The organism is Arcticibacter svalbardensis MN12-7 (assembly GCF_000403135.1).
Taxonomy (GTDB): Bacteria; Bacteroidota; Bacteroidia; order Sphingobacteriales; family Sphingobacteriaceae; genus Arcticibacter; species Arcticibacter svalbardensis.
Genome location: NZ_AQPN01000110.1, coordinates 1 through 57,671 on the forward strand (window position 1 = coordinate 1; position 57,671 = coordinate 57,671).

Sequence of the window (57,671 nt, forward strand, 5' to 3'; positions counted from 1 at the left end):
TTTAAGAATGAAAATTATAACTGCTGTTTTTTATTAAAAATCCGTATCATTATCCATAAGTTTCTAATGAATCATATTTAATTATTGTTAATTTCTGTAGTCGGTCATGATGATATCACCTAGGTTCTCTGATACGATAAAGAGCCTGTCCTGGTCATAAACGATTTCTGCAGGGACACCCTTAACGGCCTCAAAAGCTTTTTTATGTGCCTGGATCACTGTTTCTGTGGTAAAAGGAACATCGCGCTTTGGCTATTATCCGGCAGAGATCCTTGCCGACCAGATTTATTGTAACCGAACAAACCGAAGTCTGCTCAAGTAAATGGGCATTAAGCTCCTGGCCAAACCACTAGGCAGACCATCGGCGGTGAAAAAAGAACACGTAAGGCCAGGGGAAAGGAATCCAATAGAAGGGAAATTCGGACAGGCAAAAACCGCTTACGGTTTCGACAATATCAAGGCCCGCCTGAAAGGACCAGCGAATACTGGATTGCCTGCATCTTTATGGTGCTTAACCTGGTCAAGTTGGCCGGGGAAGTATCCTTTTGGCTAAAAATCAAAACAATGAGCATACGTTTTTCAGCAATGATCAAGATCTGAACAAAAGGATTAATAAAAATAATGGCCAGTGTATCAAGCATACACCAGCCATTATTTTTGAATGTTAAAATTATATCGTTGAATTGGTCTTTTGAGTTTTTCAGCAGACCCTCCTAATTAATAAATTCAGCAAATCAAGCTATAAAAGAAGTCAGTATTCTTGATTTCAAGGAAATTTATGCCTTCATTGATTGTCGATTGTTAGAGTGTTCAGCTGTTTTAAATGGTGATAACGACGTTTGGATTGATGAAGAAGGCTTAAATACTTTAGAATGCCCTGGTTGCATTTACTTTCATAGGTGCAGGTCAAGTTTTTGCAGGAAATGGGTTTGTTTTAGGTGCTTTAGGAGATGTAACTATTCCAATTTGTATATTAAGAATGCTTGTTGTTTTAAACCAGTCAGCGAATTACCTGAGCCTGAAATACCATTTATTCCTTAAACCTTTAAAGACACAATTATGAAATCTGTTATAGGCGAGTCAAAAAGGTACAAGAAGCCTTTACCCGCTTCCCTAACCCTTCATTCTTGCGCCAAACTGGGCCTAGCTTTTTAGAGCAATTAATTTTTCAGAAATTGAGAGCAAATCCTTTTCATTGATCTCAGGTACCGGTGCTAAGGGGTATAATTGTTGACCTGGACGGGCTATAAAAGCTGCCCTCCATCCAGCCCAAATTGCTCCGGCAACATCCCATCCATGAGCAGCAATCATCATACACTCATTCGGTTGCACCCCCATTTTACGAGCTGCCCAATCATAAACATCGCTAGCTGGTTTATACTTTCCAATATCCTCAATACTTAAACGTTCATCAAAAAGATCAGTTAATCCTGCATTCTTAAATTGCGTTTCTACCCCACGATTTGACGAATTGGTTAATGAAACCATTTTGTAATCCGCATTTTTTAAATTCTTCAAGGCCTCTTTTACTTCTGGATGAGGAGGTAAGGAACTCAGTGGAATTAAGGCTTCTTTGGCTTTTTCTGCTGATAATTCTATCCCATGATTAGCTGCAACCATGCGTAGGGTAGCCGCACCAATTGCTCCAAAATCTGCATACTGACGGCTAGTGGTAGAAACTAGAGAATATTGTAACATGGTGGTAAACCATAAAGACAATAAATCATCTCTTCCTAAGGCTTTAGCCACACTTTTTTTCATGTTCCCTAAATCCAATAAAGTTTCGTTTACATCGAAGAATAATACTTTAGGTGCTTTCATCATTTTTATGTTTTTAAATTTAATTTCAGGAGCTAAAAAATCTGCGCCAAATGAAACATTAGAAATCGTTAGACCTCCAACGCCAGCCATTATTGCTTTTTTAACAAAACTTCTTCTACTATTTTTCATTGACCATTTTTTATGAATAGATTGATATTTAATATAGCTAAGCCTTTCAATTATAAGGCCATCATTGGAGGCTTAGATTCAAAAGGTAAAATCTCTGCGGGACAGGGGGGGGATGAAGGTTTACATATACAGCCATTGCAACAATAGGGATCACCAAAATATGAAAATAATAGGGGACTTTAACCTATTCCAAAATAATACCAGGATTTCAAAGGATCGAACCAACCACAACCAAGCCAGCCTGTTCCGGAAAGATAGATAGTTGTGGAAAAGGTAGTTCTGATAATGCAGAGTAGGTTTGTGCATCTATTTGATATTAAGTAGAAATCTCTTTTGCAATGTCACTTAGTTTCCCTTTATCCCGATCAACTAAAATAGGTTCAATACCTTGTTTAGCCAGCCCCAGCGCAAATGCCTTTCTAATCCCTGCTGAACCTCCTGTAACTAGTGCTCTCGTTCCGTATTCCTTTTATTTAAAATTTGCATATATTTTTTATAAATAGAGAAGCCCCAAACTTCATTCTGGCTTCTCTTATCGATTAAACTATTTTTGGTTTCCAAGCGAATTTTTCAAATCGCTCATCCACAGGGGTGTTAGCAATATGGTTGGTATAATTGCTAATTATTTTTTGAGATAATCCTAAAATGATTTCTAATACTTGTCTTTGACCATATCCAACGGCATAAAAAGCATCCAAATCTTCTTGTGATACATGACCACGATTGCGAACAATTTTCAAAACAATCTCATGTAAGGCTTGCAGTTTTGCTGTTGGCATAGCCGTTTCATTACGTAAAGCTTCCGTAATTTTCGGGTTTACTTTCATCATGTTGGCAATACCGGTGTGTGCTGGTACACAATAATGGCATTCGTGTTCTACATTAATGGTTTGCCATACCACAGTTAATTCTTCATTATCAAAAGAAGAATTAGCAAACAGCTCATGTAAGGTTTGGTATGCTGCTAATAAACCTGGAGCACCAGCTAAGACACCATGCAAACCAGGAATCATTCCGTTAGCTTTTAAAGATTTTTCTAAAAATGGTTTGCTCTCTTCAGGAGCGGTTTCCATATCGTAAATTTTTAAACTTGTCATAATTTTAATTTTTTATTTGTTATTAATGCTATTAACTAAAAACTAAGCAATCGCTTAGTTTTTAGTTAAAAAAAGTTAATCCAATTATAGATTTGAAAAAGCGGTCTCAATAAAATCTGCCAATTGTTTATCATTTAATATTTTCGATGCAGGAGATAGACCCAGTAATGAAACGGCTAAATAATTTGCATTGCTTTCTACCATTTTTTCACTTTTGCTTTTGTCATGTTTCAAGTTAGTTATCATCAGACTTCTAATTTCGTTAAAAAACACTTGAAGTTCATGCATTATAGCAGGATCTCCATGCTCTCCTAACTCAATAAATGTATTGGTTACCAAGCATCCTTTTTTAAAATTATCTATCCTAGAAAATGCTATGAAATCGTAAAAATATTGTTTTAGGCCTATAATACCGTTATTAGATTTTTCTAACTTATCTGTGATACTGCAAATTTTTTTTCTATAAGATTTAATACTCTCAAGAAAAACACCTTGCTTGTTTCCAAAACTTGAATAAATAGAAAATTGGTTAATCCCCATTTCTTTTTCGAGCATTCGCACGGAAGTAGCTTCATAACCGTTGCGCCAGAATAAAGCCATTGCTTTTTCTATTACTTCATCTTCTATATACTCTTTTTTTCTTGCCATGTTTTAGAACTCGACAAAACTAAGCAATCGCTTTGATATCTACAAATGTAGAATTTTACGATAAGAGAATAAGTATTTAAAGTAAGCTAACACTACAGCACAGGTATGATTTTATAGCAAATAGACATTTATAGTGTCAATAAAGGCTATTGAGGGTTCTCAGGATAGTTTTTCCTGTTTCTCATCCATTGTTTCTTCCTGAAGTTTTTTCCAGTTTAGAGGTAAAAGTTCTTGAATCTTTTCTGATGGATGTGTATTTATTCTTTCAGAACATCTGCCATCCAGGTCATTGGGTTAATACCATGCAGTTTACATGTTCTTACAAAGAGTACAGCATGTCACTTCTTTGTGCCCCCATCAGCGGAAATCATGATACCGCCCAAAATGCAGCCATGGTATATTCGCTGTTTGCTACCATGTAAAAAACATGGCGTGGATCAACAGAACTGGATATCAGATGTGCTTTACAAAATCAATGATCCTGAATATGACTAAAAAAATAGCGACCTTATGCCACACCGCTGGAAAAATACACCGATTTAATCAGCAGAGATTGAGGAGGGAGTTGCTTGTATACCGGTAGAATCTGTGTTTGTAGTTTGGTAAATTATTATGGATTAAGCAAAATAGGTGTAGTTGGCAAAGCCAGTGCTCACAAGGTCATGCTTATGGCAGCAATTGCTTTTAATCTCAAGAATTACTTAAAAACAGGAGGAAAAAAGTCTTCTTGTGCTCTTTTTAAAGCCATTTAGACTCGCATTGAACGGGCTTAAGTTAATCTAGTTGCCTTTCCATGGTTCCTATCAGTATGCTTAAAAACAAAGCAAAAGAAAGCTGTGAAGTCAATATCTGAGGAAAATAATCACTTCTGCAACAGCCACGAGTCAATAATGAGATTTGATTCTTGAAATATCCATCGCATTTTTTATGAAGGTCAAGTCATTATAGTAAAAGCTCAAAGTTACAAGGAGCTCCGTAGGGAGACAAAGTCTAACTTAACACGAACTTACATCATTTATCAAAAAACCGTCAAATTGTAATTTAGCAGGGTAGTTAATGTGCACCAACTTTAGATTTGACGCTCAACCCTTATTGTTTTTATTGTTGTAACCAGTTTTTATGGGTTTCTTCTTGTCAATTCATCTTCTGTAATATAACCGTCTTTGTTTTTATCTCGTTTATCAAAATTTTCTTTCAACTTACCTTTTGCTTCCGATTTTGAGATTTTCTTATCCTTATTGGTATCCATATTCTCTACCATTTTTTCGAAAGAAGGGACAGTATTTTTCTCATTCTGATTATTAGATTTTCGTTGATTTTGTTTTATCTGGTTGGTCTTCGGACCTGATTGTTGAGCAGTCTTTGTATTTTCTATGTTGTTGATATCTCTAACGCATCTCACATAATTATAAACATACCTAACATCACCTTGTGGCCCAAAATAATCAGGATAATTGTTCTTGTTTCCGCTTTTTGGGTCGCTTCTTTGAGCTCCAGCACCATGAACATCCATCAATTTACCATTCATTTTTCCTTGTGCTTCACCAAAAGCAATATAAACAGCACTAGCATACGGGTTTTGTCCATCTAAATGGGTTGTACTAGTCCAGTAGAATGGATATTGTCCAAGATTTCCCTCTGGATCTTTGATTTCGGTAGATTCAAAAATAGGATCTATTGCAGGTGAATTGGTAGTTTGTGGCGAGCGAACATAGTCAACAATGCTTTGTAATTCTTTGGCATTGGGCAAACGCCAATCGGAATAGTTAGCAAGTTTAAGATTTTCAGCATAGTTCAAGGCCTCTTCCCAATTTCTACCAATACCATCATCAGCTTTTTGCCACATGAGACCTGTGGCGTAATCACTCACTGTACCGTCTTTTTCATCTATAAAATTATTTTTTCCATAATCTGAATTTCCACGTACCAAACGGAAATACATTTCGTTGTCAGCACCCGTTTTTGGATTGTATTTTGGATATCCTTTTATCCGACCATCTACAAAATTAACTCCAAAAATAGTTTCATCACCTCGCATTGTTTTTCCTACATATTCTGTTGAAGACCAAGTTTGTGCATCAATATCTCGTTCTCCTTTTTTGCTATTTCCAAGAGGCTGATTAAAATAGTTTGTATCAATAAACATCTTTATAGCGGTAGCTCCTTTAACTTTTCCTGTGAACTGTATAAGAGAATAAAGCTCTTTAATGGTGGGTACTCTCCAATCGTTATAACCTCCTAATTTAGCTTTTTTTGCTTTCAGGATAGCTTCTTCTAGAGTCATTTTTGTTCCCATAGCTTGTTCCCAAATTAAGCCCGTAACATTATCTGTTATCATAGCATCTCTATTATTGGTGTATGAGGGTTGATTACCATTATAGTTAGCATCTTGTCCGTAAAAAGGGTCTTTTACGGATGGATTAGAAATTTCTTTTGTGTCAGAGTAAAAATCTTTAACACCTGTGTCAACAATAGGGTAGCTATACTTTAAATTCTTGTTTGTAGTCCTATCTAGTTTGAGAGGTAAAGACATTAAGTCTTTTCCATATATAATTGTGCCTGAATAATTTTTCCGTATTTCAGCTGAAGTAGCTTCTTCATCAATATTTGTAAAGTTGAAATGTGTTAACACCAAATTTTTAACATTGGCTTCTTTAGCCATTTGCGAGCTTTCAGCTAAATTAACGTGTGCTCGTTGTTTGTTTGTGATGTTTTTGTTTGCATTGGGATTCCTTTTTGAACCTAATTCAATAGCACCGCCAGAGTCCATTATTAAATAATCGGCATTGTTAGCCAAAATAGGTAATGTTTCAGAGTAAGTTAAGTCACCAGAAATGACAATGGATTCATTTCCTGCATCAAAACGATAGGCGAAAGTTTCAATAGTATGGTTTACAGGTGTATACGTAATTTTTATATCTCCAATATAGAACGGGGTGTTTCCTGTCAAGTCTTTGGCGGTGAAGTTGGATTTCACATCGCTTAAACCTCTCCCTGATTTTGAGAGTCGGTAAGAAATATCTTCTTTATAAATAGTAAAGATATTATCTACCATTGTTGTAGTAGGTTTTGGTCCAGCAACAATTATGCTGTTTCCCCCAAGAAGCGATTGAATAAATATAGGGGTGAATTCTTCATTGTGGTCTAAATGATGATGCGTAAAAAGCAAGCCATCTATGTCTTTAATTTTGGTGTTGTTTTTGTTCAAACTGGCTTGTGTACCATTTCCCATATCTACCAAAATTTGAGTGTTTTTGTAAGATATTAATACAGAAGGTCCCGAACGTTCTGGGTTATACTTAGGTGAGCCAGAGCCAATTATTGTTGCAGTTAAATGGCTATTATTTTCTTGAGCAAAAAGTTGTGAGCCTAAGCAAATTATTATTAAAGCTGAGTATTTTATCATTTTAATATTTTGTTCGTTTGACATCTGTTTCACCAAATGGTTTAACTTGAATAGGGAAGTAAGTAAATTATCAGGTTTTGTTAAATTGGTTATAACGTTTGGCAGGTTTAAAGAATTGCAGCTTTACTTGCATAAACTCTGTCTGCCCGAACCAAATTTAATATGAGTGATGAAGGCGCATAAGGCACTTCCCCCGCAATATTTTGAACCTGTTGTTACCAGCTGACTTTTATTAATTTCTAATTTTTCCCATATAAAAAGTAGTCCGTTCTTTATAAACATAGTATCCCCCAAAAAAAATTTCGTTTTGCTCCTTATGGTTTACTTCCATTTGGAGTTATTTGAATGCACTGAGTGCTTATTTATACGACGGCAACTTTCAAATTGATAATTATCTGAACTTTTTGAATATGCAAACCAGTGTTCATTAGCGTCTTGATAGTGAGCTGTTTATAAATTAATTTGCCTTGTTTGTTTGCATAATATTTGAACTAATGTGAAGGTTTTCGGCGTTAGACACCCATCACTAAAAATAAAATAAGTATGCAACAACAATTAAAGTATGATGAAGCGATAGCTGGAGCGTTAGATTTCATCAAAGACAAACTTAAGTTCAAGTATTCTTCTCAATGCCACTACAAGATCGGCTGGTCGAAAATCAAAGAGTTTATGAAAGCTCAGGATATTGTATTCGTTAGTACGGAAGCATGTGAGTGATTTGTAGTACACCTTGGTATTCTTGAAAAAACAAGAGTGCTGTTGCCAAGAGAAAAAAGGGCAATAAGTGCGGCGCTTACACTGTCCGAGTTTTTTGAAACGGGATATATTCAGAAGAGAACGAAGGTCAGATATCTGGAAGGCGAGATAGGTGGGCTTGTTCAGCAATACATCCAGTTCAAACACCCGGAGCGCTTGGATAGTGTAACAATACACCAGATCGAAAGAAACCTAAGCAGGCTCAACCTTTGGTTAGCCAGTACAGATATTCATGACATTGACCATCTAAAGCAGTACGATGTTGTCAGGTTCATACAAGGCCTTGATTCCAGAAAAAAAGGTTGTATCCATCTAATGTTAATGCACCTGAAGGGTTTTTTCAGATATTTGTACAACACAAAATTGATCCCAACCAACATTACAGCTGCTATTCCAACAGACAATTATAGGAATCAGGCCAAACTGCCATCCTATTTATTCAGAAAGTGAGATCGGTCAAGTCTTGAACTGTCTCGACAGGGGCGCTATGTTGCCAATCGTTTACGTGGCGTAACATCTCTGATTGTAATCCCTGGTTCATGCTCCTGATTGTTTAATTTCAGAAGCGAATCTAGAAAATTAGATAATCTGACCGGGAATGGTTTTTACCGAACGCTTACAGCACAAAATGCTGCAATGGTATATTCGCTGTTTGCTACCTGTAAAAAACATGGTGTAGATCCACAGGACTGGATATCAATGATTCTGAATATGACGGGAAATATAGCGACCTTATGCCTCATCGCTGGAAGAATACCCAAATCTAATCAGCTAGGATTGCGGAGGTCGTAGCCCGTATGCATACTTTTATACAATTTAATACATTCGATTATCAAAAAGGTAATATATTTATCCAACCTAATAAACCAATAAAAAGAATGTTATTTTTTAAACCACGCTTCAAAATCAATATAAACAAATCAATAGCAAAGCGTACATCTGTCTTTTTATTATTTACTCTATACTTATGGGCAAAATCTATCGCTCAAAATAGTCCAATTTCATTTGATAAGCTTACCATGGAATCGGGCTTATCACAAAGTGGTGTAATAGCTATTACACAAGATAGTATGGGTTTTATGTGGTTCGGTACTAAGAATGGACTTAACAGATATGATTCTAGGCAATTTGAAATCTTTAAATGCGATAGTGAAGACACTACATCTATCAGTAGTAATCAAAATGTAAATAGCTTATTAACATGTAGTAACGGGGACTTATGGGTGGGTATGCAAAATGGTTTAAATAAATATCTACCCGAAACTAAATCTTTTAAAAGATATTTTAATAGACCAAATGATAAATCGAGTTTGAGCAATAATACCATTAGGTGTTTGTACGAAGACAAAGTTGGTAACCTTTGGATAGGTACAGAGAATGGCTTAAACAGATTGAATATTAACGGTAAGTTCGATCGTTTTTTTTGCAAGGGCTCGTATGGTGAAGGATTGGTTAGTTCTTTTATTAAAGCAGTTTTCCAAGACAGTAACGGTGTTATATGGGTAGGTACGCAATTAGGCTTGGTAGCCCTAACCGAAAAAAACAATAATTATTGCTTCAAAACTTATTTTCACAACAATTTAGATAAAACCAGTCTTTCAGATAATGATATACATACAATTACTGAAGATAAAGAACGTAATTTATGGGTTGGTACACACTTTGGAGGAGCTAACCAATTAAAATTGGGTACAAATGGATTTAAACACTTTACATCACAGAACAGTGGGCTTGTTAGTAATATCATCCGAAAAATAATATTAGATAAACAGGGCAAACTATGGTTTGGAACTTTAAATGGTATTAGTATTTACGACCCCATTAAAAAGGTGTTTCAAAATCAAATCCATAATCCCGAAGATCCCAAAAGTTTAAACCAAAACTCTATTTATGATATTTATCAGGACAAGGCCGGTTCGGTATGGGTGGGTACTTATTATGGTGGCGTAAATGTTTATCACCCAAACGCAATTAGATTTAGTGCTTATAAGCATTATTCCTACAAAAGTTCTTTAAGTAGTAATATTATTAGCGTATTAACTGAAGGCAATTTAGGCGATCTTTGGATTGGTACCGAGGCCGAAGGATTAAATTATTTTAACCGGAAAACGGGATTGTTTACCAATTTTAGAGCAGAAGGTGGTAAAAACTCTGTGAGTTCTAACCTGATAAAAGCCATTAGCATTGACCCAAAAGGAAATCTATGGATTGCTGCTTATGATGGAGGGGTTGATTATTTTTTTACAAAAAAGAATGTTTTTAAACATTACAATATATCGGATAAGAAAACATTAAGCGTAAAACGCATCACCTACCTAATAACAGATTCGCAAAGAAGAGTTTGGGTAGGTTCAAAAGGTAGTGGTCTATTTCTCTACGATAATACCACAGATTCTTTTAACTCCTTACAAACACGAAATGCTAAATTTTATTTGTCTGCAAATAATATTACTTTTTTGTATCAGGATAAAGAAAATACGCTTTGGGTGTCTACAGAAGAAGGATTGTATTATATAAAAGCAAATGCAAAAAACTTTGTTAAACTGCTGTTTAACAATAATTCTTATTTTAGTCAAATTAGTTTTATTACGCAAAGTTTTGATGGTAAAATGCTATTTGGAAGCTATAATGACGGGCTTGCTTTTTATAACCCTTTATCTACGAGAATAAAATTTTTTACCACAAAAGATGGACTTCCATCAAATACCATTGCAGGTATTGTTGAAGATAACCAACACCGGATCTGGGTTAGTACAGACAAAGGGTTGACGATGATAAACCATGGTTTTATAAACGTTTTTAATCGTAACGATGGCTTGCCTGGTAACGTTTTTAATTTCCATTCTGTTTTAAAGGATAGTGATGGTTCTTTATTTTTTGGTGGATACAATGGTTTAGTGAGTTTTTATCCTGCTGATATTTCGAAAAATGAGATAGCACCTAAAATTGTTTTTACACATTTAAGACTTTTTAATAAAGAAGTTCTGGTAAATAAAGACAACTCTATTTTAAAAAAATCATTAAATAAAATAGAGACGCTCGTCCTTAACTATCAGCAAAATGTTTTTAGTATAGATTTTGCAGCTTTAAGTTTTGTTAAACCTAAAAAAAATAAATACACTTACAAGCTTGAAGGGTTTGAGCGGGAATGGAATCAGGTAGATGAGCCCACCGCAACATTTACTAATTTGCCCGATGGTAAATATACCTTGTTGGTGAAAGGTAGCAATAACGATGGTATCTTTAATGCTATACCAGCGAGATTAGAAATAATTATAAAACCACCATTTTGGCGTACCTGGTGGGCATATTTGTTTTATATTTTTGCATTTGTAGTCTTACTTTATTTAGTGATGAAGTTTTTGTTGATTAGGGCTTTGTTGAAACGGGAACATGAGGTGCACCAAATGAAATTAGATTTCTTTACCAACGTATCGCATGAAATACGTACGCCACTTACCTTAATTTTGGGGCCTCTGGAGAAAATGATTCAGGATACACACAACAGTTTTGCGCTTAATAAACAGTTGTTGGTTGTTAATAAAAATGCAAAACGTTTAATGCGACTGGTAAATGAACTCATGGATTTCCGAAAAATTGAGAGCGGGAAAATGAAGCTTAACTTATCGGCAGGCAACATTGTAACTTTTGTGAACGAAATTTATCTCTCATTCTGTCAATTAGCACAACAGAAACAAATTGATTATACTTTCAAAACAGATCAAGAACTTATAGAGCTATATTTTGATAAAGATCAATTAGAAAAAGTGCTTTTTAACCTGCTATCAAATGCATTTAAGTTTACAGCGCAACAAAACGCAAAAGTAACAGTAGAAATCCGTCATCAAGATCAACATGTATTTATCAAGATAAAAGATAATGGTGAAGGTGTAGCTCCAGAAAATAGCGAAAAGCTTTTTACAGATTTTTATCAAGTGCCAAACCACCAACAACGTAACATAGGCACAGGTATAGGTCTCGCATTGTCAAAAAGTATAGCGAAGCTACATCATGGCGATTTGGTGTTGGAACAAGGAGGAGGAAGTACCAGTTTCTGTTTATCATTGATGATTGGAACATCACAATATAAGCCCGAAGAGATAAATATTGCACTTCCTTTTGATGAAGGTAGTTTATTTAAAATAAATAGAGATTCGGAAGAGTTTTCCGCTGACGAGCTCGTTAAAAAGAGATCTATAGTTGGAAATTTACCATTGCTTTTGGTAGTTGATGACAATAAGGATGTTAATGATTTTATTGTTAATTCGTTAAGCCAATTTTACCAAATTATCCAAGCCTGGAACGGAAAAGAAGCATTGTCATTTGCTTTTGAAAAGTTACCAGATCTAATAATCAGCGATGTAATGATGCCCGAAATGGATGGATTTGAATTTTGTGCAAAAATAAAGACAGACATTAAAACCCGTCATATTCCAGTTATTTTGCTAACAGCTAGGTCTAGTGAATTGCATGAACTAGAAGGCTTAAAAACTGGTGCAGATGTTTACTTAACCAAACCGTTTGGTATTGCGAAGCTTCGGCTTATTGTAGCTAATCTTATTGCTTTACATCAGAACATGCGAGAGAAATTTTCTCAACAATTTTCATTAGAGCCTACAATGGTTCAAATAGAATCTTCTGACGAAGAATTTTTAAATAAAGTGATGAGTCTGATGGAAGAGAATATCAGTAATTCTGATTTCAACGTAAATCTTTTTGCATCCGAAATAGGAATGAGTACTTCAGTTTTTTATAAAAAGATTGATGCACTTACAGGGTTAACTATTAATAATTTTATGAAATCTATCAGGCTAAAAAGAGCGCTTCAGTTATTACAACAAAAAGCCGGCAACGTGTCTCAAATTGCTTACATGGTTGGTTTTAATGATGCCCAGTATTTTAGCAAAGAATTTAAAAAACAATACGGAAAACCTCCTTCCGAGTATATTTAGAGCCTAAATAAGAAGCCTTTGTATTATCTTTAATTTTATAAGAGTGCTACTTATAAGAATGCGTACTGCACCTATTGTTAAAGCAACCTTCAGAAAACTCTTTTTTTCAACCTTGCTCATATTGCTTATTACATTGCTAGTAAAGGTAAATAATAGCCCAGTTAATTTTACTTATTTGGCTAAAATTACTAGCAAAGATAATGTCTATACTTCTAATAATCAAAAATACGAGATTCGAGTTCCGGACTGTCATAGTTTTAATTCTAACGTTTGCCTGTTTGAATAGCTCTAGTCAAACTGCAAACCAACCATTAAAACTTTGGTATAACTCGCCAGCTCAGGCTTGGGAAGAGGCCTTGCCTTTGGGAAATGGAAAAACCGGAGCAATGGTTTTTGGGAAAGTATCAGAAGAATGCATCCAATTAAACGATAACACGTTATGGTCTGGTTCTCCAAATCCCGGAAATAATCCTAACGGACCAACTGTTTTGCCCGAAGTAAGAAAGGCGATTTTTGATGGAGATTATACAAAAGCTACTGAACTATGGAAAAAAATGCAAGGCCCTTATTCTGCCAGGTATTTGCCTTTAGGCGATCTTAATTTGTATTTTAATGCCCAAGATAATTTGGGTAGAAACTACCATCGTGAACTTGATTTAAAAACGGCTATAGTTAAAGTAAGTTATGAGTTAGACGGTGTTAAATATACCCGTGAGGTTTTTACCAGTTATCCGGATAAATTATTGGTGGTAAAAATTACTGCCAACAAAAAAGCGGTCCTTGATTTCGAAATCGGCCTAAGTAGTAAGTTGCGTTATCAAGTAAGCTCAAGCCCAAATCAAGAAGTTAAATTGACAGGTAAAGCACCAAAATATGTAGCCAACAGAGATTACGAGAAAGTTCAAATAGCTTATGATGATGATGGCGGAGAAGGGATGACTTTTGAAATATTAGCCAAGGTTAAAAATGATGGTGGAAAAGTTTTAAACAAGAACGGAAGAATTGTTGTGACAAATGCGAATTCGGTCACCATTTATCTCACTGAATCAACAAGCTTTAATGGTTTTGATAAATCTCCAACATTAGAAGGGAAAAATCCAGCAATCGAAACACAGCTGAACATGCAGAAAGCCTTAGCTAAAAGCTTTGAAGAATTAAAGTCAGCCCATATTAAAGATTATCAAAATCTTTTTAACAGGGTGAGTTTTAATTTAAATAATAGTGAACCAGCAGAGAAAAAACAACCAATGAAAGATTAAAGAATTATACAGAAGCAGATCAGGGTTTGCAAGTTTTATATTATCAATTTGGACGATATTTAATGATTGCTTCTTCTAGGCCGGGCTCAAGACCAACAAATCTACAAGGCTTATGGAATGATCAGGTACAGCCACCTTGGGGCAGTAATTATACCATGAACATCAATACCGAGATGAATTATTGGCCAGCAGAAAATGCTAATTTATCAGAATGCCATCAGCCTTTATTTGCTTTTATTAAAGAGCTTTCTATAAATGGTGCTCAAACCGCAAAGATAAATTATAACATCAACCAAGGTTGGGTGTCGCATCATAATTCAGATTTATGGGCTAAAACTTCTCCCACGGGCGGTTATGATTGGGATCCGAAAGGAATGCCACGTTGGTCTGCATGGCCGATAAGTGCATCCTGGTTAAGTACGCATTTATATGAACATTATATGTTTACGGGCGATAAAGAGTTTCTAGCAAAAACAGCTTATCCGTTAATGAAAGGCGCTGCTGAGTTTATGCTGCATTGGCTAATTAAAGATCCAAATTCAGAGTACTTAATTACCAATCCCTCTACTTCTCCAGAAAACACGGTTAAAATTGACGGAAAAGAATATCAGCTATCCATGGCATCTACAATGGATATGTCCATTTTAAGACAGCTTTTTACAGATATTATTCGTTCCTCAGAGATATTAAACATCGATGAAAGTTTCAGAAAAGAATTAATATCAGCTAGAGCTAAACTTTATCCTTTCCATATTGGGCAATATGGCCAGTTGCAAGAATGGTTCAAAGATTGGGACGATTCAAAAGATGCTCATCGTCATATCTCGCACTTGTTTAGTCTTTTTCCTGGCGATCAAATATCTGTGTTCCATACACCCGAGCTTGCAAAAGCGGCCAAACAATCTTTGATTTTTAGAGGAGATGTAAGTACTGGTTGGTCTATGGCCTGGAAAATTAATTGGTGGGCGAGGCTACAAGATGGTAATCATGCGTACCAAATACTACAAGATGCTTTCCGTTATATGGATCCGAAAGAGGAAAAAGCTGAAATGAGTGGTGGGGGAACCTATCCGAATCTCTTTGATGCTCATCCACCATTTCAAATTGACGGGAATTTTGGTGCAACGGCAGGTATTACCGAGATGTTACTGCAAAGTCAGGATGGAGTTCTTAATTTATTACCTGCCTTGCCAGATGCCTGGGCTAATGGAAGTATTAAAGGAATCAAAGCTCGTGGAAATTTTACAGTAGATATCAGCTGGAAGAATGGTAAATTGGAACAATCTAAAATTCATGCTGTAATAGGAGGAGATTGCCAACTGAGAACAGCAGTCCCGGTAAAAGTGCTGGAAGCAAAAATTTTAACGACACCTAACGCTAACCCTTTATTTGTATCACGTTTTGTTCCATCTTTTGAAGTAGCAAAAACACCAACAGTTGATTGGGCTATTGAAAAAGGATATTTAATTAATTTTAAAACTGAAAAAGGAAAAACGTATACAATTGTTCCAGCGAAATAATTTTTTTCTAATATTTATCCAGTTAAATGAAGATGATTTTTATTTTATCATGAAATATATACTCTATTTTTTACTCTTTTTTACTTGCAGTTTCAGTAGCAATGCCAAAGATATTTACGTTGCAAAATCCGGTAACGATCAACACTCAGGGAGCTTAAATAATCCATTTGCTACGCTTTACCGAGCGCAGCAAGAAGCCAGGAAGTTAAAGAATGATCCAGTAAATATCTACATCAGGAAAGGGGACTATCATTTATTGAAACCCCTGGTTTTTGCAGACACAGATAGTAGAGAAGCTCATGCTGGTTTGAGAATAATGCCTTATAAAAATGAGAATGTCACTATTAAGGGTTCTCAAAAATTGGATTTAAAGTGGAAACTGAAAAATGGGATATACCAAGCCTTTGTGACAGATAAATCTTTAAAGTTTGATGAGCTATACGTAAACGGAAAACTGATGCACATGGCTAGGTATCCAAATTATGAAGAAGGTAAACTTCCGTTTGGAGGAGCGTCAGCAGATGCAATTAGTCAGGAAAGAGTAAAGAAATGGAAAAACCCTAAGAATGCATATCTACATGCAATGCAATCGAGTATGTGGGGAGGATTTTCGTTCCTTATAACCGGGAAAGAGAATGACTCGACATTGAAAATGGAAGGAGGTTGGCAAAATAACAGGTCTGCTATTCATATACAATACCGTTTTGTGGAAAATGTGTTTGAAGAATTAGATACACTGAACGAGTGGTTTTTTAATAGGAAACAACAACGGTTATATTTGAAATCGAATCAAAATCCTTCCCAATTAGTTGTTGAAACACCGCAAATAGAAATGCTCATTGAGTTTAAAGGGAATAAAAGCCCTGTAAAGGACATCACTTTGCAGGGGCTTAAATTTAGCCATACGCTCAGAACTTTTATGAAGAACAAAGAACCTCTTTTACCTAGTGATTGGACAATTTACCGTAAAGGAGCAATTACGCTAGAAAATGCCGAAAATATAAAAAGTGAAAAATGCGAACTCACCGATTTAGGTGGTAATGCTATTGTATTCAGTTATTTTAATAAGAATAATACGTTATCTGGATCTCACATTTACAATGTTGGTAGCATTTCACCCGATTTAAAATTAAAAGCAAAAAAAGCATCCATTCCAAAAATCCTTCCCTTGATATGGAAAACTGATGACACCTATGATTTCGCTGGAGTACGTGTTAAAAACTTATCCACACTTGCAGAAAGATCTGCAACAGGAATGGCAACCGAAACCGGCGTTCTGGTTTTAGATGTTTCCGCAAATAGCTTAATGAGTGGCAATATAAAACCTAATGATGTTATTTTGGATATAGCAAATTTTCCCATCGCCAACATTAAAAATTTGGTGGACGCCAGACTAAATCTACAAGCCAGAAAAACGGCTCTATAAAAAATTTTCAGAGATCAAAAAGAAATGATAATTACTATTAATTTAAAGTGAGTACCCAAAGAGGTCAAACTAATTCATATAAAGTACAAAAACTGATTATTATAAGCTTATGATAATTTTAGCCGGAGAAGGTAAATTAAATGATGAATAATAAAATGAAGAAAATACTTAGTTGTTTAATAGTATGCTTGTTAGCATTTTCATCTTTTGCGCAAGATGCGGGTGATGAAGATGCTTCGATGAGAAATGCCGCCACAATGCGGGATAATAAAATGATTGAAGAAGCAACTAGCGGTTGGTGGAAAAATTCAATGCTCACACATGATAAAAGGATTGAATGGTGGCGTGAGGCAAAATTCGGGATGTTTATTCATTGGGGTGTATATTCTGAAGCTGGCGGCGAATGGAAAGGAAAAGAAGTGGGCGGTTACGCAGAGCATTTGATGAGAAAAGAGCAAATTACAAAAAAAGAATATTTAGAACTGGCATCAAAGTTTAATCCAGTAAATTTTGATGCTGAAAAATGGGTGAAGATAGCAAAAGCCGCTGGGATGCGTTATCTGATAGTTACAGCAAAACACCATGATGGTTTTGCGATGTATCCTTCTGATTATTCAGATTTCGATATTGCTGATAAAACTTCTTTTAAAAGAGACCCAATGGCAGATTTAAAGGCTGCCTGTGAAAAGTATGGGATGAAATTTGGCTTTTATTATTCACACGCTTTTGATTGGGAAAATCCAGATGCACCAGGAAACGATTGGGAGTACAATAACCCAGGTGGAGATAAAAATCTTTTTGGAGGAAGAGACTGGTACGACGTACATCCTGAATTATTGCCAAAGGCACAAAAATATGTCAATAAAAAAGCCATCCCTCAAATTCAGGAGCTCATTAAAAAGTACCATCCAGATATATTATGGTTTGATACACCCCAAAAATTACCATTATCAGAAAACATTAGAATTTTAAAAGCAATCAGAGAAATCGATCCAAATGTTGTCATTAATGGTCGTTTAGTAAGAAGTAATAAAGTAAGTATGGGCGATTATTTAAACACAGCCGATAGACCTGCAGAGTTTTTTCCGGTATCGGGAGATTGGGAAGCAATTCCAACTACAAATGAATCTTATGGATATAGTAAGTTTGACGATAGCCATAAAACGACGAGTCATTTTATCCAACTAGTTGCAAATGCGACATCTAGAGGTGGAAATATTTTAATGAATATTGGTCCAAAGGGAGACGGCGCCTTTGACCAAAAAGATCAGCGTATTTTAGATAGTATGGCTATCTGGACCAAAAAATACGGTCAATCTATTTATCAAACTACAGCATCGCCACTGCCATTGCAAAGCTGGGGTGTTATCACACAAAAAAACAACCTACTTTACCTACATGTTTTTAATTGGCCAAAAACGGGTGAGTTATTAGTGGGAGGGATGAACAGCAAAGTAACAAAGGTTTACAATATGGTTGATAAAAAGAAAATTAAAACTTCTGTATCGCCACAGGGAAACCTAATTTTAGAGTTGCCGAAAAATGCTTCAGATCCTGTTGATGCTGTTTTGGTAATGAAAGCTAAGCAACCCATAAAAACAAATGATTTAAGATACTTGGATGTTGATGCAGCGACAAATAGATTATTAGCTTTTGACGCAAAATTAAACGGAGAAGGCTTTTCTTACGGCGACGGAAAAACAAACAAATATTATGTGACCGGCTGGAAAAATACAAGTCAGTTTTTAAGCTGGGATTTTGTCACCCCCAAAGCAACTAATTTTAAAGTTGTTATTAAATTCATTCAAGAGAAAGAGAACTCTGGAGAATTTAATATCACCGTTGATAACCTTAGCTTTAGAGGGAAGGCAAGTTTTACAGGTAAAGAAGGTTTAATTATCAAAGAGATAGGCTTTGCCGAAATATCTGCTGGAAAGCACCAATTAAAAATTAATGCACTAGAAATTTCAGGCATAGAACTGATGAAAATCTTGGAAATTGATTTAATTCCAATTAATAGTATTCAATAACAAAATAATGAATCTATTAAGAATTTCAGGAGCTTTAATTTTATTTACAAGTGTGATTTCTTGTAGTCCAAAAGTTAATGTCCATAAGGCAGTAAGAAACGCTGAGCATCAAACAGATCTGATGTTAAAAGAAATAACCAATAAAAAGGCTACTAAAAGTATGAACTTGGTATCACCACGTACACTAGAAAACGGAGAACTTAAGTTAGTGCCTTCTAAAGATTGGACAAGTGGATTTTTTCCTGGCGAGCTGTGGTATTTATACGAGATGACAAAAAATGAGAAATGGAAAACAGAAGCCATGACTTATACCGCACAAATTGAGCAAGAAAAAATGAATAGCACTACACATGATATGGGTTTTAAAGTGTATTGTAGTGTAGGAAATGGATATAGATTAACTAAAGATGAGCACTACAAAAATGTAGTGATACAAGCTGCTAAAACATTAAGTACTCGTTTTAATCCAAATGTTGGTGCTATAAGATCGTGGGATCACCATGAAGACGAGTGGGGTTTTCCTGTGATCATAGATAATATGATGAACCTAGAATTACTTTTTGAAGCTACAAAACTTACTGGAGATTCGACCTTTTACCAAATTGCAGTTGCTCATGCCAATACCACTATGAAAAACCATTTCAGAGCAGATTATAGTACTTGGCATGTAATCAGTTATAATCCCGAAACCGGAAAAGTTGAACATAAAAATACCCATCAAGGATATAGCGATGCTTCTGCATGGGCTCGCGGACAAGCTTGGGCGATTTATGGATATACTATGTGCTACAGATATACCAGAAATGATAAATATTTGAAACAAGCAGAACATGTGGCCACTTTTATATTTAACAACAAGAATATGCCTAAAGACTTGGTGCCATACTGGGATTTTGATGCTCCCGGAATTCCAAACGAGCCTCGGGATATTTCTGCTGCAGCCGTTATTGCCTCTGCATTATTTGAACTAGCAGGTTACAGTGCGAATAAGACCGATTATTTAGCTAAAGCCAATAGAATTTTATCAAGCATCCAAAATATGTATAGTTCTCCGAAATCAGGTAATAAAGGTTTTATTTTAGACCACAGCACTGGTTCTAAACCATCAGATAGTGAGGTGGATGTTCCTCTTTCTTACGCGGATTATTATTATTTGGAAGCATTAGTTAGAAAGCAAGGAAAATGATGTCATAAATAACCTGAGTTTGACGATTATTATCAGACAAATTAATTTTAAGTGTTTTAATACCCTTAACACAAAAAAAAGCGAGGTTCATCTAATTTTATGGCCAATTTAGGTTTATAAACCTACGCCAATATAACTCAATCATTAGCTAATATAGCTCATGTTTGATGAGTGTCGGTTATATATATTTGAATGTGAATCTCTACTATAACTAATTAAGGGATTCAATACAAAATCAATCAATTAATTATAAAACCATAACTTATTTAAATGAGTACTAACGTCATTGGAAATCTATCATCTAACTCCGTTTGGGTTAGAGTGAGATTGTTATTTAGCATCATCTTTTTATTAAGTATGCTATTTAGTTTTAAATTATATGCTCAAACACCTACAAAAATAACTGGTGTAATTAAGGATGCAATAGGCGTTACTTTGCCAGGTGTGACCGTAAAAGTAAAAGGTGCTCAAAACACCACACAATCAGATTTAAATGGCGCATTTACTATAAGTGTGCAAGATAAATCAGCTACACTTGTGTTTACTTATGTTGGTTTTGCTACTAACGAAGTAAAAGTTGGAGATAAATCAACCCTGAATATTGTTTTACAGGAAAGTGTTAATGATTTAAATGAGGTGGTTGTTACAGGGTACGGGCAAACCGCACAAAGAAAAAATTTAACAGGTTCACAATCTTCTGTAACTGAAAAAGATATTGAGGAAAGGCAACCGGTAACTCTTTTTGATGCCTTACAAGGTCAAGCATCTGGAGTTTCAGTTGTAAATGATAATGGAGACCCGTTTGGTCAAGGTACTATCCAAATTCGCGGTGCTTCATCAGTTAATGCTACTGGCGTAGGGCCACTATATGTAATTGATGGAATTATCAGCGAGGATGCAAACTTTGTAAGCCCCCAGGATATTGCATCTATTGAGATTTTAAAAGATGTGGCATCAGCATCTATTTATGGTGCTAGGGGAGCAAATGGCGTAATTTTAATTACTACTAAAAGAGGTAAAGAAGGCAAGCCAACTTTGGGTTTGCAGTACACTTATACTTTAGGAGAACTTTCACATAAAATTCGTACTACCTCTGCAGATGATCTAAGATATTATAGAAGGGTTAGAGGAGGCGATACTGGCTTTGGTGGGAATGTGGATTCGGTAAATCCGTATTTAAACGCAGACAATGATTTTCAGGATTTATTATTTAGAACATCAAAAAAACAAATTGTTAATTTAAGCCTAAGTGGTGGGCAAAAAGGGATGACTTATTACGCAGGTTTAAACTATTTGGATAACCAAGCTTTAATTATAAATAGCTATGCTAAACGTATTCAATCGAAAATTAACGTTACGTTTGAGCTTTCTCCAAAATTAACCATCAGTAATAACTTAGGGTTTGCTTATCAAACCGGGAATGTTATAAATATTGGAAATTCTGCTAAACAAGTTTTTGAAAGAAATCCCTGGACTAGTTTGTATGCACCGGATGGGTCCCTCTCAACGTATTCCGAATCAAAACGGAATCCTGTAGCTTATGCATTGCTCGACAAAAATGTTGATAATGATTATTTAACTCAGTTTAATACGCAACTTAAATATAAAATATATAAGGATTTAACATTTACTACACAATTAAATGCACAAGTGAGTAATGATAACAACCGAGAGGTTACTCCCGGTTATTTAAATAGCTCAAGTACAAATATTTCCATTGGAACAGGATCAACAGAAAGAAAAGTTTATTGGGAAACGCAAGGTTTTTTCAATTATAATAAAACCATTAATGAAGACCATGTAATTTCTGGAGTATTGGGTCTTACTGCTGATAGAAGAAGAAAAGATACTTATGAGTTTAGGGCAACTGATTTATTGAGTGATGAAATTTTCACTTCTAACATTGGTACCTTAGATCCTTTAAAAACAGGAACTTCTGCTACGGCAAATTCTAATGCATCTATTTTTAGCCGACTTTCTTATAGTTACAAAGGCAAATATATTGTACAAGGATCTGTTAGAAGAGATGGTTCTTCAAGATTTGGTGAAAACAATAAATACGGTAATTTCTTTTCTGGATCCGCATTGTGGCGTTTCTCAGAAGAAAAATTCATGAATTTTGCCAATGGTGTTCTTGATGATGGAAAGCTAAGATTTAGTATAGGTTCTGCAGGAAATGATGCCATAGGAGATTACCTATCATATACCGTTATGAATTTTGGAGGTAACTATTATAATGGATACTTAGGAGCAGCAGAAAATTCTACGCTAGGAAACTCTTTGATCAAATGGGAGACTTCTACCTCCAGCAATTTTGGTTTAGATTTAACTTTCTTAAAAGGACGTTTGTCTTTTACTGCTGAATATTATGATAAGACCACTAAAAATCTTTTGTACTCTGCTGAGTTATCTAAAGAAACTGGTAAATCTCAGGTGGCAATTAACTTAGGAACAATCCAAAATAAAGGTCTTGAGTTTACCGTATTAGGATCTCCGGTTGCCAACAAAGACTTTGGTTGGAACATAAATGCTAACATTACGTTTCCACAAGGAAAAATTAAAAAGCTTGCAGACGGCACCTCTTTTATTACTGGCAGTAAATGGTTAGTACAAGAAGGAGGAAAAATTGGCGATTTCTACCTGTTGATCAATAAAGGAGTTTATCAATATGATGTTTCTAATGCTTATACGCCAGATAATCAGAAGTTAATGCCTGTGGATGTGGTAGTTAGTGACGATAAGAAAACTGTGGTTAGCGTTGGGGGATATACCCTAAACGGACAACCTTACACAGGTACTATAACTAAAAAATATTATAATGGTGTATTGTTGCAAGGAGGAGATACTGAGTGGCAGGATACAGATAATAATGGCAGTATTGATGATGAGGATAAGGTAATTGCAGGGAATGGTTTACCAAAATATTATTTTGGTTTCGGCAATACTTTCCGCTATAAAAAAATCTCAATAGACTTTTTATTTAATGCTCAGTTTGGTAATGATATATATAATACTGTTGCTAACAGTCAAAATTCCCTAGGGTCAACTTACACTCCACCAATATGGGACGCAGCTACAACTTCATGGTCAAGACAAGGGGATATTACTAAATTTCCTAATGCAGTAATGAAAGATACAAGAGGAAGTATCAGAGCCGGGTATAATAGCATGTATTTAGAGGATGGTTCATTCATCAGACTAGCAAGTGCAAGGTTTACTTATGCTTTAGATTCCAAGGTCATTAAAAAAGTAGGAATAAAAGGTGCTAATGTTTATGTATATGGCCAAAACTTAGTAACATGGACAAATTACAGTTGGTACGATCCGGAATTTAGTACTAGTAATCAGTTACAACCAGGTAACGATACTGGTAGGTATCCAAAAGTAAGAGAGTTTGGTTTGGGTCTTAACATTACATTATAATTAAAATAATCATGAAAAAAATAGCATATATCATTACCTCATTATTTCTAGTTACCAGTGTAACTAGTTGTAAAAAGTTTTTAACTGAAGAACCATTAAGTCAGGTTGCAACTCAAAATTATTTTAAATCGCTAAAAGATGTAAATGCTGCGATGGCAGGTATTTATGGTTCCTTTCAAACTGAGATGACGGGTCAAGGCGGAACATCTAATTTCACTGGAAAGTACAACTATTGGGGCGAGGCTAGGTCAGATAATTTTGATTCGCACCCAAATTATAATAATAGTACAGTACGTGAATTGGTAACAAACTCACTGACTTCTACAAATTCTACTTCAGATTGGACTGGACTTTATAGAACTATTGGGAGAGCAAATACTGCCATAAAATATATTCCACAAGCAGCTAGTTTAGATAATACCTTAACAACAGATCTAAGAGATAACAATTTAGCACAATGTTATGCTATGCGGGCAATCTGTTATTTTCAGATTATACGCTTATGGGGCGATGCACCAATTTGGACAGAACCTTATGAAGATTTTACTCAGGACGATGAAAGAGAAAGAATTTCAGCAGATAAAATAATATCGGATATTATTATTCCTGATTTGGAAAAGGCTTATGCTTTAACTAAAAAAAGTCAAACCCCCAATGTATGGCTAATAGGCGAGGGAGCAATTGCAGCAGCTATGGCAGATGTTTATATGTGGAGAGCAGGTACACAGTCTCAACAAGCTGATTATGATCAAGCTATTGTTTGGTTTAAAAATGTCTTTAAAGCAAAAGCACCTTCGGGTAAAGTTTACGGAGGAACAGTAATTAGTGATTTAGAAACAGCCGGAGATTGGAAAAATAAATTATTCTTAGATCCAAAACTTTCAAAAGAAGCCATTTGGAGTATTTACTGGGATCCTACGAATAATGGTTGTGCCTGTATTCCGGTTTCCATAGGTGGATCAAATAATAACATCAGAATTGATTCTGTATTGAGTGCAACATGGAGAAAAGATAAAACAGATTTAAGAGTAACTCAAACCATTGATACAATAGAAGCTGTGGGACGATATGATAAGCTGTTGAAATATTATAATGTTCCTGCTGCTGGTTTTCTAGGCAATACTCAAGCTGCTACAACATTTCCTGTTTATTTAGTAATGTATAGGCTGGGAGATGTTTATCTGTCATACGCAGAAGCATTAAATAAAACTGGTGCAAAAGCAGACGCTCTTAAATATTTAAACTTTACTAGACAAAGATCTGGTTTGGTAGCTTATACAATTGCAAGCCCAGCTTATGCAAACATGGATATCATGGAGGATGCTATTTTAGAAGAAAGGCGCTACGAGCTTTTTGGAGAAGGAAAAAGATGGTTTGATTTGGTTCGTACCAAACATGTGAATAAAATTATGGATCCGGTAATCAACAGAAGATTGACTAAAATTCAAGGTTTGTCTTATACTGATGGTTTTGGAACTGAAGTAGGTAAATATTTGTTTCCGATAAATAGAAATGTTTTAGAGGATAATAAAAAATTAATTCAAAATCCATTTTATCTATAATTATTGATATGAAAAGAATATATAATAATATTGCAAAACTAGTAGCTATTATCATAGCTACTAGTACTTTCTACGGTTGCTCTCTAGTAGGTTTAGATGTACAAAAAGATTATGATAGGGTAACTCATACTTTAGATCCAAATTTAAATATTAACGTATGGGACTATTTAAAGCAACGGTCTCAGGGGACTTTGGCAGAAGATCAAATATTTACAAATATGATGGATGCCATTGCTTATGCAGAGATAGACTCTAACGAATATAAAAAGCCAGGAAGGACATTTATTCTGATACATAATATTGCTGCAACAGATTTCTTTAAAAATGTAAAGGTCAACAATGTTGTAGGTACATCTTTTCGTAGTTACCCTAAAGAGTTTGTGAAAAACTATTTAAGTTACTTGATTTTAGATGATGGTGTATATGATCATTATACTCTTCCACCTTATACAACTATTCACGCCACTACATTGGCGCCTGCGGGTTATTTTAATGCCTTACCTACAGGTGTTACGATGCTTAACTTTGTCGCAAATACTAATCCGCAGTCTTTGATGTATATTAAAGTACTGGATGCTTCAGCTGGTAATACCTCAGATTTCCCTATTCAATTGAATGATGCACTTAATGCAAGAACAAGTAGTCTTTTGGCAACAAACGGATCTATCCATGTAATAGGAGCAAGGTTGATACCTTCTTTACCATTGTAGAGCTCGCCATTGCCAAATGAAAATCGGTTATGAAGTTTTAAAAAAGAGGATGGTTTAATTATCGTCCCCTTTTTAATGAATTTGAATTTTGTTAATTAAAGATTACCTCCTAAATACATCGTGTTCATCTATCATAAAAATTTAGGTCAAGTGAAAAACATGTTAGTCAGAATAATTTTTTTACAATTTATTTTATTGTGTAATGTGGCTGTTGCACAAACCTTAGTAGTAGAGAAAACTGATGGTCCTGTTACCAAAAATGAGATTTCGGCATTTAAAAGCTTTATCAAAGGCTATAACCCTAATGATTGGCAAATAGGCGGAAATATATGGGTGTTTGGTGCGCCCGGAAAAGCGATAGAGGCTTGTGGCTTGATGTATGAAGCTACCCAAGACCCAGAAATACTAGATCGGATGATTTTTTATTGTGATCGAGCTTTAGCAAGTCGCAATGATTTAGCACCGGCTAATATTGGAGGGCAATTGAAAACTTGGACAGGTAATATAAATCCAGTTTGGCCATCTAATCGTACAGTACCAGCAGGAGCAGGAATAGAGCAAGGGTCGGTTTTAGCTCATTTAGCTTTTTGCTCAAAATTAATTCTGCAAAATCCGTCTATTTGGAATAAAGAAGTTGGGATCGGAGATGCTCACCATTTTGGAGCTACTTATAAAGAAAGGGCATTGAAATATATTCAAGAGGCAGATTATGTGATGGATAAATGGATTATTCCAAATTTTGTTCGCATAGCTGATCGAAATCGTTTGTACTTTCCGGGTGCTCCAAATACTTACAAACCCAATGAACCCGCACCGTGGAATCAATTATTTATGGTCACAAATGGTCTCATCAGGCTAACGGAATGCCATTTTCTTTTGAAAGACCAAACGGATAGAGTTAAAAGATACGACGAAATTGTTCAGCCTAATTTAGATTGGTTTTTATCATCTCTAAAAAAAGACACCTCCGTATTAAATACTCCAGTTTACCAGTTTGATTACGCAATGGGTTCGAGATCTGAAGATGCCAATCATTTTGCTTATGATGTTGAAGGACTTTGGATTGCTTACAACACTGGTAGATATGGAATTAAATTTAACGACTTAATACCATTTGCCAATACTTACGTAGATGTGATTTTAGCCAATAAGCAAGCTAACGGAAAATTTATCGGAATGCTGAATGGCAAGAGCACAACAGGCAATATGGGTGGCGATAATTATGTGCGTGATGAATATTTTTACCTTGCTGATTTTAGACCAGATAAATTTGAGTTAATGGTTGATATTAACCAAAAAGCGAATAATGTGGCTAGTTTTTTACCTGCAACAGCTCGTATTTTATGGCAAAAAAACAGAAGATACAAAGCTTCTTTAAAGTAAGATAAAGCAGTTCAGAAATCATCGCTCATTAAAACCATTCTTTATAAAAAAATAGATAGTTTAGATTTAAAACTTCACTGCTATTATCCCACAGGATACGACAATGGCAAAATATATCCAGCCATATTACTTTTTTTTGGTGGCGGTTGGACCAGTGGCAGCATTGATTAGTTAATACCTCAGGCTAAATACTTTGCTAAAAGAGGTATGATTGCCATACTTGCAGATTACAGGGTGTTTTCGAGAAATAAAACCAGTCCTTTCGAAGCCGTAAAGGATGCAAGGTCTGCCATGAGATACATTCGTATCCATAGCGAAGAATTGCAAATTGACACCTCAGAAATTGTCGCTTCTGGAGCTTCTGCAGGAGGGCATTTAGCTGCTGCATGCGATCTGATTGCTATAGATGAGGCACGCGAAGATAAAAGTGTTAGTACTAAACCTGCTGCATTGGTTTTGTTTAATCCGGTAGTGGATAATGGTCCAGGAGGATATGGTTACGAACGAATTGGAGATAAGTACCACGTGTTTTCACCATTTTATAATATCAAAGTTGGCGCTGCACCAACCATCGTGTTTTTTGGAAAAAAAAGACAAATTTGTACCCGTTAAAACCGCTAGGTTATATCAAAAAAAAATGAAAGCTGTAGGTAGCGAATGCCATTTATATCTCTACAAAGGGCAGGAGCATGGCTTTTTTAATTATTGTGAAAATCAAGACCCCAAATATTTTATCGAAACCATGTTCAAAGCGGATGTTTTCTTAAGAAAGCAAGGTATTATAAAAGGTAAACCAACTATCAAAGATTTAAGTTTTTTGTCGAAAAAAAACTAATTCCCAAGATTAAGAATAGAAAGAGCAGGAGATGTGTTAGAAAGAAGATAATAAGGGAAAAATAACCCAATTTTAAACTTAAATTCATTATGCAAAAAAAACAGTTGATTGTTGTTGGGCTAGTATTGGCTCAGTTTGCGTTCTATGGTTGTAAAAAAGCAACTGAAGTAACATCTCCAGAACTATTACCCGGTCAAAAAAATCAAACAAGTATTTCTTCTGGTTCCTTGGTTGTTGAAAGCTTAACAGGACCGATTACATCAACCGAAATTTCAGCTTTTAAAACTTATATGGCTGACGTAAGTACGCCTAGCAATAACGATCAAAATACCTGGGTATTTGGCAATCCTGGTAAAGCAATTGAGGCATGTGGTTTAATGTACGAGGCTACTTTTGATATTAACATTTTAAATCGAATGATTTTTTATTGCGATGAGGCATTATCTGGACGAAATGATTTAGCAAGTGTGGGAGACGGCGGACAAAGAACACTTTGGACGGGGAATATAGAGCCTGTTTGGCCCTCTTCGGGAACTGGAGTGAGCCCAGCGCAAGCAGGTGTAGAGCAAGGACAGGTATTGGCACATTTAGCATACTGTGCGAAATTGATTTTGCAAAACCCTGCTATTTGGACTACTACTGTATCCATAGGCGATCCCTATAGTTATGGGACTAATTATAAAGCCAGGGCTTTAAAGTATATTTCAGAGTCAGATTATGTGATAGATAATTGGATTATTCCAAATTTTGTTCGCGTATCAGATAAAAAACTTTACTTTCCGGGTTCTCCAAATACTTATAAACCGAATGGAGCAGCACCGTGGAACCAAATGTTTATGGTAACTAATGGATTGATTCGTTTGGTACAATGCCATGTAATTCTGAGCGATGCCGCGACTAGAGTTACCAACTATGATAGTATTGTACAGTCAAACATCGATTGGTTTAAGGCAAACTTAACATCCAATACCTCGGTAACGGGTTCGGCATGTTGGAACTGGAATTATGAACTTACAGGGGGCACAGAAGATACTAACCATGCAGCTTATGATGCCGAGGGAATGTGGATTGCATACAATAGTGGCAGATATAGCATGAGTCTTAATGATATTAAATATATGGCAAATACGTATTTCGATTTGGTTTTAAAGACAATAACCGGAGGAATTTATGCAGGGAGAGTAGATGGAACCACTGGGACTGGCAATGCAAGTGGAGACGGTTATGTACGTGGCGAATATTATTATTTAGGGGATGTTAGAAAAGATAAATACTTTATAGCGGCCAATATTAACATAAGTAAAGGTTTAGTTGCAAACTCACCCGCAGTTGCCTCTAGGATATTGTGGTTAAAAAACAGAAGATACCAAGCTGGTGACGGTGATGTGAAACTATATCAAAATTGTAGCTATACAGGTTGGAATGCAAATTTTGAGATAGGTAATTTTAACATGGCAGCATTGGTAGCAGCAGGTGGATTGAATGACGCTAATTCAGCTTTACGTGTGCCACCTGGTTTAAAAGTTACTTTATATAAAGATAATAACTACTTAGGTTCAAATGTGGCTTTTACTGCAGATGATAGTTGTTTAAGCGATAATGCAATTGATGATGTTACTTCTTCCTTAAAAGTAGAGCTAATTCCCTAAACACGATTTCTTGTTTATCTTTGATTCTCTGTTTTACCTAATAACTTGAGAATTATTTTGCTGCCTTTTGCGAGTGGATACATTTTTTCTTAGGGTGTTGATTTTCAAGGGGTGTGAGTCAATCTTACAATAGTTCCAAGAATGTTCGATAAGGGAGTAGTATTGATGTAAATCACTTTCTATCTTTTAACTGCGCCAAATACAAAGAAGTAGGAATTAAGCCTTTTCGGTTTAATCCTTCCCATTCTCCGTTAAGTCTGTCGCTAAATCTTCCTTTTAATTGTTTCCCTTGCAAACCAATTACATAATTATTGCCCGATACCCAAGGTTGTTGCACAGTAGCACCACTAACTTTGCTATTCCAAACTACTTGTGTAACACCAGACCAACCATGTCCACTGCCCCAATTACCACGATCTTGAATGTTGATTTCTCCATCAGTATCAATATTGTCATATAAAGTACCACTGCTCCAACGGTGATGTGAGCCAATATCGGCATGTGTGTTACGAGCTTTACAGTTGTAAAACACATTAGGTCCACAGGTTTTCGCTCCGGTTACAAAATCATGTCTGCCCTCGGTGGTTTCCAAATTCATCAATAAATTTTGTTGCCCATCATTGTTAAAAGAATATCTTCTGCCACCTGTAATAATTGATTTAGCGTCAAAACATTTCGAATCAGTTACGGTGATGTTTTTAGCGCCACCATCTAAGCTTACGCATGCATAACCAAAATATTTAGAAGTTACTTCTTTTACCCATCCATTTTCTAAATGGTCCATTTCTATGGCAATCCAGCCATGGTTTTCATCAATAGCGCTAACATATTCAGATTTGAATAAAAGGCTTTCTATCCCTATATTGCTAATACGCCCTTCATAAGTGTATTTATAAATTTCGCCACCACCATATTTTTGATCTAATTGCATTACGATCGGGTTATCTATAGTGATTTTATTCCCATCTATGGCTGTAATTTCTCGCTCATAACTCAAATTATAATCTTTGGCCTTCCATTGGTTGGTTCCAGCTCTTTCAAAAATTTGATCCATTTTTAAATCGTGTATCCATGCTTGGGTAGCAGGGCGGTATAAGATAATACGGTCGCTAGTCTTTAAAGCGCTGACATTTTGTACCTCAAAAGATTTTGAACCAATAGGGACAAAACTGTTATTAATAGTTGTTCGTGTTCCCTGTATTTCTTTTATTTTACCCTTTCCAAAGACTTTAATTAAAGATCTTTGATTATCTCCAGTTGCAATCAATATCGTTCCGTCTTCATTATCACCTTCTCCTTTTATTACAATCCCATCGGTATTGATATTTAAAGCTCCTTGTATTTTATAAATCCCTTTTTTTAGAAAAAGAGTTCCTCTAAATCCCTCAGAATTTAAAGGCAATTTAGCAACCTCGTTTATCGCATTTTGGAGCATTGCGCTATTATCTCCTTCTATAGGAGCAATCACTTTTACTATTTTAACATTAGGTATAGGCTTATATCCATGATAATAACCTACAGCACTAAAGTCAGGGATGGAATTTCCTTTTTCATCGGGATTATAGGCAATATGCCCTGATTGATTAATGTGCAAAAACTTAGAACTCCAGTTATCGGGTTTAAAGGCAAAAATGAAGGATATAATGCTGATTAAAGCAATAATTTTAAATTTCATAGACTAAAAAATTGGTACCTTTTTTCAGAAAAAGACATTTGCAATTAAGTTAATAATGCTTTAAAATAATGTTGATATATTGGCTTTTTCGTAACTCAAATTAGCTAATAGCAACTGTGCCAAAAAAGCTTAACATAATGCCATTTTTTTTAAATACTATTTCATAATTTAGTTGTTTCTTGCAAACCAAATAGCGACCTTTTTCATTTATGACCAAACACACTCGTTTTCTATATAAAAGTTTCATTATTACGTCATTTGCGGTTCTTTTGATTGTGCGTCCGGTAATTGCTCAGGATTCACTTTCAAAGGATAAACGCATGGAGTGGTGGCGTGAAGCTCGCTTCGGAATGTTTGTGCATTTTGGCACTTATGCACAATGGGGTGGCGTTTACCATGGGCATGAGCAGGCACATGGTGGAGCAGAGTGGATTATGAACAGAGCTAAAATTCCTATTCAAGAATACATTGATACCGCTAAAAACTTTAATCCAGTAAATTATAATCCTGATGCATGGGCTAAAATGGCCAAGGATGCGGGTATGAAATACCTAGTAGTCACTACCAAACATCATGATGGTTTTGCGTTATTTAATACCAAAGCGAGTAATTGGAACGCCGTAACGGTTTCTACTTATGGGAGAGATTTAATTGCTCCTTTAGCAGTCGCTTGTAAAAAATACGGGATAAAATTGGGTTTCTATTATTCGCAATCGCAAGACTGGGTAAACCCCGGCGGTGCAGTTGCCCGTAAACCTATGAAAGAGGGTTGGGCAAATCCAGATTCTACTCAAATTGATGCCTATACTGCTCAACATAAAGGTCATTGGGATGCTTTACAGCAAACTAAAACATTCGACGAGTATATCAATGATGTCGCTGTTCCGCAGGTAAAAGAATTATTAACTAATTATGGTGAAATTGCTGTGTTTTGGTGGGATACTCCAATGGATATTTCTAATGCAGAAGCTCAGAAGTTTAAGGAAGTATTAAAGCTACAACCGCAAATCATTACCAATGATCGGTTAAAGCGACCTAACTTTTCTGGTGACACCAAAACACCCGAACAAAAAATACCCGACAGAAGCGAGCTTGATGGCGAAGATTGGGAAAGTTGTATGACCATGAATACGAGTTGGGGGTATAAAAGTTGGGACGATGACTGGAAGAGCAGTCAGGATTTAATAAGAAACCTGATCAATTCTTCTTCAAAAGGAGGCAATTACTTATTGAATATAGGGCCTAAACCGGACGGTTCTTTTCCGCAAGAAAGTATAGATAGGCTCCAAAAAATTGGCGCTTGGATGAAAGTGAATAGCGAAGCTATTTATGGTAGCAAAGCTAACCCATTAAAAGAAATGCCTTGGGGACGCATTACCAGAAAAGAAAATAAAAAAGGAACGGTGCTTTACCTTTCAGTTTTTGATTGGCCAGCCAATGGACAATTACTGCTTTCAGGCTTAAACTTAAAAGTGAAGTCGGCGAAATTCTTGGCAACTGAAACTAAACTTGAATTTAAAAAAGAGGATAGTAATTTAAATATTAATGTTCCAACAGAAATGCCAAATAAAGTAGCAACTGTTATTAAAGTACAATTGAAGGGTGAAATTAAATCTGTGGTATACAAAAATGGTAAAATGCATACCGGCGAAATAGATTAATATTTTAACTATGATTATCATCTTGTTATGAAGAAAAATATTTTTTTATTGCTCACTTTCTTATTAATTTATACCAGCATTTTTGCTCAAAAGAAAAGTAGCGATTATGTCACTTATTATGGTAAATTACAAAATACAACTTATCAGATTTTAAAGCAAAAAGAAATTACCATAGCTTATTTAGGCGGTTCTATTACCAATATGGATGGATGGCGGGCTTTGGTTTCTCAAAAATTAGCTCAAAAATATCCAGAAACAAAATTCAAATTTATAAATGCTGGGATCTCTTCTTTAGGCAGTTTACCCCATGCTTTTAGATTACAAAAGGATTTGCTGGATAGTGCTAAAGTAGATTTGCTTTTTGTAGAGTCGGCAGTAAATGATGCTGTTAATGGCACAAATGAAAAAACACAGAGGAGAGCATTGGAAGGCGTTATTAGACATGCATTAAAAGCTAATCCATATACTGATATTGTAATGATGGCTTTTGTAGATCAGGATAAAATAGCTGATTATAAAGCAGGAAAAATACCAAGAGAGGTGAAAGTGCATGAAGATATTGCTAAATACTACCATTTGCCATTTGTTAATTTGGCTAAAGAAATTACTGAAAGAATAGATGCTGGTGAATTTACTTGGGAAAAAGACTTTAAAAATCTTCATCCATCACCTTTTGGTCAACGCTATTACACCAATACAATTAGTTCCATCTTTAACGAAAGTTTTGAGCAAGATGTACAACAGCAACTTTTCGCTCATCAATTTCCCCCTTCGCTTGATGTCGGGAATTATAACGATGGAATTTATTGGCCAATAAGTAAAGTTAGAAAGAATACAGGCTTTAAAATCATTCAAAAATGGGAACCTCAAGATAGCGCTTCCACTAGACAAGGCTTTGTAGATATTCCAATTTTAGAAGGGAAAGGAAACGGAGCTAATTTTGAATTAAAATTTAAAGGAAATACTTTAGGCATTACCGTCTTGTCTGGTCCTGATGCGGGTGTGCTAGCTTATGAAATAGACGGAAAGCATTATGATCCTATAGATATTAATACCCAGTACAGTAAAAAATTACACTTGCCTCGTTACCTACTTTTAGCTGATGACTTAGGTAAAGGAAAACACTTACTCAAATTAATCGTAAATCAATCCAAAGAAAGAACCACAGGAAACGTTATCAGAATTCCTTGGTTTTTGGTGAATAATCCTAAATAAATGAAATATATAAAAGCTTCTCTGTTTTTTTTGATGCTCATCGGAGTGAATCATCTATATGCGAAAGAAAAAATTAAAATAGCTTGTATAGGCAACAGCATCACTTACGGTGCTTTTCTGCCAGACAGGGCAACACAAAGCTACCCAGCTAGACTACAACAAATGCTCGGCGATACTTACGAAGTGACTAATTTTGGAGTGAGCGGGACTACCTTATTGAAAAATGGGAATAAACCATATTGGGCAACTACTACATATCAGTCAGCATTAAAAAGTGAGCCTAATATTGTTTTTATTGCATTAGGGACTAATGATTCTAAGCTTATAAACAGAAAGCACCTGAGTGAATTTAGTGATGATTATAAGGATTTAATTAAGAGTTTTCAAAATCTAGCGTCAAAGCCAAAGGTTATTTTGCTTACGCCCATTACTGTTTTTAGAATAGATACTAGCGGAATATGGGACAAGCCAATTGCGGATATTATGATTCCCGCAATACAAAACAGGGCTTTTCAACAGGACTTAGAAATCATCGATTTACATAGCCTTTTTAAAGATAAAGAAGCCTTAATGCCAGATAAAGTACATCCCAATGCAGAAGGTGCAAATTTCATTGCAAAGAGATTATATGAACTGCTTCATGCGAAATTCTATGCTTTCGATATTTCTAACGGAATCAAAGAACAAAAAAAAGAAAAATCATTTTACGGGTTCAAGAATTATGAATTTACTTTTAAAGGTAGGCAAGCCCAAATCGTAGAACCAAAAAATGCGATAAAAGGAAAACCATGGGTTTGGCGAGCCAGATTTTTCGGGAATGAACCTCAGGCTGATATTGCTTTGTTAGAGCGAGGCTACCACTTGGTATATTGTGATGTTGCTGAGCTTTACGGGAATAAAGAAGCCATCCAGTTATGGGATGATTTTTACGTTTACTTGCAAAAATTGGGTTTATCTAAAAAAGCAGTATTGGAAGGTTATAGCAGAGGAGGAATTTACATTTACGCATGGGCCTCACTTAATCCTAAAAAAGTTTCTTGTATTTATGCTGATAATGCCGTAATGGATGTAAAAAGCTGGCCAGGAGCTTTCGGTAAAAGTAAGGGAAGTAAAAAAGATTGGGAAATTTATAAAGCAGATTTTGGTTACAAAACTGATGAGCAAGCCAAGACGGCCAAAGATAGTCCGATGGATAAAGTAAAAGATATTGTAAAAGGGAAATACCCCATGTTACATATTATTGCAGATGAGGACGAAGCTGCTCCCATTGACGAGAATACCATTCCATTTGCTAAACTAATTAAAGCTGCTGGCGGCAATATAACCATCATTCATAAGCCAGGAGCAAAACATCACCCACATAGTTTGGCCAATCCACAACCCATTGTTGATTTTGTTTTAAGAGCGACAACAAAATAAATAGTTTATGATATTGAAATTAATATACGAAACCATTGTAAATGCAACAGCAGTCTGTTTTAGCTAAAATGCCAATATCATATAATTATTAGTATAAAAACTCACATAAAAGTAGCCTAAATAATAGTAACATGTAATAGATGGCTTCAATCATCTCTTTAGCTTTTAATCCAAATGAAAAAAATCGGTATCCTATTATTCTTAAATGTTTTAATACGTTTTAATACATTTTCTCAAGAAACAAAACGCCCTAATATCATCTATATCCTAACGGACGATCTTGGTATCGGAGATGTAAGTTTGTATAATGTCCAAAGTAAAATTAAAACGAAAAATATAGACAGAATAGGAAATGAAGGCATGATCTTTAACGATGTACATTCCTCCTCCTCGGTTTGTACTCCTTCGAGATATAGTATTGTAACTGGTAGATACGCATGGCGTAGCAGGCTGAAACAGGGTGTTTTGCATGGGTATGACGAACCATTAATTGATTCAACACGTTTCACAGTTGCTGACTTATTACACAACGATGGTTATAGTACAGCATGTATAGGTAAGTGGCATTTGGGATTAGGCTGGGCTCATAACTCTATTAAAGATAACTCTGATATAGATTTTACAAAAAATATAACAGGTGGTCCAAATAGTTTAGGGTTCGATTATTTTTACGGTCTAGCATCCTCACTAGACATACCTCCATTTATCTATATAGAAAATAACCACACCGTTGGATTACCTACTGTGACTAAAACATATGGGAGGAGTGGCCTTGCCGAGAAAGATTTTGAAGCAGTAAACTGTGTGCCAGATTTCACGTCTAAAGCAGTAAGTTATATCAAAGATCAGGCTGAAGCAAAGAAACCCTTCTTTTTATATTTCACGCTACCATCACCTCATACACCAATTGTTCCTAACGATCAGTTTAAGGGGAAAAGCGGAGTTACCGAATATGGAGATTATGTATTAGAAACAGATTGGGCAGTAGGAGAACTTTTAAAGGCATTGGATGAAGCAAAAATTGCTGAAAACACTATTGTTGTTTTTACGAGTGATAACGGATTTGCACCTTACGTTTTAAAAACTTTTGATGTGGAAGCCTTAGGTCATTACCCTAGTATGCAATTCCGTGGTTATAAAGCAGATATTTGGGAAGGTGGACATCGTATTCCTTTCTTAGTTCGCTGGCCTGCACAAGTAAAAACGAAATCTGAATGTAACGAAACAGTTTGTTTGAGCGATTTTATGGCGACTATGGGAGCAATTACAAATCAAAATATTCCAGACAATGCAGCAGAGGATAGTTATAATATACTACCTTATTTAAAAGGAGAAAACAAAAAAGTAATCAGAGAGGCAACCATACATCATTCTATTGACGGTAATTTCGCAATCCGACAAGGTAAATGGAAGCTAGAGTTTGCTCCAGGTTCTGGAGGATGGACAGCGCCAAGAAATGCAGCCGCTGTTAAAGAAGGATTGCCTGCCATACAATTGTATGATTTAAATACGGATATTAAAGAACAACATAACGTTTATAAGGAAAATCCTAAGGAGGTAAAAAAATTAACTGCTTTAATACAGCGATATATAGATAAAGGCAGAAGTACTCCCGGAGAACCTCAGAAAAATGATACAGTAGTTGATCTTTGGTATAATACTGGATTTGGAGATGTTAAAAACAATTAGAATGATTTTTTTACTTAAGCCAGGTTTTTCACAAAAGAGTTTATAAAATAAACTGTCAAGGTGGTAATGTATTAGTATTGCCACCTTGACAGTTCGATAATTAAACTACCAAACTGTAAAAAATAATAAGTTGTACGATTTTAATTATTGAACTCATGTTGCAAGTTAGTTTAGTTGATGGAGTTGCAACAGAAAAGGGGTTGAGCGTAATTAATTTTGAATTATCTAAAATAGATACACTTGCTTAACCAAACCTGTTAATAGGCAATGTCTTTAATTTAGATTTTAATAAGCAAAGTGAGAATTTTAATGTTTGAATTCAAGACCTGATAGGGAAAACGATATTTGATAACGATTTTTTCGCAAGCGAATCGCTAAGTAAACAGCGTATTTATTTAAATTTCAAACCAACTAAGCAATTTATTTGATAAGAATTACATTGGGGAGGTCCTAATAACCCTGTTTTTTTTAAATACTTTTCATTTAGTTCATAATCAATTTCATAAAATAAATTATGAACTAAAAATTCGACTAAATCGCAAAATAACAGACTAAAAAGGTATTTATTACCTTTTTTTTTCTTGTTTATTATAGTATGGACACACTTCTCCTACCGGATTGAATAATGTGAATTTCGCGGGTCATATTGTAACCATATTCATCAGTGTGATCTTTGCTGTTTCACGGTCTATACCAATGGTCATCATCTTTAGTTCATGGCCGTGTCGGTGCATCCAGGCAAATACATGTTCCAACAGGCCCTTACTTTTGATTTCTCCCTGTTCTGCATCTTTTGCTCCTGGCTCAGTGGCGTATTGCGGTAAGCCCGTTCATGGATCTCGCTTCTCTCATTTTTGATGCTTACTTTTTTATTTCAGAAAAATCAATTTGAATTGCATTTTACTATCAAAAAATGATGAATACTAAGATTCTACTGTATCTTTCCTAAGATATTCCCTTATCATATTAAGCTACAACCCCTACTTTTGCTGGTACCAACTATAAAGCGAGATAAAGAAATAATCTTCGAGAGTTAAATAAGCAGTTTACATTATTCAAAAAGAAAAGTGTTATGCAGAAAACTTTGTTGAGCGAACCAATTGTATTTTATTTTTTTATTAACTAAAATTAACTAGGATGAAACCACAATTACTAAAAGTATCTATGGAGCCAACGCAGTCATTAAGTGTTCGGCAAGACTTTAAGCCTTTTATAAATAATAAATGGCACTATCATCAAGAGGTTGAACTCATACATTTCATTGAAGGAAAAGGAACTCAATTTGTAGGAGATAGCATAATGCCCTTTAATAGCGGAGATATTGTTTTAGTAGGAAAAAATTTACCGCATTATTGGCGGTTTGATGAGTGTTATACTCACGATGAGTTTAACCTTACTCCTAATATTGAAGTAGCGCATTTCTCTGAAAATTTTTTGGGCGATGCTTTTTGTAATTTACCTGAAAATAAACCATTAAAGGTATTGTTGGAGAAATCTAGAAGAGGACTTAAAATAATAAAAGGTGACAAAGAGCGGATAGTATCCCTGCTTAATAATATGCTATCAGCCAGCGGAGCAGAAAGAATAATTTATCTTGTACATGCTTTAATTGAGGTTAGTAAGTGCGAAGAGGTTGAAGTGCTTACCTCAGTAGGTTTTGGAATGGACGCTGAGTTATCAGAGCGTGATAGAATACGCGATATTTACGATTATACTTTTGCGAATTATCGTAACAAAATAAATTTAGAAGAGATCGCAGAAGTGGCTAATATAAGCCCCAATTCTTTTTGCAGGTATTTTAAATCACACACTCAAAAAACATTCTCTCAATTTTTAACGGAGGTTAAAGTTGGACATGCTTGTAAGCTATTGATAAGTAATACACTAAATATTAAGCAGGTTTGTTATGAAAGTGGGTTTAATAACTTTGCAAGTTTTCACAAAAGCTTCAAGAATATAATGGGGAAAAGTCCATTGATTTATCAAAAAGAAGTAATGGCGGCCTAGTCTTAAAATTATCATGAAAGTTTGGTAACTATTCTGGACTAAAGTTAGCGATTAGTTTTAGGGCATAAAAGGCATCATTACCATACTTAATGGTGGTATCAATAACAGATCGCATAATAGCGAAGCCATCAGCACCATCCAGAGAGCGAAACCCTCCGGATACTTTCTGTTTTACTTTAATGGTCCTGATCGCCCTTTAAGAGCCGTTATTATCAGGAGGAACACTCTTGTAATGTAAGAACCAAAGTATATGATGACTGATCTTGCGCAGTTTCTTTTGTAACCTGATGGCTATTTTGTACTTATAGGGCAATTGAAGTTTGAGCAACCCGATCAGGGACTGTTCTACTTCATTCCTTGTAAGGCTTTCCAATAAAGCATCACAACCGGCATCATTATTTAAGCAAATCGCCCTGTTTAAGTACCGACTTTAAAGATTTGGAACAGGCGTCCTTGTGTATCTGGGCGATATAATTCAGATCCCTAAGCAAATGTGCCAGGCAGATCTGATGCTGAATGGCTTCACATTTGAAATGTGCGGCCCAACGGTCATGAACCAGCACTACTTTTAGTGGTATGTCCGCAGCTGCACGTTTTTGAGAAGGTCCGGTGCTCGGTACAAATAGCCACTGGTTGAGGGATATCGATTACCTGACGTTTACTTAAGGGGATGGCCGCTATAGCACTCAGATCATCACCACAACAGTGGCAATATTCCGGTGTATGGATCTTGATTTCATCAGGGATTGTGCGGAAGGCCATTGTTGACCCTTCATGTCCTTGTTGCCCGCCTGCTTTTTTACCACTTTTCTCCCTTAAGCTTTAATTGCGTTTGGGCTTTCCCTAATCCACTGAAAAGGGATATGCGAATTGCCATTGTTCTTCCTGTTTTTGTAAAAAGACAGCTCCTGTTCCAAGTTTTCAACACGAATCAGTAAAGCTGTTATTTGAACGGCTTGTTTTTCTACAAGTGCTGTAAGAGCTTTTATGGTATCACTTTGTAACAATGGCTTGATTTTTATGCTTTGTAAAAAATTAACATTATTATGGTTATTGACGTATTATAAACCTGCTGGATTTACACATCTGGATACACTTTTATCAACCAATTGTGAATTTAGGCCTGAAAATTTAAATTTCTATCTCTCCTATGTTAATAACTTGATCGGTTTCATGAATTTTAGATTTCCTATACCTGAATAGTTACGAAAATTTTTATAAATGTATTACTGTTAATTTGTATTAATACTTTGCTACGCTCAAACTCTAAAATCTATTTTAAAATTGGATAAATTTTAATGAAAATGGTATTAAAGATATCTTTAAGGATCCTGCCCGGCCTATATAAGTAGAACTAAAATCTTTTCTAAGATGTTTGCTGAACAGACTACTCCAAGAATGAGTTGTAAAAGATTGTGGGTTTTATGCTTTTTTACCAATTTAGTTTATTATTTGGCTAAATAACGTTAATCTTTTGCTCTTTAAAATTCTTTTTTTTGAGCACAAATTAAGTAATCAGCTAGTTATTAATCTGATCATCTAGTTCTTTTAAATGGAAAAAATAATTTCAGCTCTATTTTAAAGTTTTTCAATAACTAAAGGTTTATAACACGTAGTTTTAATGTTTTAATTGCAAAAAAAAATAATATTTTAATGATTCGATTTAAGATTGTTTTAGCCACAGTTTTCCTATTTTCTTTTATTAATGCAAACGCCCAACAGTCTCAAAGATTAATAAATAATTGGGAGTTTTTAAAAAGTGATTTGGGTGGAATTTGGGAAGCTATGCGACCGACAAAACCAGGAAGTTCTGAGAGTGTGCCTATTTGGTCGAAAGTGACTTTGCCGCATTGTTTCAACGCAGAAGATGCTGTAGATCCTGATGTGAATTATTACCAGGGACCAGGCTGGTATCGTATTAATCTAAAAATTGAAAATCCATATATAAACGGACGTACCATTTTACATTTTGAAGGTGCTGGACAAAAAACACAAGTTTACGTTTACAATACCAAAGTTGCCGAACATGTGGGTGGTTATGATGAATGGACGGCTGATATTACCGATGCAGTTGCTGCATTTAAAAAAGACACCTCTTTTGCTAAGCGTTTTGCAAATCAAATTCCAATTGCTATTAGGTGTGATAATTCCAGAGATTTAGAAATGATTCCTTCCGATTTATCAGATTTTAATGTTTATGGCGGTATTTACCGTTACCTCAATTTGGATTATCAACCTCAACTATCCATCGATAAAGTTTTTGCTTTGGCACAGGTTGATGCGGAAGGTAAACAAGGGACATTAAAAATCTCATCTCGATTTTATAATCCAAAAAGCATTCAAAATGCGGTAGTAGATATCACTGTAAAAGATCCACAAGGTAAAATCATCGGCAACAGCCAAAAAGAATTAAAAAGCTTTAAAATAGAAGAAGAGCTTTCGCTGATGACTATCAAAAAACCAATATTATGGTCTCCAGAAATTCCAAATCTTTATTCGGTTGAAGTTAAGGTGAACCAAAATGGCGAGACTGCAACTCAAACTGAAAAAATAGGCTTCCGTAATTTTGAATTTGTGAAAAAAGGTCCTTTTAAGTTAAACGGAAAACGTTTATTATTAAGAGGAACTCATCGCCACGAAGATCATGCTGGTGTTGCAGCTGCCATGACGGAAGATATGATTCGCACCGAAATACAAATGATGAAGGATATGGGTGTAAACTTTATCCGTTTAGGGCATTATCAGCAGTCTCGAATTGTATTAAACCTTTGCGATAGTTTGGGGATTTTAGTGTGGGAAGAAATTCCATGGTGTCGAGGCGGTTTAGGTGGTCCAATTTATCAGGCGCAAGCCAAAAGAATGTTGACCAATATGATAGAACAGCATTATAACCATCCTGCAATTATAATTTGGGGATTAGGGAACGAGAACGATTGGCCTAACGATTTTACCACTTTTGATGAAAGCAAAATTAGAGCTTTCATGAGCGAATTGAACGATTTAAGCCATCATTTAGATAAAACCAGAATGACAGCCATTCGTCGTTGTGATTTTTGTAAAGACATTGTCGATGTATATTCTCCCTCTATTTGGGCAGGTTGGTACCGCGGGATTTATACCGAATACAAAGAAATTTCTAAAAAAGAATTTGATTCGGTTGATCGCTTTTTGCATGTAGAATGGGGAGGCGATAGCCATGCTGGCAGACATTCAGAATCTCCTGATGATGCATTAAGCAAAGTGAAAAAAGCGGGTAATGGAGATGAAAGAGAAGGTGATGCATCGTTATATGGAGGAAGTGCCAGAGTTTCTAAAGACGGGGATTGGAGTGAATCGTACATCTGTAATTTGATTGATTGGCATTTAAAAGAACAGGAAACCATGCCATGGTTAAGCGGCTCGGTTTATTGGCCTTTTAAAGATTTTTCTACACCAGTTCGTCCAGATAATCCGGTGCCTTATATGAACCAAAAAGGTGTTGTAGAAAGAGATTTTACCAAGAAAGAAGCTTATTATGTTTTCCAATCTTACTGGGCAAATAGTTTAATGGCTCATATTTATGGACATTCTTGGCCGGTACGTTGGGGAGAAAAAGGTGAAGCTAGGATGGTGAAAGTTTATTCCAATGCAGATGAAGTTGAACTGTTTTTGAACGGAAAAAGTCACGGAGTAAAAAAACGCAACTCTCAGGATTACCCTGCCGCAGGTTTACGTTGGATGGTGAATTATCAGGAAGGAAAAAATGAGCTCAAAGTTATTGCTAAAAGAGGAAAAAAAACAGTAACAGACAATATCACCCAAGAATATCAAACAGCTAAATGGGGTGCTCCTGCTAAACTAACATTGCAAGAAATAGCCGATGCAGATGGCAAAATCACCATCGAAGCTAAATTGTTGGATGCCAATAATGTATTATGTTTAGATGCTAAAGAATATGTGTATTTCGGTGTAACCGGAGATGGAAAATTGATAGATAACCAAGGTACTTCATCAGGTTCAAGAAAAGTACAATTGTATAATGGTAGAGCGGTAATTAGCTTATTTACTAATGGTGGTAAAAGTATTATTTCTGTTAAATCTGATGGAATTGCAACAGCATTTTTAAACTTATAAATCATGATAAAGACTTAGTATCTACCTAAGCGTTCGGTGAAAAATATATTTGAAAAGTGGTTATAATTTTTATTGCATCTCTTTTCAATCAGTGCATCTTTTTTCATATTTTTTTTATGGTAACCATAGGACAAACACTACAGAAATTACGGGAATCTAATAGTATAAGCGGCAGCTCGATAGCTAAAGCTGCCGGATTGTCAACCGCTACCTACTACAATATTGAGTGGGGTTATAAAGAGGCGAGTTTTTTAGTCATATTCAGGATCTGCAGGTTCTCCGAAATCAGCCTGCATGAATTTGCTGATATTGTTACTCCTGCTGAGTTGGAACGTCCAGAGCTTACCAGTATCCAGTATCCGTTTCATGGAGAAACGGAAAGCCAAACTACTTAGGCTATGTTATTATGCTCATTGTAGTTATTTCATGGTGAGACAAAAATGGATTTTATAAAATCTGATAATGATTAGTTTTAAACAAATTAAGTAAGGTTTTTGAGACTTATCTTTCCGTATTTTGAATCAAATATAACTGGTTTGTAATTTTTTAAATGTTCAGAAAATCGTCTATTTGTCTCATTATCCCATGGTTTAGTTATTTTATGCAGCTGTTTGAAATAGGGGTTTAAATGATATACACAAATTAGAAATGTGGTTGTAGTCATTGGTGTCATTGTGAAAAATGTAGTTCTCAATAACACTTTTTTTAGTGAGCATATGTGTCGATTTGATTTTTTTAACTCAACGTGGATTAATTAAAGGTTTTATTAGGATTATTGGACTTTTTTTTAAATAAATTGACAATATTGTTGAATTCATACTGGCCAGTAAGTTCTCTTAAAAGGTAAAAGAAATGTTTCTAAGTAAGGGGTTGATAAACATAAATAAACTGTACCCAGTTTAACAAGCTGGAAAACAGACGATATGTTATGACAACTAAAGTAAAAAACAGCACCGGTTTTGCCAAGCTTGAAATGTTTGCTCGTAGTAATGGTAGAACCCTTTTATGTAGTGTGAAGGAGGAAAATGCTTCTTGGAAACAATTAGTATCTCAAATATATCAATCAGAGGGGGAAAGGTAGAGGTAGGTTTTCTCGCAGATGCTCAAGCAAATGCTTTTGTTATGTTGATGATGTGTCATTGACGAAGGTTAATTAATCTACAGTGCCTGTTGTATAGATGCAGCAGTTAAAGTAGTTAAATGATAGTGAAAAATTCCAATATGAATGCAATAAAAATCCAGTATGAGTCCGACTGTAGGGTCTATAAGTGGGACTTTTACCGGATTTTTACTAGGTGTGATATCCATTCAATAACTTAAAATCCAGAGATTACTATCTGTTACAAATTTGCTTTGAAATACATCTGTAATACAAAATGAGCCATTTCCGATTTTAAATCAGTAATGGCTCATTGGCTAAAATTTGCTTGATTCTAACTCAAGCTATTGAAATGATAAGTGTTTTATTCTTAATGCTGAATAAATTATAAATCTGTCCTTAAAACGGCTCCCTGGCTTGCATTAGTTACTAATGCCCTATATTGACTAAGCCACCTTGATTTCAAAATCTTTTTAACCGGCATGAATTCTGCTTTTCTTTTTGTGATTTCTTCGTCGGTCAAATTAACCGACAGGATGTATTTATCGACATCTATATGAATCTCATCACCATTTTTAAGTAGACCGATCATACCGCCTTCGGCTGCCTCAGGAGAGACGTGGCCAATTGATGCACCTCTTGTTGCGCCACTAAATCTTCCATCTGTAATCAGCGCAACGGAACTTCCCAGTCCCATGCCCATGATCAAACTTGTTGGTGATAACATCTCCTGCATACCCGGACCTCCTTTTGGTCCCTCATATCTAATCACTACAACATCACCAGCTTTTACTTCTCCCAGAAGGATTCCTGCAACGCATTCTGCCTGACCGTCGTAACATACGGCTTTACCAGTTAAAACCCTGGCACCGGTGATGCCTGCTGTTTTAATTACAGCACCCTGCTCCGCCAGATTTCCATAAAGGATAGCCAATCCACCTACCTGGCTGTATGGATTATCGACGGTACGGATGATACTTTTATCCTTAATTTCGGCATCTGCAATCTTCTCTAACAAGGTTTCTCCACTGATAGTCAGATTATCTAGCAATACGTTAGTACCTCTTTTTGTCATCTCCTTCATCACTGCATTTACACCACCAGCACTGTTTATATCTTCCATATGAACGGTTGACAGACTCGGAGATATTTTAGCAATATGTGAAACGTTTTTAGAGATCTCATTGATGTCTTTAAGTTCAAAATTAACGTCGGCTTCATTTGCGATAGCCAGCATATGTAAAACGGTATTTGAGCTTCCTCCCATCGCCATATCAACGGCAAATGCATTTCTTATAGCATTTTCATTCAATATGTTTCTTATTTTGAATTTTTCACTTGAACCTTGGTCTAAAGCTATTTCGCAAATTCTTTTGGCAGCTCTTCTGTAAAGTGCTTCACGTTCGCTGGTTTGGGCCAGTATCGTTCCATTTCCGGGCAAAGCAATTCCCATAGCTTCCATCAAGGTGTTCATGGAGTTGGCGGTAAACATACCCGCACAGCTTCCGCCGCTTGGACAGGCATTACATTCAATCTCCAGAAGTTCTTCATCGCTCATGTTTCCGGCTTCATGTTTCCCTACAGCTTCAAAAGCAGTAGCCAGATCTATAGGTGTTCCATCTTTTTTATGCCCTTTTGCCATTGGTCCGCCGCTGACAAAAATTGTGGGTACGTTAACCCTGAGTGCACCCATAATCATGCCTGGAACTATTTTATCACAGTTCGGTATCGCAATCATTGCATCAAGTTTGTGCGCATTCATGACCGTTTCTATGGAACTTGCAATAATTTCTCTGCTCGGCAAGGAGTAAAGCATTCCATCGTGTCCCATTGCAATGCCGTCATCAACACCAATAGTATTAAATTCAAATGGAACGCATCCATTTGCCCGGATCTCATCTTTTATAATTTCAGCTACTTTATTTAAAAAAAAGTGTCCTGGAATGATCTCTATAAATGAATTTGCTACGCCGATAAAAGGTTTATTAAAATCTTCGTCTTTTAATCCGGTAGCTCTGAACAATGATCTATGTGGTGTCCTTTGAACTCCTTTTTTTACTTCGTCACTTCTCATATTAATTTTATGTACTATCTCTGTAAATTTGTTTTTTGAATCATTATATCTGCGACTTTAACCTGCTCAGTGTTTCTGGCGATATATTCAGGTAGGCTGCTAAATTAGCATTGGATAATCTTTGAATGAGTTCGGGGTTGTTTTTGAGTAAGTCGCGATAGCGTTCAGTGGCGTTTTGTGTGAGTAGGCTACTAAGTCTGGAAGTGATCACTGTTAATCCATATTCCAGAATGTAGATATACATTTTATCCCATGAAGGTATTGTAGCCCGTAGATTAAAGAAGTCGTGATGAGAAATTACTAATAATTCTGATTTTTCGACCGCTTGAATGTATTCTTTTGAAGGCTCTCTGGAAATGAAACTGACTATTGAGGTTAAGAATGTATGTTCAAATGCCATGAAACGGGTAGCTATACTATGCTCTTCCGTGTCATAGTACAACCTGAGGCATCCTTTATTGATAAAGAACAGCCTGTCGGCTATTGCGCCAGATTCTAATAAAATAGCATGCTTTTTTACCGTTAATGGTTTAAAAGAGGAAATAACAGCTGCTAACTGCTCCTCATCGAGGGCCGTTATTCTTCGTATTAAATCTGCAAGCACCGCTGTCATTATCTTTATTGCCTAACTGAAGCTCAAAGTTGCACCAAAAACATTTAATAAACATTGACTAACGTCAAAATCGAAGCCTGCCGACAAATAAAATTTCAGGATCAAATGGTTTAGTAATTCAAAGAAAAGGAATTATAGGGCCATTAATGCTCAATTATGTAAACTTTTCAATTAAATGATTGACGGAATCCCATTGGCGAGAGGCTGGTTTTGGTCTTGAATAGTTTACTAAAGGACTGCAGATGTTCGAAACCCAACTCGTAGGCGATTTCGCTGACCGACAAGTTGGTGGTTGAAAGCTTTTCCTTTGCCAGTCCGATCAGCTTGTTGTGAAGATGTTGCTGGGTGTTTTGGCCGGTAAGGGATTTGAGCAGGCCACTCAGGTAACCCGGTGAGATATTTAAGTTTTCGGCAATGTAAGTAACGCTAGGCAGTCCTTTTTGGGCAAGTGCACCACTGTTAAAGTAGCTGCTGAGTAAATCTTCCAGTTTGGTCAGGATTCCATGACTGGTCATTTTGCGGGTAATAAACTGGCGCTGGTAGAACCTTTCCGAATAGGTTAGCAATAGTTCTAGTTGAGCAATGATTACGCTTTGGCTGAATCGGTCAATATTGGCATGGTACTCTTGCTCGATATTGTGGGCGATGGTTGTGAGCATGGATTCCTCCCTGTCCGATAAATAAAGCGCCTCGTTAACCGAGTAATTGAAGAATTCGTATTGTTTGATATTTTTGGCCAGGGGGGTGTTCCATAAAAAATCAGGGTGGATAAGGATCAGCCAGCCTTCTGGATGGTACATCTTGCTGCCCTTTTCAATTTCCACACCAAAGACCTGGCCGGGTGACATAAAGAACAGTACACCTTCATCGAAATCGCTTGCCTGCTGACCGTATTTAAATTTGGCGTTCTTTTACCCTTTTTATCGCGATGGAATAAAAATCATAGATCACACTAAATGGGCCTTCTGCCAGGGGCTTCTTAAGGTCGTCCATGTGCACTAAACTGATCAGCGGGTGTGCCGGATTAGGCAACCCCGCTGTCCGGTGATATTCTGTGATCGTATGAAAATGAAAAAGCGGGTTACTGTTCATAGCTATAATAAAGTTCGTTATTTTTTATGATAATCTGCGGCATAGCCTTTATCGAAATCTTGAGTTTGACCTTACTCATTTTTGGCTGGCTGTGGTGAAAGTACTCCAGAGTCTTGCGGTTATCCATGTACGTCGTCTGAAAAGCTATTTTTATCATCATCTTTATTATTAGATGAAATCTCTTTAGGATTCACGTATATTACGCGTTTTAGATCTTCATGTACCTGGCTGCCCGCCTTTTTACTAAAGTCTACGCTAGTAACTCGTTACAGTTAATTCTTATCGCTTGTTATTTGGTATAAACGCCGTTTTCAATATCAACAAGCAAGGTGGGGAGGGTTGGGTGCCAGTTTAAATGTTCCTGTGTCCACTTGCTTGATGTCGGGCAGTCGATTGCGGCCATCTGTGCGAACCAGCCAAAATGTTCAGCAGCTTTCTCAGGCGCGATTGATACTACCGGGACATTTAGTTGTTTGCCAATAGCTTCGGCAATCGAATTTAACCGTGATGGCTTCTTCGGCAGAACCATGAAAACGGGCTGCTGGAGTAGCGTTTTCTAAGGCCAATCTGAACAAATGGGCTGCATCCAGACGGTGTACGGCATTCCATCGGTTGAGTCCTTCACCAACATAGGCGGAGACTCCTTTTTCGCGGGCGATACTAATCAGTATGGGGATAAATCCGTGTTAATCCTCTTCGCCATGTACCGATGGTGATAAGCGAATAACTGCCGCACGCACACCCAGAGCTGATACAGCATCTGCTGATTGTTCAGAAGCCCTTGGCCAGGCTGGGTTGAACGGCGTGATGAGATCTTCGGTAGCCAGCTTTCCTGGGCTTACCAGTGCCGAGCCGGAGGTAACAATAAACGGGCGGTTAGATCCGGCAAGTACATCGCCGATGGTTTCAATGGCAATTTTATCTACCAGGCAAACTTCCTGAAACCGGGTAAAGTCATGGATAAAGCCGGCATGGATCACGCCGTCTGCAGAGGCCGCACCGCTGCGCAGGCTGTCGAGGTCTTCAAGGTCACCCCGGTGAACTTCTGCACCTGCATAGATTAGTTTTTGGGCTGATGCTTCCGAACGGGCAAGTCCCAATACCTGGTGACCGGCACTTATTAATTCCTGCACAATGGCAGTTCCGATGAAGCCTGTGGCTCCTGTTACAAATACACGCATGATTGTTTTTCTTTTTGGTGATACAAAGATGGGCTGTGCAAGTCAGCTTTTTAATTAAGTATGAAGCTGTTGAACAGGCGCTTACTCACCAGAAGAGAAATTTGTTGAGTATTATTGATGCTAGTGGAGCTGTGCTGGTTTATGAAGATCATATTGTAACACTTGGGGCAACACCAGATGAGGAGCAGCTTAAAAAAATGTTTAAATGGCTGGCTTTTAAACGTACCAAGTTTAAATTAGAGATAAAGACGCAGGTAAAAGTTAACTTATAATTTTGTGATGCTTTGGCCTCTACTATTCCAGCTTCATATTGTTTTTCAAGGCCATTCTACTGCCAGTGAATCTTCAAATACATCAAGTTTAGTTATCCCTTAATGATTTATCTTTAATTTATTAAATTGGTTTAGTTTGATTCTACTTAAATTAATTTAGCTTTACTTTTTCTCATTATAAATGAGTGAATTTTTTCAGATCTAAATTGTGATTTAATTAATTATTAACCTATAGTTAATTATGCCATTAAGTATTTAAAAAGGGATTATAAATCCTGTTTGCATAAAAAATATACAAGGACAAGCGAATTGTAAAGCTTGAATTAGGATGAAACTCAGCAGTATAATAGATTAACATATTGGATATAACATGAATTGTCAAGAAGAAAATATTGTTGCTGGTGCGGATATTGGGGGATCTCATATTACTGTTGCATTAGTAAACTTAAAGGATAAATTTTTAGTAAAAGAAAGCACAATAAGAAAAGACATAAACAGTAAAGGTTCTGAATCTCAAATTCTGGATGGATGGTTGTCTGCTGTAAAAGAAGCTATTGCATGGCATGATGGACGAGTGAATAAACTTAGTTTTGCTATGCCAGGTCCCTTTGATTATAAAAGGGGAATTTCTTTGATAAAAGGTCTTGATAAGTTTGAATCCATTTATGGCTGTAATATCAAACAGTACTTTGCGGATGTTTTGGACATGAAGCCTGAAAATATACTATTCAGAAATGATGCTGAAGCTTTTCTTCATGGAGAAGTGTTTTGCGGAGCTGCACGAAATCTCGATAAAGTAATAGGACTAACACTAGGAACTGGATTTGGTTCGGCGATAAGTCAGAACGGGATAACTACTGATTTAAATCTTGGAAGTGAACCTTTTCTGAAAAGTATAGCAGATGAGTATTTTACGACCCGATGGTTTATTAAAAGGTTCAAAGAACTTACTGGTCGGGATGTTTGTGGTGTTAAAGAAATATCAGGATGTATTGAAGAAACCAAAACCTGTTCCATTATATTTAATGAGTTTTCAACTAATCTTGCATCTTTTCTGACGCCTTATCTCAGTGAAAAACAAGTTTTTGATATAGTTTTAGGTGGTAATATTTCAAAAGCACATCATTTGTTTTTAGCAAATCTTAAAAGATATATAAAAGACAATAATTTGTTGGTTGATATCAAATTGGCAGAGTTAAGTGAAGATGCAGCTTTGATTGGAGCAGCAGCAAGTTTTGATATTTTAGTTAATTCCAAAGTTTACTAGTAAAAAATAGAATGTAGATCTCTTATAAAATATATAAAATGCGGCTTTATAAATAGATGGGATGTAGATGCATATCTCATAAAGTCTAATTCTGTGAAGAGAATTTTTGTGTCTTTCATTTCTCCGTTGTTTTTTAATAGGAAACTAAATCGGTAAATTAAAGCTTAACCTATACACCCCAGGATTAGCTTTAATTTACTTTTACTTATCTTTAAAATATTATTGTTACCCTTGCCCTAAAAGACGGAATAAGCATTCCATTTTAAACGATGAAGAAAAAACTAACAATAGGAGATATAGCTCAACAACTAAATATATCTAAAACAACAGTATCTTTTGTATTAAATGGAAAGGCACGTGAAAAACATATTAGTGAGGGTCTTGAAAAGAAGATACTAGAACATATTGAAAAAGTTGGCTATAGACCAAATCAGTTTGCTCAGGGATTAAGAAGTGGGAAGACCAAGATTATCGGAATGATGGTAGAAGATATTTCAGACCCTTTTTTTTCTACTGTAGCCCGGTTAATTGAAGAAAGTGCTTATAAAAAGGGCTATAAAATAATTTACTGCAGTACAGAAAACGATACTCAAAAGACAAAGGATCTCATTCAAATTTATCGGACAAGACAGGTTGATGGTTATATAATAGCTCCCCCTCCGGGTATAGAAAAAGAACTGAATGATCTGATCGATGATAATCTGCCTGTAGTTTTATTTGATAGAACAGTACCTGAAGTTGATACAAATAATGTTGTTGTCAATAATTATGAAGCGGCATACGATGCTATTCATCATTTTATACAGAATGGATACAAAAATATAGCAATGGTTAATCTCGATTCTGATCAGGTGCAAATGCTTGAACGTCAGGAAGGATATATCGACGCTTTGAAAAGAATAAAGGGAAAGCCGATAATCAAAAATATTCTTTACCATGATAATAAAGAGAATAGTATTAAGGAAATTCAGGAGTTTCTTAGTGAAAATAGGGATAAAATAGACGCTGTTTTTTTTGCAACTAATTACATTGCAGATAATGGATTGGAATCGATAAGGAACTTAAATTTGCATATTCCACAGGATATTGGCGTGATTGTTTTCGACGATCATAATCTTTATAGATTATTTACTCCCCCTATTACTGCTATATCTCAGCCAGTTAAAGAGATTGCTGAGAATGTAATTCATTTAATGTTAAGCATGCTTGATGATAGCTATGATTCAAAAGAAGTGCGGAATATCGTGTTAAAAAGTACTCTTATGATAAGGAATTCATCATTAGCCAGAGATAAGGTTTAACAATAGGGGATACCCTTATGCATCTTTTGATAGCAACCTATCCTCCTGGAGTGATACCAACAATTTCGTTGGCAACGACCAGCGTTTTGTAGTTGTCGGAAAAGCCATTCGTGCAATTGGGTGCTCAACTTTGCTGATGATCATATAACCCTGTTCGAGTTGATCGCTGGTAACCCAGTCAAATTTGGCAACTGGCAATGCAATATACCCCATTGCCCTCTGAGGGGGTACTTGGCAAGGTAAAAATGAAATTTGCTTTGGTCGGAAACGGGCTGGATGGGGCTGGTAGTCAATCCAAGGTTTTTGGCATACCATTCGTTCATCTCTTGCGGATTATCGCATTTAAAAATACGCCACCAAGGCCTGTTACATTTTTCATATTTAATGATGTTATACGATTAAAAATTGATGTTCAATGATAGAAATATTTTTACAGTGTATTAATAATCAATATACTGTAAAATGTTTTACGTCCATTGATTTTTTTTTAATTTACGGTCTTTTTGTATTATTAATCTGTTTCCAGACCTTACTAATATTTGTGTCAAATTTTATGTTATTCTCATTTTGATTATAAAAAATCTCATTTAGGCTACATGCCTCCATGGGCAGCAGTTGATCTTTGTTGCGTTGTTAATTAAAAACATAAAATTATGTTACATCAAAATGAAACTTCTGGTGCTGTTTTAAAATCAAATCCTGATAGATCTTATAAAGTTTGATTCATTGCAGGCACATCAAGGAGGATTGGGCATGCTTGGGTTGAAGCTGCTTTAAAGCGTGGCGATAAGGTTGCTGCTAAAGCACTTAAACTGGAAATTATTGCCTACCTGAATGAAAAGTATGGTGAAAATGTGCTGACGCTGAAGCTGAGGTGACTAAGCCCGAGCAGGTAAAGTCTGCTGTAAATAAAGCTCATGCTCAATTTGGAAGGCTTGATATTGTTTTCAACAATGCCGGATATTACCTTGTTGGCACTATTGAGGAAGCAAGTGCAGATGAAGTGGTAAGTTTGAAGCACAACCTGCTCATTTGATCGATATTCTTCCAACTTAGGTTGATCTAGGCAGAGTAAAATACCCCCTGGAATATAGTGGAAACAAGATTCAACGTTATGAAGGAGTGAGTTTAAAACCTGCATTTACCGGTAAGTCCGTTAATCGCAAACAACCGATTTGCTGAGAACATGAGGAAAATAAAGCACTTCGTGAAGGTAACTGGAAACTGGTTGCAGAAAGATCTGAGAAATGACAGCAGTACAATCTTGAAGACGACCGTTCAGAACTTCACGATCTACTTACACGATATTCTGAAGTTGCATCGAAATCAGAGACAAAATATAAGGAATGGTTTATACGTATTCATGCAGAAGAATAGGTGGAGCCTTGAAATAAATGGTTTTACAACTATGAGAAAGTGAAGGGTGGTGAGGTATCATCTCAATTAAAGTAAAAAGAATAATTTATATTGATCAGTAGGCTCTTCCGTTACATCGTCAGGCAATGGAAGAGCTACGCTTTTTCATAAAATCGAAATAGATGTAAAAATTAACATCTGCTATTCCTAAAGTAAATCAGTTTTCTGAAATAAGCGTTATAAATAAAACAATAAGGCTCCTTCAACGTGAATCAATGGGAGCCTGATTTATGTAAACCCCTATATTTTTTAATTGGATTTTTGGTAATCTCTATGGCCATATACACTTGATTTCAACAAGACTTTGACTTCTTGTCGTCGACATCACGGATTTAATCTTATAATTTACCTTATAAATCTATTTTTCACAGTTATCAGGTTATAAATGAAAAGGAATTTATATTTTAAATTTCCCTGTTAGGAGCAGCGTGATCTTGATTATCAGGAGAACCATCTTCTTTTTTGTCAGACAAGTCATCAAGTTCATCAATAAAAGTACCTTTCCATTTAGCAACTCCCGTATGATAAGCGGTTCTGCCAATCATGTGAGCGGCTACAGGAGTAGTTAATATTAAAAAGAAGACAATGGATAAAGCTTTTGTCGTCACAGATGCATCCGGAAATACATATGCTGCACAAGCCAATAATAAGCCAACACCGAGTGTAGAAGCTTTGACCGTTACCGATAGACGTAAATAAAAATCCGGCATTCTTAGTATTCCTATGGATGCGAAAAGGATAGCCAGAGAACCTATCGTACTCACTATAGCAATTAAAATAGATGTCATTTTTTTTCTTGTTTATCCAGGTAAAATGAAAAGGCAATAGTTCCTAAAAATGCAATAAGAGCAAAAATCATAGCCACATCTAAAAAGATGGCCTCAGCCGATCTGATGCTGTACACCGTTATCAAAGCAATACCAATCGTAATCAACAAGTCTAATGCAACAACACGATCAACTAATTCCGGACCTTTAAACAGGCGTATAAATACCAGAATTACGGTTACTGTTAATATTGGGAAAATGACATAGTCGAAGTAGAGATTTAAAGTCATCTTAATATTTCTAATAGTTTTTTCTCAAAGCCATTTTTCATCTGTGCTATAAATATTTCTTTATCTTTCAGATACATGACATGAATATAAAGCGACTTTTTATCTTCGCTGATATCAAGGACCAATGTGCCTGGGGACAGGGAAATGATGGTTGATAACAGATTTATTTCCATGTCTGAAGTGGCATCCAGCGGATAACATATTATGCCCGGGGTGAAGAAATATTTAGGCGTAATCACGTCATAAGCTACCTGAATATTTGCAACAATAATATCATACAAAAAGTACAATATAAATCCAATTGTTTTCGGTATGCGATTGAAATAGCGTTGATCTGTCTCCTGCCTGTTCATTAACCACAGGATAAAAAAACCGATTAAAAAGCCGAAGAGAAAATTAGAATAATACAGCGAACCAGTAAGTGCCACCCATATAAAGGAAAGCAGAAGGTTCATTAAAAAGTGTTTAATCATAATCGTCTATTTACCTAATACTGCTTTAATATATGGAGATGGATCTAACATTTCATTTGAAATTCTATTCGCTACCTGAATAATAAATTCCGCATAGAGTCCTATAAAGAGAGAAGTACATGCCAGTATCCCAATTGGAAGTATCAACAAAGTTTTTTTAAATCTACTTAAAGGTTGAAAACTGTCGGCAACTATCTCATCTGTAGATGCTTCTTTCCAGAAAACTTCAGCCCAAAGTTTAGCTATTACATATAATGTAATAAAACTGGCAATGATCAGACTTGCTAAAAATAGGTAGCTTTTACCTGCAAATGATGCTTCAAATAAATAAATTTTAGGCCAGAATCCGGAAAGTGGAGGAATGCCTACCAGAGAAAATAGTACCACAGCTATCAGCAAAGATATTTTAGGGTATTCTGCATATAAGCCACCAAGTTTGGACATATTCATTGTTCCTCGCAGCTTTCTGATCAAGCCCGATATTAAAAATAAATTAGTTTTGACCATAATGTCGTGTATCAGATAAAAAATGGCACCCATAAATGCCACTTTAGTGTATAAGCCGAGTCCCCCTACAATAAAGCCGATATGACAAACAATTAAATAGGAAAATAAATGGCGCATATTGTTTCTGATAATTGCCCCAAAAACTCCTGTTAAAATAGTCATAATAGCAAGTCCTACTAGAACAGTTTTTATAAATTCATTGGGGATAAATATGAGGGTAAACACCCTGAATAGCGCATAGAGTCCTGCTTTGGTGAGTAACCCTCCAAATATAGCGGCCACAGCGGATGGGGGCGTGTGATAAGAGGAGGGAAGCCAAAAATATAAAGGAAATACTGCGGACTTTATTCCAAAGCCTATCATGAAAAATATAGCCGTTAAGTTCACAATGTTTTGATCCTGAACTAAGGGGATTTTCAATGAAAGATCAGCCATGTTTAGCGTTCCTGTAATTCCATAAATGATGCCAATACCGGTGAGGAAAAAGGTTGAAGCCAGAATGTTTAAGGCCATATACTTTACCGCACCCTCTAGTTGTGCTTTGCGCCCACCTAAAGTTAACAGTACAAAAGATGCTATTATAATGACTTCAAACCATACATAAAGATTGAAAATATCGCCTGTTAAAAATGCACCATTCAGTCCCATAATCAAAAAATGGAACATAGGGAAATAGCCATAGTGCATTCTAGCTTTACCAATACCAACGGCAGAGAAAATAGATACTGCCAATGCGGCTATAGAGGTAAGCAATACGAAAGTGGAACTCAGGAGATCAGCTACGAATACAATGCCAAATGGAGCTTCCCAATTCGCTGCATTCATGGTTAGGATGCTACCATTGAATACATTAGTGAACAGGATAATTGAAAATATAAAGCCAATGATACAACCTGCGATACTTAATATGCGTTGGGTAATAGTTTTTGACCAAAAGGCCAGTTGTATTATTGCCGTGAATAAATGTACTACTACGGTAGCTATAATTTGATTATCAATCATAAATCTTCTTCTTCTTCAGGGGTATTTAAATCATCTAAATCATCAGTATTGATTAAGGCATATACCCGCTTTAATAAAACGATAGCAAAAGATGTTAAACCAAAACTGATTACAATAGCGGTCAGGATTAACGCTTGGGGAACAGGGTCTGCATAGATATCCTGAAATACCTTTAGGTTGGCCCCTATAATAGGAGGTTTGCCCTTAACGATGTTCCCCAATAGAAAAATTAAAATATTAGTGCCGTTCCCTAAAAGTATGATTCCTAAAAGAAGACGAACCATACTTCTTCTTAGGATTAAATATACTCCCGCTGCATACAGAACGCCAATTAAGAAGACCAACAGTAGTTCCATAATTAATGAGTATGTAAAGAGATGGTAAACAAAATGGTTAATACAACACCGATGACAACCAGATAAACACCTATATCGAATAGAAGTGCAGAGCCGAGCATTCCTATTACAGGGATGGGTTCATCGAGCCATAATCCGGTCATCACGGGTAAGCCAAAGAAAACCGGCATGAACATGGCTAAAGACGCAATCCCTAGTCCTATAGGGATCAGCGTTAATGGTTTATAGCGAAGAACTTTCATCGTATTCACAGTGCCATGAGCAAAACTATGTAGCACAAATGCGATAGATGCGACTAAACCTCCCACAAAGCCTCCACCAGGATAATAGTGTCCGCGGAGTAATAGGAAGACTGAAAATAACAAAAGAATAGGTAGCAGGTACCTGGAT

At 36.0% G+C, this 57,671-nt stretch carries 48 protein-coding genes and 1 pseudogene (1 of these 49 running past the window's edge); 27 read left to right on the forward strand and 22 right to left on the reverse strand.

Going from position 1 to position 57,671, the window contains the following annotated elements:
- Positions 1-87: 87 nt before the first annotated feature.
- Positions 88-219, reverse strand: coding sequence for a hypothetical protein (locus ADIARSV_RS22925; RefSeq protein WP_016196454.1), 132 nt, complete (start codon positions 217-219; stop codon positions 88-90).
- Between the two features lie 103 nt (positions 220-322).
- On the opposite strand from ADIARSV_RS22925, the gene ADIARSV_RS21590 reads away from it, so the two are divergent.
- Positions 323-553, forward strand: a complete 231-nt coding sequence (locus tag ADIARSV_RS21590; protein ID WP_016196455.1) for a transposase — start codon at positions 323-325, stop codon at positions 551-553.
- Positions 554-1,143: 590 nt separating this feature from the next.
- Here ADIARSV_RS21590 and ADIARSV_RS15090 read toward each other — a convergent pair.
- The 4 genes and pseudogenes from ADIARSV_RS15090 to ADIARSV_RS15100 all read right to left on the reverse strand — a co-directional run bounded on the left by ADIARSV_RS15090 (position 1,144) and on the right by ADIARSV_RS15100 (position 3,695).
- Positions 1,144-1,950: a haloacid dehalogenase type II gene (locus tag ADIARSV_RS15090; protein WP_016196456.1), complete on the reverse strand. Its 807-nt coding sequence runs from the start codon at positions 1,948-1,950 to the stop codon at positions 1,144-1,146.
- 316 nt (positions 1,951-2,266) lie between these two features.
- Positions 2,267-2,389, reverse strand: a pseudogene (locus ADIARSV_RS23235) (hypothetical protein); the annotation flags it as partial.
- Positions 2,390-2,489: 100 nt separating this feature from the next.
- Positions 2,490-3,047 carry a carboxymuconolactone decarboxylase family protein gene (locus tag ADIARSV_RS15095; protein ID WP_040300273.1) on the reverse strand — a complete coding sequence of 186 codons (558 nt, stop codon included), beginning with the start codon at positions 3,045-3,047 and terminating at the stop codon, positions 2,490-2,492.
- Between the two features lie 84 nt (positions 3,048-3,131).
- On the reverse strand, positions 3,132-3,695 hold the full coding sequence (locus tag ADIARSV_RS15100) for a TetR/AcrR family transcriptional regulator (protein ID WP_016196460.1): 564 nt from the start codon (positions 3,693-3,695) through the stop codon (positions 3,132-3,134).
- Positions 3,696-3,940: 245 nt separating this feature from the next.
- Between ADIARSV_RS15100 and ADIARSV_RS23330 the strand changes: the two genes are divergently transcribed.
- Positions 3,941-4,117, forward strand: coding sequence for a hypothetical protein (locus ADIARSV_RS23330; RefSeq protein ID WP_160166674.1), 177 nt, complete (start codon positions 3,941-3,943; stop codon positions 4,115-4,117).
- 695 nt (positions 4,118-4,812) lie between these two features.
- On the opposite strand, the gene ADIARSV_RS22205 is transcribed toward ADIARSV_RS23330, so the two are convergent.
- Positions 4,813-7,125 carry an Lcl domain-containing protein gene (locus ADIARSV_RS22205; RefSeq protein WP_200864762.1) on the reverse strand — a complete coding sequence of 771 codons (2,313 nt, stop codon included), beginning with the start codon at positions 7,123-7,125 and terminating at the stop codon, positions 4,813-4,815.
- A 735-nt stretch (positions 7,126-7,860) separates the two neighbouring features.
- Here ADIARSV_RS22205 and ADIARSV_RS15115 point away from each other — a divergent pair.
- The 14 genes from ADIARSV_RS15115 to ADIARSV_RS15175 all read left to right on the forward strand — a co-directional run bounded on the left by ADIARSV_RS15115 (position 7,861) and on the right by ADIARSV_RS15175 (position 29,792).
- A complete protein-coding gene (locus tag ADIARSV_RS15115; RefSeq protein WP_160166675.1) occupies positions 7,861-8,307 on the forward strand; it encodes a site-specific integrase in 447 nt (148 codons plus the stop codon).
- Between the two features lie 428 nt (positions 8,308-8,735).
- Positions 8,736-12,809: a hybrid sensor histidine kinase/response regulator transcription factor gene (locus ADIARSV_RS15125; RefSeq protein ID WP_016196467.1), complete on the forward strand. Its 4,074-nt coding sequence runs from the start codon at positions 8,736-8,738 to the stop codon at positions 12,807-12,809.
- Positions 12,810-13,009: 200 nt separating this feature from the next.
- Entirely contained in the window at positions 13,010-14,068 is a 1,059-nt protein-coding gene (locus ADIARSV_RS22650; protein WP_235048428.1) for a glycoside hydrolase family 95 protein, read from the forward strand.
- Positions 14,069-14,094: 26 nt separating this feature from the next.
- Entirely contained in the window at positions 14,095-15,588 is a 1,494-nt protein-coding gene (locus ADIARSV_RS22655; protein ID WP_394331153.1) for a glycosyl hydrolase family 95 catalytic domain-containing protein, read from the forward strand.
- A 49-nt stretch (positions 15,589-15,637) separates the two neighbouring features.
- On the forward strand, positions 15,638-17,014 hold the full coding sequence (locus ADIARSV_RS15135) for a hypothetical protein (protein ID WP_016196470.1): 1,377 nt from the start codon (positions 15,638-15,640) through the stop codon (positions 17,012-17,014).
- A gap of 155 nt (positions 17,015-17,169) precedes the next feature.
- On the forward strand, positions 17,170-19,044 hold the full coding sequence (locus ADIARSV_RS15140; RefSeq protein ID WP_235048429.1) for an alpha-L-fucosidase: 1,875 nt from the start codon (positions 17,170-17,172) through the stop codon (positions 19,042-19,044).
- Positions 19,045-19,051: 7 nt separating this feature from the next.
- Positions 19,052-20,230 (forward strand): glycoside hydrolase family 88 protein, encoded by a 1,179-nt coding sequence (locus ADIARSV_RS15145; protein WP_016196472.1) that lies wholly within the window; start codon positions 19,052-19,054, stop codon positions 20,228-20,230.
- 270 nt (positions 20,231-20,500) lie between these two features.
- Positions 20,501-23,653 (forward strand): SusC/RagA family TonB-linked outer membrane protein, encoded by a 3,153-nt coding sequence (locus tag ADIARSV_RS15150; protein ID WP_040300281.1) that lies wholly within the window; start codon positions 20,501-20,503, stop codon positions 23,651-23,653.
- 11 nt (positions 23,654-23,664) lie between these two features.
- The gene (locus tag ADIARSV_RS15155) at positions 23,665-25,215 is read left to right on the forward strand and encodes a RagB/SusD family nutrient uptake outer membrane protein (RefSeq protein WP_016196474.1); all 1,551 of its coding nucleotides are present in this window, start codon (positions 23,665-23,667) and stop codon (positions 25,213-25,215) included.
- An 8-nt stretch (positions 25,216-25,223) separates the two neighbouring features.
- On the forward strand, positions 25,224-25,925 hold the full coding sequence (locus ADIARSV_RS15160; RefSeq protein WP_016196475.1) for a hypothetical protein: 702 nt from the start codon (positions 25,224-25,226) through the stop codon (positions 25,923-25,925).
- A 159-nt stretch (positions 25,926-26,084) separates the two neighbouring features.
- A complete protein-coding gene (locus ADIARSV_RS15165; protein ID WP_160166676.1) occupies positions 26,085-27,308 on the forward strand; it encodes an alpha-1,2-mannosidase in 1,224 nt (407 codons plus the stop codon).
- Between the two features lie 174 nt (positions 27,309-27,482).
- Positions 27,483-27,920 carry an alpha/beta hydrolase gene (locus ADIARSV_RS20750; protein ID WP_316929517.1) on the forward strand — a complete coding sequence of 146 codons (438 nt, stop codon included), beginning with the start codon at positions 27,483-27,485 and terminating at the stop codon, positions 27,918-27,920.
- 25 nt (positions 27,921-27,945) lie between these two features.
- Positions 27,946-28,143: a hypothetical protein gene (locus ADIARSV_RS21925; protein WP_016196478.1), complete on the forward strand. Its 198-nt coding sequence runs from the start codon at positions 27,946-27,948 to the stop codon at positions 28,141-28,143.
- An 89-nt stretch (positions 28,144-28,232) separates the two neighbouring features.
- Entirely contained in the window at positions 28,233-29,792 is a 1,560-nt protein-coding gene (locus ADIARSV_RS15175) for a hypothetical protein (protein WP_016196479.1), read from the forward strand.
- A 172-nt stretch (positions 29,793-29,964) separates the two neighbouring features.
- On the opposite strand, the gene ADIARSV_RS15180 is transcribed toward ADIARSV_RS15175, so the two are convergent.
- Positions 29,965-31,467: a hypothetical protein gene (locus tag ADIARSV_RS15180; RefSeq protein ID WP_016196480.1), complete on the reverse strand. Its 1,503-nt coding sequence runs from the start codon at positions 31,465-31,467 to the stop codon at positions 29,965-29,967.
- A 209-nt stretch (positions 31,468-31,676) separates the two neighbouring features.
- Between ADIARSV_RS15180 and ADIARSV_RS15185 the strand changes: the two genes are divergently transcribed.
- From ADIARSV_RS15185 to ADIARSV_RS15205, 5 genes are all read left to right on the forward strand, one after another.
- Entirely contained in the window at positions 31,677-33,128 is a 1,452-nt protein-coding gene (locus tag ADIARSV_RS15185) for an alpha-L-fucosidase (protein ID WP_052017031.1), read from the forward strand.
- Positions 33,129-33,155: 27 nt separating this feature from the next.
- Complete coding sequence (locus tag ADIARSV_RS15190; protein ID WP_016196482.1) at positions 33,156-34,343, forward strand: SGNH/GDSL hydrolase family protein; 1,188 nt, start codon at positions 33,156-33,158, stop codon at positions 34,341-34,343.
- Positions 34,344-35,762: a GDSL-type esterase/lipase family protein gene (locus ADIARSV_RS15195; RefSeq protein ID WP_040300285.1), complete on the forward strand. Its 1,419-nt coding sequence runs from the start codon at positions 34,344-34,346 to the stop codon at positions 35,760-35,762. It begins immediately after the preceding gene.
- A 174-nt stretch (positions 35,763-35,936) separates the two neighbouring features.
- The gene (locus ADIARSV_RS15200) at positions 35,937-37,451 is read left to right on the forward strand and encodes a sulfatase family protein (RefSeq protein WP_016196484.1); all 1,515 of its coding nucleotides are present in this window, start codon (positions 35,937-35,939) and stop codon (positions 37,449-37,451) included.
- Positions 37,452-38,588: 1,137 nt separating this feature from the next.
- Positions 38,589-39,458, forward strand: coding sequence for an AraC family transcriptional regulator (locus tag ADIARSV_RS15205; protein WP_016196486.1), 870 nt, complete (start codon positions 38,589-38,591; stop codon positions 39,456-39,458).
- 395 nt (positions 39,459-39,853) lie between these two features.
- On the opposite strand, the gene ADIARSV_RS23245 is transcribed toward ADIARSV_RS15205, so the two are convergent.
- Genes ADIARSV_RS23245 through ADIARSV_RS15210 form a run of 3 tightly spaced genes read right to left on the reverse strand, consistent with a single transcriptional unit; the run spans position 39,854 to position 40,465 of the window.
- Positions 39,854-40,021, reverse strand: coding sequence for a transposase (locus ADIARSV_RS23245; protein WP_016196487.1), 168 nt, complete (start codon positions 40,019-40,021; stop codon positions 39,854-39,856).
- Positions 40,008-40,220: an IS66 family transposase zinc-finger binding domain-containing protein gene (locus ADIARSV_RS21605; RefSeq protein WP_152439914.1), complete on the reverse strand. Its 213-nt coding sequence runs from the start codon at positions 40,218-40,220 to the stop codon at positions 40,008-40,010. Before ADIARSV_RS21605 ends, ADIARSV_RS23245 begins: the two co-directional genes overlap by 14 nt.
- Positions 40,221-40,273: 53 nt before the next feature.
- Entirely contained in the window at positions 40,274-40,465 is a 192-nt protein-coding gene (locus ADIARSV_RS15210; protein WP_016196489.1) for a hypothetical protein, read from the reverse strand.
- Positions 40,466-41,111: 646 nt separating this feature from the next.
- Here ADIARSV_RS15210 and ADIARSV_RS15220 point away from each other — a divergent pair.
- Positions 41,112-43,571 (forward strand): glycoside hydrolase family 2 TIM barrel-domain containing protein, encoded by a 2,460-nt coding sequence (locus ADIARSV_RS15220; protein ID WP_016196490.1) that lies wholly within the window; start codon positions 41,112-41,114, stop codon positions 43,569-43,571.
- A gap of 116 nt (positions 43,572-43,687) precedes the next feature.
- Positions 43,688-43,966 (forward strand): helix-turn-helix domain-containing protein, encoded by a 279-nt coding sequence (locus tag ADIARSV_RS15225; RefSeq protein ID WP_152439915.1) that lies wholly within the window; start codon positions 43,688-43,690, stop codon positions 43,964-43,966.
- A gap of 1,089 nt (positions 43,967-45,055) precedes the next feature.
- Here ADIARSV_RS15225 and ilvD read toward each other — a convergent pair.
- From ilvD to ADIARSV_RS22665, 6 genes are all read right to left on the reverse strand, one after another.
- Positions 45,056-46,744, reverse strand: a complete 1,689-nt coding sequence (gene ilvD / locus ADIARSV_RS15230; RefSeq protein ID WP_040300289.1) for a dihydroxy-acid dehydratase — start codon at positions 46,742-46,744, stop codon at positions 45,056-45,058.
- A 43-nt stretch (positions 46,745-46,787) separates the two neighbouring features.
- The gene (locus tag ADIARSV_RS15235; protein WP_016196496.1) at positions 46,788-47,357 is read right to left on the reverse strand and encodes a Crp/Fnr family transcriptional regulator; all 570 of its coding nucleotides are present in this window, start codon (positions 47,355-47,357) and stop codon (positions 46,788-46,790) included.
- Positions 47,358-47,524: 167 nt separating this feature from the next.
- Complete coding sequence (locus tag ADIARSV_RS15240; protein ID WP_016196497.1) at positions 47,525-48,205, reverse strand: helix-turn-helix domain-containing protein; 681 nt, start codon at positions 48,203-48,205, stop codon at positions 47,525-47,527.
- A gap of 46 nt (positions 48,206-48,251) precedes the next feature.
- The gene (locus ADIARSV_RS23085) at positions 48,252-48,449 is read right to left on the reverse strand and encodes a hypothetical protein (protein ID WP_016196498.1); all 198 of its coding nucleotides are present in this window, start codon (positions 48,447-48,449) and stop codon (positions 48,252-48,254) included.
- Between the two features lie 289 nt (positions 48,450-48,738).
- Positions 48,739-48,978, reverse strand: coding sequence for a hypothetical protein (locus ADIARSV_RS22660; RefSeq protein WP_235048430.1), 240 nt, complete (start codon positions 48,976-48,978; stop codon positions 48,739-48,741).
- Positions 48,979-49,135: 157 nt separating this feature from the next.
- The gene (locus ADIARSV_RS22665) at positions 49,136-49,630 is read right to left on the reverse strand and encodes an NAD-dependent epimerase/dehydratase family protein (RefSeq protein ID WP_016196501.1); all 495 of its coding nucleotides are present in this window, start codon (positions 49,628-49,630) and stop codon (positions 49,136-49,138) included.
- Between the two features lie 17 nt (positions 49,631-49,647).
- On the opposite strand from ADIARSV_RS22665, the gene ADIARSV_RS15250 reads away from it, so the two are divergent.
- From ADIARSV_RS15250 to ADIARSV_RS22670, 4 genes are all read left to right on the forward strand, one after another.
- Positions 49,648-49,902 (forward strand): GAF domain-containing protein, encoded by a 255-nt coding sequence (locus ADIARSV_RS15250; RefSeq protein WP_160166677.1) that lies wholly within the window; start codon positions 49,648-49,650, stop codon positions 49,900-49,902.
- 370 nt (positions 49,903-50,272) lie between these two features.
- A complete protein-coding gene (locus tag ADIARSV_RS15255) occupies positions 50,273-51,169 on the forward strand; it encodes an ROK family protein (RefSeq protein ID WP_016196503.1) in 897 nt (298 codons plus the stop codon).
- A 269-nt stretch (positions 51,170-51,438) separates the two neighbouring features.
- Entirely contained in the window at positions 51,439-52,470 is a 1,032-nt protein-coding gene (locus ADIARSV_RS15260) for a LacI family DNA-binding transcriptional regulator (RefSeq protein ID WP_016196504.1), read from the forward strand.
- A gap of 874 nt (positions 52,471-53,344) precedes the next feature.
- On the forward strand, positions 53,345-53,506 hold the full coding sequence (locus tag ADIARSV_RS22670) for an SDR family NAD(P)-dependent oxidoreductase (RefSeq protein ID WP_016196506.1): 162 nt from the start codon (positions 53,345-53,347) through the stop codon (positions 53,504-53,506).
- Positions 53,507-54,290: 784 nt separating this feature from the next.
- On the opposite strand, the gene mnhG is transcribed toward ADIARSV_RS22670, so the two are convergent.
- The 6 genes in view from mnhG to ADIARSV_RS15310 are tightly spaced (at most 24 nt apart) and all read right to left on the reverse strand, a layout consistent with a single transcriptional unit that may run on beyond the window.
- Positions 54,291-54,674 carry a monovalent cation/H(+) antiporter subunit G gene (gene mnhG / locus ADIARSV_RS15285; RefSeq protein WP_052017032.1) on the reverse strand — a complete coding sequence of 128 codons (384 nt, stop codon included), beginning with the start codon at positions 54,672-54,674 and terminating at the stop codon, positions 54,291-54,293.
- The gene (locus ADIARSV_RS15290; RefSeq protein WP_016196509.1) at positions 54,671-54,943 is read right to left on the reverse strand and encodes a monovalent cation/H+ antiporter complex subunit F; all 273 of its coding nucleotides are present in this window, start codon (positions 54,941-54,943) and stop codon (positions 54,671-54,673) included. The genes mnhG and ADIARSV_RS15290 overlap by 4 nt, the downstream gene beginning before the upstream one ends.
- The gene (locus ADIARSV_RS15295) at positions 54,940-55,398 is read right to left on the reverse strand and encodes a Na+/H+ antiporter subunit E (RefSeq protein ID WP_016196510.1); all 459 of its coding nucleotides are present in this window, start codon (positions 55,396-55,398) and stop codon (positions 54,940-54,942) included. Before ADIARSV_RS15295 ends, ADIARSV_RS15290 begins: the two co-directional genes overlap by 4 nt.
- A 24-nt stretch (positions 55,399-55,422) precedes the next feature.
- Positions 55,423-56,925 carry a proton-conducting transporter transmembrane domain-containing protein gene (locus tag ADIARSV_RS15300; protein ID WP_016196511.1) on the reverse strand — a complete coding sequence of 501 codons (1,503 nt, stop codon included), beginning with the start codon at positions 56,923-56,925 and terminating at the stop codon, positions 55,423-55,425.
- Positions 56,922-57,281, reverse strand: a complete 360-nt coding sequence (locus tag ADIARSV_RS15305; protein ID WP_016196512.1) for a Na+/H+ antiporter subunit C — start codon at positions 57,279-57,281, stop codon at positions 56,922-56,924. The genes ADIARSV_RS15300 and ADIARSV_RS15305 overlap by 4 nt, the downstream gene beginning before the upstream one ends.
- A 2-nt stretch (positions 57,282-57,283) precedes the next feature.
- A protein-coding gene (locus ADIARSV_RS15310; RefSeq protein WP_016196513.1) for a Na+/H+ antiporter subunit B crosses the window boundary here: on the reverse strand, positions 57,284-57,671 show its 3' portion. 26 nt of this gene lie beyond the right edge of the window; only the last 388 of its 414 coding nucleotides appear in the window; its start codon lies beyond the right edge, outside the window; the stop codon is at positions 57,284-57,286.

Excerpts from the sequence above, each read along its gene's own strand:
- ADIARSV_RS21590 (WP_016196455.1), top strand. The coding sequence starts at position 323 with ATGGGCATTAAGCTCCTGGCCAAACCACTAGGCAGACCATCGGCGGTG.
- ADIARSV_RS15090 (WP_016196456.1), bottom strand. The coding sequence starts at position 1,950 with ATGAAAAATAGTAGAAGAAGTTTTGTTAAAAAAGCAATAATGGCTGGC.
- ADIARSV_RS15095 (WP_040300273.1), bottom strand. The coding sequence starts at position 3,047 with ATGACAAGTTTAAAAATTTACGATATGGAAACCGCTCCTGAAGAGAGC.
- ADIARSV_RS15100 (WP_016196460.1), bottom strand. The coding sequence starts at position 3,695 with ATGGCAAGAAAAAAAGAGTATATAGAAGATGAAGTAATAGAAAAAGCA.
- ADIARSV_RS23330 (WP_160166674.1), top strand. The coding sequence starts at position 3,941 with ATGGATGTGTATTTATTCTTTCAGAACATCTGCCATCCAGGTCATTGG.
- ADIARSV_RS22205 (WP_200864762.1), bottom strand. The coding sequence starts at position 7,125 with ATGTCAAACGAACAAAATATTAAAATGATAAAATACTCAGCTTTAATA.
- ADIARSV_RS15125 (WP_016196467.1), top strand. The coding sequence starts at position 8,736 with ATGTTATTTTTTAAACCACGCTTCAAAATCAATATAAACAAATCAATA.
- ADIARSV_RS22650 (WP_235048428.1), top strand. The coding sequence starts at position 13,010 with ATGTCTATACTTCTAATAATCAAAAATACGAGATTCGAGTTCCGGACT.
- ADIARSV_RS15135 (WP_016196470.1), top strand. The coding sequence starts at position 15,638 with ATGAAATATATACTCTATTTTTTACTCTTTTTTACTTGCAGTTTCAGT.
- ADIARSV_RS15140 (WP_235048429.1), top strand. The coding sequence starts at position 17,170 with ATGAAGAAAATACTTAGTTGTTTAATAGTATGCTTGTTAGCATTTTCA.
- ADIARSV_RS15145 (WP_016196472.1), top strand. The coding sequence starts at position 19,052 with ATGAATCTATTAAGAATTTCAGGAGCTTTAATTTTATTTACAAGTGTG.
- ADIARSV_RS15150 (WP_040300281.1), top strand. The coding sequence starts at position 20,501 with ATGAGTACTAACGTCATTGGAAATCTATCATCTAACTCCGTTTGGGTT.
- ADIARSV_RS15155 (WP_016196474.1), top strand. The coding sequence starts at position 23,665 with ATGAAAAAAATAGCATATATCATTACCTCATTATTTCTAGTTACCAGT.
- ADIARSV_RS15160 (WP_016196475.1), top strand. The coding sequence starts at position 25,224 with ATGAAAAGAATATATAATAATATTGCAAAACTAGTAGCTATTATCATA.
- ADIARSV_RS15165 (WP_160166676.1), top strand. The coding sequence starts at position 26,085 with ATGTTAGTCAGAATAATTTTTTTACAATTTATTTTATTGTGTAATGTG.
- ADIARSV_RS21925 (WP_016196478.1), top strand. The coding sequence starts at position 27,946 with ATGAAAGCTGTAGGTAGCGAATGCCATTTATATCTCTACAAAGGGCAG.
- ADIARSV_RS15175 (WP_016196479.1), top strand. The coding sequence starts at position 28,233 with ATGCAAAAAAAACAGTTGATTGTTGTTGGGCTAGTATTGGCTCAGTTT.
- ADIARSV_RS15180 (WP_016196480.1), bottom strand. The coding sequence starts at position 31,467 with ATGAAATTTAAAATTATTGCTTTAATCAGCATTATATCCTTCATTTTT.
- ADIARSV_RS15185 (WP_052017031.1), top strand. The coding sequence starts at position 31,677 with ATGACCAAACACACTCGTTTTCTATATAAAAGTTTCATTATTACGTCA.
- ADIARSV_RS15190 (WP_016196482.1), top strand. The coding sequence starts at position 33,156 with ATGAAGAAAAATATTTTTTTATTGCTCACTTTCTTATTAATTTATACC.
- ADIARSV_RS15195 (WP_040300285.1), top strand. The coding sequence starts at position 34,344 with ATGAAATATATAAAAGCTTCTCTGTTTTTTTTGATGCTCATCGGAGTG.
- ADIARSV_RS15200 (WP_016196484.1), top strand. The coding sequence starts at position 35,937 with ATGAAAAAAATCGGTATCCTATTATTCTTAAATGTTTTAATACGTTTT.
- ADIARSV_RS15205 (WP_016196486.1), top strand. The coding sequence starts at position 38,589 with ATGAAACCACAATTACTAAAAGTATCTATGGAGCCAACGCAGTCATTA.
- ADIARSV_RS21605 (WP_152439914.1), bottom strand. The coding sequence starts at position 40,220 with ATGGCCTTCCGCACAATCCCTGATGAAATCAAGATCCATACACCGGAA.
- ADIARSV_RS15220 (WP_016196490.1), top strand. The coding sequence starts at position 41,112 with ATGATTCGATTTAAGATTGTTTTAGCCACAGTTTTCCTATTTTCTTTT.
- ADIARSV_RS15225 (WP_152439915.1), top strand. The coding sequence starts at position 43,688 with ATGGTAACCATAGGACAAACACTACAGAAATTACGGGAATCTAATAGT.
- ilvD (WP_040300289.1), bottom strand. The coding sequence starts at position 46,744 with ATGAGAAGTGACGAAGTAAAAAAAGGAGTTCAAAGGACACCACATAGA.
- ADIARSV_RS15235 (WP_016196496.1), bottom strand. The coding sequence starts at position 47,357 with ATGACAGCGGTGCTTGCAGATTTAATACGAAGAATAACGGCCCTCGAT.
- ADIARSV_RS15240 (WP_016196497.1), bottom strand. The coding sequence starts at position 48,205 with ATGTCACCCGGCCAGGTCTTTGGTGTGGAAATTGAAAAGGGCAGCAAG.
- ADIARSV_RS23085 (WP_016196498.1), bottom strand. The coding sequence starts at position 48,449 with ATGAACAGTAACCCGCTTTTTCATTTTCATACGATCACAGAATATCAC.
- ADIARSV_RS22660 (WP_235048430.1), bottom strand. The coding sequence starts at position 48,978 with ATGGTTCTGCCGAAGAAGCCATCACGGTTAAATTCGATTGCCGAAGCT.
- ADIARSV_RS22665 (WP_016196501.1), bottom strand. The coding sequence starts at position 49,630 with ATGCGTGTATTTGTAACAGGAGCCACAGGCTTCATCGGAACTGCCATT.
- ADIARSV_RS15255 (WP_016196503.1), top strand. The coding sequence starts at position 50,273 with ATGAATTGTCAAGAAGAAAATATTGTTGCTGGTGCGGATATTGGGGGA.
- ADIARSV_RS15260 (WP_016196504.1), top strand. The coding sequence starts at position 51,439 with ATGAAGAAAAAACTAACAATAGGAGATATAGCTCAACAACTAAATATA.
- mnhG (WP_052017032.1), bottom strand. The coding sequence starts at position 54,674 with ATGACATCTATTTTAATTGCTATAGTGAGTACGATAGGTTCTCTGGCT.
- ADIARSV_RS15290 (WP_016196509.1), bottom strand. The coding sequence starts at position 54,943 with ATGACTTTAAATCTCTACTTCGACTATGTCATTTTCCCAATATTAACA.
- ADIARSV_RS15295 (WP_016196510.1), bottom strand. The coding sequence starts at position 55,398 with ATGAACCTTCTGCTTTCCTTTATATGGGTGGCACTTACTGGTTCGCTG.
- ADIARSV_RS15300 (WP_016196511.1), bottom strand. The coding sequence starts at position 56,925 with ATGATTGATAATCAAATTATAGCTACCGTAGTAGTACATTTATTCACG.
- ADIARSV_RS15305 (WP_016196512.1), bottom strand. The coding sequence starts at position 57,281 with ATGGAACTACTGTTGGTCTTCTTAATTGGCGTTCTGTATGCAGCGGGA.